This window comes from Pseudomonas sp. RW409, from assembly GCF_003184125.1.
In the GTDB taxonomy this organism is placed as follows: domain Bacteria; phylum Pseudomonadota; class Gammaproteobacteria; order Pseudomonadales; family Pseudomonadaceae; genus Aquipseudomonas; species Aquipseudomonas chlororaphis_I.
Genome location: NZ_QHHP01000040.1, coordinates 57,672 through 114,065 on the forward strand (window position 1 = coordinate 57,672; position 56,394 = coordinate 114,065).

The window sequence follows — 56,394 nt, forward strand, 5'->3', positions numbered from 1 at the left end:
GTGGCGATCTCCTCGCCCAGCACTTCGGAAATGGCGCGCAGCAGGCAGCTGCCGACGATCGGGTAATGCTCCGGCAGGATCTGCAGGGCCACGTGCTTGTTGATGATCTTCGCCACCAGGTCGCCCAACTGGTCGAGCTGGTCGATGTGCCGGGCGTACATCAATACGCCGTTGGCCAGGGCCCGTGGCTGGTCGCCGCTGGCCTGGTGCGCCTGGTTGAACAGCGGACGCACTTGCGGATACTCGGAGAGCATCATCCGGTAGAAGTGGGTGATCAGGGCTTCGCCACCGCTTTCCAGCAGCGGAACGGTGGATTTGATGATGGCACGATCTTCGACGCTAAGCATAAGTACAACTCCTGAGCTTTCTGACTACTTGCAGGTTGCCCTTTACCAGTCAGTTTTCGTGCCAACAATAAAAACCATATAAATCAATATCTTAAAATAATTGTAGTCATATCGACACACCGGCATTTATAGTCATTAAGACCATACGGAGTCATTATGACCGCAAAGTCCCTGCTCACCGCCTTGTTGCCCCTGGTCTCCGACCTGTCCCGCGAACTGCCTGAAGGCGAGCGCTACCGCCGCCTGCTGGAAGCCATGCGCGCCCTGCTGCCCTGCGACGCCGCCGCGCTGCTGCGCCTGGATGGCGAATGGCTGGTGCCGCTGGCAGTGGACGGCCTGAGCACCGACACCCTGGGCCGGCGTTTCAAGGTCAGCGAACACCCGCGTTTCGCCGCCCTGCTCAGCCATCCCGGCCCTACCCGCTTCGCCAGCGACAGCGACTTGCCGGACCCTTACGACGGCCTGGTGGATGGCCTGCACGAACACCTGGAAGTCCACGACTGCATGGGCTGCCCGCTGTTTATCGACGAACGCCCCTGGGGCCTGCTGACCCTGGATGCCCTCGACCCGCAGCGCTTCGAGCCGATCGAACTGGATGCCCTGCAGGCCTTCGCCAGCCTGGCGGCGGCCACCGTCAACGCCGCCGAGCGCATTGAGCGCCTGGCCCTGCGCGCCGAAGACGAACACCAGCGCGCCGAGGTCTATCGCCAGGCCAGCGGCCAGAACCGCGAAATGATCGGCCAGAGCAAGGCGCACAAACGTCTGCTGGAGGAAATCGGCCTGGTCGGCGGCAGCGACCTGACGGTGCTGATCACCGGCGAAACCGGGGTTGGCAAGGAACTGGTGGCCCAGGCCATCCATGCCGCCTCGCCCCGGGCCGACAAGCCGCTGATCAGCCTCAACTGCGCCGCCCTGCCCGACACCCTGGTGGAAAGCGAACTGTTCGGCCATGTACGCGGCGCCTTCACCGGCGCCACCAACGACCGCCGCGGCAAATTCGAGCTGGCCAATGGCGGCACGCTGTTTCTCGACGAAGTGGGCGAGTTGTCGCTGACCGTCCAGGCCAAGCTGCTGCGCGTGCTGCAAAGCGGCCAGCTGCAACGCCTGGGGTCGGACCAGGAGCATCAGGTTGACGTGCGGCTGATCGCCGCCGCCAACCGCGACCTGGCCGAAGAAGTGCGCAGCGGCCGCTATCGCGCGGACTTCTATCACCGCCTCAGCGTCTACCCGCTGCTGGTGCCGGCCCTGCGCGACCGCGGCCGCGATGTGTTGCTGCTCAGCGGCTACTTCCTCGAACAGAATCGCTCGCGCATGGGCCTGGGCAGCCTGCGCCTGACCAGCGATGCCCAGGCGGCGCTGCTGGCCTACGCCTGGCCGGGCAACGTGCGCGAGCTGGAACACCTGATCGGCCGCAGCGCCCTCAAGGCCCTGGGCAATTGCCGCGAACGGCCGAAGATCCTCAGCCTGAGCGCCGCCGACCTGGACCTGCCGGACGCCTCGACACCGGTCGCGCCCCAGCCCGCCCCGGCAGCCATGGCCGAGATTCCCGGCAGTGGCGATCTGCGCCAGGCCACCGAAAACTACCAGCGCCAGCTGATCAGCGCCTGCCTTGAGCGTCACCAGCACAACTGGGCCAGCGCCGCCCGCGAGCTGGGCCTGGACCGCGCCAACCTGGGGCGCATGGCCAAGCGCCTGGGACTGAAATAAAGAGTGCGAACCTTGTAGGAGCGAGCTTGCTCGCGATGCGATAGCGAACTCACAAGCGACCTTCGGCCTATCGCGAGCAAGCTCGCTCCTACAATTGTCGTAATACCGCGTGCGTTGATCCGCAAACCGACAAAGCCGCTAAAGCCAGCCCTCCACGCGTCGATAACCCGTTATCGCTAGCTGTTCGCGACCTATTGCGCGAACCACCTTTTTCCACAGAAGGTTTTTATGTCTTCCAACAAAGCCCGCGCAGATTCCCTTTCGCTTCTGCTGTTCACCTTGCGCAGCGGCAAGCTGATGGCAATCAACCTGCTCAAAGTCAGTGAAATCATTCCCTGCCCGCCGCTGACCAAACTGCCGGAATCGCACCCGCACGTGAAAGGCATCGCCACCCTGCGCGGTAATTCGCTGTCGGTCATCGACTTGAGCCGGGCCATCGGCGAACGGCCGCTGGAAGACCCGGAGGGCGGCTGCCTGATCGTCACCGACGTCAGCCGCTCCAAGCAGGGCCTGCATGTGCAGGCGGTGAGCAAGATCGTGCATTGCCTGACCACCGATATCCGTCCGCCGCCCTATGGCTCCGGCGGGGTCAAGTCCTATATCACCGGGGTCACCCAGGTCGACGGCACCCTGGTGCAGGTGCTGGACATCGAGAAAGTCATCCACGGCATCGCCCCGGCGCAGATCGAAACCGCGCCGACCGAGCTGAGCATGGAAGACGCCGAACTGCTGGGTAACGCGCGGATCCTGGTGGTCGACGACAGCCAGGTGGCCCTGCAGCAGTCGGTGCATACCCTGCGCAACCTCGGCCTGCAATGCCACACCGCGCGCAGCGCCAAGGAGGCCATCGACTGCCTGCTGGACCTGCAAGGCACCGCCCAGGAAATCAACCTGATCGTCTCGGACATCGAGATGTCGGAGATGGACGGCTATGCCCTGACCCGCACCCTGCGCGAGACCCCGGACTTCGCCCACCTCTACGTCTTGCTGCATACCTCGCTGGACAGCGCCATGAACGCGGAAAAGGCCCGCCTGGCCGGCGCCAACGCGGTGTTGACCAAGTTTTCCTCGCCGGACCTGACCCGCTGCCTGATCGAAGCGGCCCGTCACGTCGCCGCCCAGAGCGCCTGAGCCATGGCCGACGACTACTGCCTGCTGATGCGCCGCGACCTGACCGGGCAACCGGCTCCCGCCAGCTGGCCGGCCGCCTTCAGCCTCGACAGCTATCGGCCGGAACTGGCCGAAGCGGTGCATGGCCTGATGCACCTTGGCTACCAGGACGGCGGCGGGCGCGTGCCGGAGCTGGACAGCTGGCGCCAACGTTTCGAAAGCGACGCCGAATACGACCCGCAACTGTGCCTGGTGGCCCAGGATGCCGAGGGCGTCGTCGGGGTGATCCAGTGCTGGACCAGCGCCTATATCAAGGATCTGGTGGTGCATCCGCGGGCCCGCCGCCAGGGCCTGGGGCGGGCCTTGCTGCTGCAGGCCTTCGAGGTCTTCCGCCAGCGCCGCGAGGCCTTTGTCGACCTGCGGGTGCTGGAAGACAACCAGCGAGCCCGCGGGCTGTATGACAGCGTCGGCATGGTCACGATCCGCCGCGAGCAGGTTCCCCACACGCCGCTGTAACCTGTAGCCGCTGCCGCAGGCTGCGATAAGGCCGAAGGCCTTCGGCGATCTTGAAACCTTGCGCCCCCTTCGGGCGCGATCGCAGCCTGCGGCAGCGGCTACAGATCTTTCATCGCCCGCGCCTCAGGCATACTCCTGCGCATACCCGCGAACGAAGGAACGCCCCGCCATGAAAGCCCTGTCTCTGAGCCTCGCCTGCCTGACCACCCTCCTCGCCAGCCAGGCCCAGGCCTCCAGCCCGGATGCCTGGGCGACATTCGACAAGCAGGTGCGGGCCAGTTGCACCAAGGCCAGCCAGCTGAAGAATGTCAAAGTGCTGGGCAATGCCGCGCAGTTCGACGACCGGGTTGGCTACAGCGCCTTGCTGCTCCAGGGCCAGTACCCGCAAAAACACATGAAGGGCCAGACCGGCGTGGAACTGTGCCTGTACGACAAGCAGCACAAGAGCGCCCATGTCACCGAGTGGGATTCGATCCGCCCCGCCCTCGAGGCCAAGGGCCGGTGACTGGCGCATAACTTGCTTCGAGAGCGCTATCTAGAGGGCGATGTGAGTCATTCCGTCGCCGCCTCCACCTTTCGACTATGGCTGTCGGCTCAATGAATACTCGTTTTTCCTGCGTAGGCTGCGGCAAGTGCTGCAACGATCACCACGTCCCCCTGACCCTCGGCGAAGCCCGCCAGTGGGCGCTGGATGGCGGCCAGGTGATCGTGCTGGTGGAGGGGTTCCTGAGCAATGGCCTGGGGCTGCCGGCCCAGCAGCGCGAACACGCCGAACGGCGTTCCTGCGTGGTGCCCAGCGGCACAGCCCAGGCCCACGTGGCAATCACTTTCGCCGCCTACAACGTCGGCCCCTGCCGGAATCTTGACGAAGACCAGCTGTGCCGGATCTATGAGCGCCGGCCGCTGGTGTGCCGCATCTACCCGATGGAAATCAATCCGCACATCCCGCTCAACCCGGCGATCAAGGATTGCCCGCCCGAGTCCTGGGAAAAAGGCCCGCAGCTGATCGTCGGCGGCGAGCTGGTGGACCGGGAACTGGCCGAACTGATCCAGCGTTCACGCCAGGCCGACCGCGACGATATCCACAGCAAACAAGCCATCTGCCAACTGCTGGGGATTCACACCACCGCCCTCAAGGGCGATGGCTTTACCGCCTACCTGCCGGACATGGCTGCCCTGGCCGAAGCCATCGAGCGGGTCCAGGCGCAACCGCTGGCCGCGCCGGCCAGCGAGTGGCTGTTCCATGTCTCCGGCGCGGACATTGCCGGGCAGGTGCAGGAGGCCGGCGCCCAGGTGGTGACCGAGGCGCCACTCACCTACGCCTTCATTTCCCTGCGAGCGGCCTGATCCGTAGCCGCTGCCGCAGGCTGCGATAAGGCCGAAGGCCTTCGGCGATCTTAAGGTCGTGCGCCCGCTTCGCGGTCGATCGTCCGAACGCGGCCCGAGCCTGCGGCAGCGGCTACAAAAGCTCAGGTTCAGCGCTTGCCCATCGAGCGACGGGTGCCGGGTGGCGCCGCGCCCGGGGTCTTGGTGTGGCCGTTGGTGGCGCCGTTCTTGTACCAGGGTTGTTGGGCATTCTTGGCCTGGGCGAACTCGGACGGCTTGAACGGAAACTTGAACGGCGCGATCGCCGGCTTGCCTTCGCCAGGCGCGTTGGCGTCATCGACCTGGTCGGCGCTGGGAGCGTCGGACACAGGCGGTTGTGCTGGGGTAGTCATGGAAGCTCCGGGGTGAAAAGCAAAGGCCGGGCCCGGGCAAGCGGGCCGCGAGGGCCGGCAGTATACCCAGGTTGCGGGTCTTTGACCTGCCGCGACCGGCATGGGCCAGGGTCATCGGTCGGCCCTTGCTGACAGCGCTGTCAGGCAGGCGTCACGTTGCTGACCGGGTCGGGCGGCTATAAAGGGGCCATCGATACTGGCCATCCTCCCGTCCCACCTGCCCCCCGGCGCTGGCGTCCATGCGTAATCGAAAAACAACCCTTGTGCTCGCAGGCGTGTTCGCCGTTCTCGCCGCCGCAGGCCTGTGGCACCTGCTCAAGCCGCCCAGCACCAAACTGGCAGCGCCGACTGCCGTGCCGGTGCGAGTGATCAGCGTCGCCCGGCAGGATGTGCCGCGGTATGTCAGCGGCATCGGTTCAGTGCTGTCGCTGCACAGCGTGGTGATCCGGCCCCAGGTGGACGGCATCCTCACCCGGCTGTTGGTCAAGGAAGGCCAACTGGTCAAGGCCGGCGACCTGTTGGCGACCATCGACGACCGCTCGATCCGCGCCAGTCTCGACCAGGCCCGGGCGCAACTGGCGGAAAACCAGGCGCAACTGCAGGTGGCCCAGGTCAACCTCAAGCGCTACAAGCTGCTGTCGGTGGATGACGGCGTGTCCCAGCAGACCTACGACCAGCAGCAAGCGCTGGTCAACCAGCTCAAGGCCAGCGCCCAGGGCAACCAGGCCGCCATCGATGCGGCGCAAGTGCAGCTGTCCTATACCCAGATCCGCTCGCCGGTGTCCGGCCGCGTCGGCATCCGCACCGTGGACGAAGGCAATTTCCTGCGCACCAGCGATACCCAGGGCCTGTTCTCGGTGACCCAGATCGACCCGATCGCGGTCGAGTTTTCCTTGCCGCAACAGATGCTGCCGACCTTGCAGGGGCTGCTGGTCGCCGAACACCCGGCCACGGTCGACGCCTACCTGGGCGCCGATACCGACTCCGCCACCGGCGAGCGCCTGGGTGAAGGCCACCTGAGCCTGATCGACAACCAGATCGACACCAATACCGGGACCATCCGCGCCAAGGCCGAATTCAACAATCCCGGGCAAAAGCTCTGGCCCGGCCAGTTGGTGACCATCAAGATCCGCACCGCCGTGGAAAAAGCCGTCCTGGTGGTGCCGCCCAGCGTGGTGCAGCGCGGCCTGGACAAGCACTTCGTGTATCGGGTCAAGGATGACAAGGTGGAAATCGTCCCGGTGCAGATGGTCTATCAGGACAGCGGCCAGAACATCATCAAGGGTGTACAGGCCGGCGACTTGCTGGTCAGTGACGGCCAGTCGCGACTCAAGGCCGGCTCGCACATCGAGGTGCTCAGCGAACCGCCGCAACAGATCCAGGCCGCGAACACGGAGCCGCAGCCATGAAGGGCCACGGCTCGATCTCCGCCTGGTGCGTCGATCATCCGGTCGCCACCCTGCTGCTGACTTTCGCCCTGGTGCTGCTGGGCGCCATCGCCTTTCCCCGGCTGCCCATCGCCCCGCTGCCGGAAGCCGAATTCCCGACCATCCAGGTCTCCGCGCAATTGCCCGGCGCCAGCCCGGAAACCATGGCCTCTTCGGTGGCCACGCCGCTGGAGGTACAGTTCAGCGCCATACCCGGCATGACCCAGATGACCTCCAGCAGCGCCCTGGGCTCGACCATCCTGACCCTGCAGTTCACCCTCGACAAGAGCATCGACACCGCCGCCCAGGAAGTGCAGGCGGCGATCAACACCGCCTCGGGCAAGCTGCCCAACGACATGCCGAGCCTGCCCACCTGGCGCAAGGTCAACCCGGCGGACAGCCCGGTGCTGATCCTCAGCATCAGCTCCACGCAGATGCCCGGCACCGAGCTCAGCGACTACGTGGAAACCCTGCTGGCCCGACAGATCAGCCAGATCGACGGCGTCGGCCTGATCAACATCACCGGCCAGCAACGCCCGGCGATCCGCGTCCAGGCCTCGCCCGACCGGCTGGCTGCGATCGGCCTGACCCTGGCCGATATCCGCGTCGCCCTGCAGCAGGCCAGCCTCAATCTGGCCAAGGGTGCGCTGTATGGCGAGTCGAGCATCTCGACCCTGTCGACCAACGACCAGCTGTTCCATCCCGAGGACTACGGCCAGTTGATCGTCTCCTACAAGAACGGCGCACCGGTGCAGCTCAAGGATGTCGCCCGGGTCATCAGCGGGCCGGAAAACGCCTACGTGCAGGCCTGGTCCAACGACCAGCCGGGGCTCAACCTGGTGATCTTCCGCCAGCCGGGGGCCAACATCGTCGACACCGTGGACCGCATCCAGAGCGAGTTGCCGCGCCTGGAAGCCATGCTGCCCGCCTCGGTGGACGTGACCGTGCTCTCGGACCGCACCAAGACCATCCGCGCGTCCTTGCATGAAGTGGAAATCACCCTGCTGATCGCGGTGTTGCTGGTGGTGGCGGTGATGGCGCTGTTCCTGCGCCAGCTGTCGGCGACGCTGATCGTCTCCAGTGTGCTCGGCGTGTCGCTGGTGGCCAGCTTCGCGCTGATGTATGTGCTGGGCTTCAGCCTGAACAACCTGACCCTGGTGGCGATCGTGATTTCGGTGGGCTTCGTGGTCGACGACGCGATTGTCGTGGTGGAGAACATCCATCGCCATCTGGAGGCCGGCGACGGCATGCGCGAAGCGGCGATCAAGGGCGCCGGCGAAATCGGCTTCACCGTGGTGTCCATCAGCTTCTCGCTGATCGCCGCGTTCATTCCCCTGCTGTTCATGGGCGGCGTGGTCGGGCGGCTGTTCAAGGAGTTCGCCCTGACCGCCACCTCGACCATCCTGATTTCCGTGGTGGTGTCGCTGACCCTGGCGCCGACCCTGGCGGCGCTGTTCATGCGCGCCCCGACTCATCATCCCCACGATCGCCCGGGCTTCGGCGAACGCCTGCTGGCGCTCTACGAACGCGGGCTGCGCCGGGCGCTGGACCATCAGCGGCTGATGCTCGGCCTGTTCGGCCTGACCCTGGGCCTGGCCATCGCCGGTTATGTGTTCATTCCCAAGGGTTTCTTCCCGGTGCAGGACACCGGCTTCGTGCTGGGCACCAGCGAAGCGGCGGCCGACATCTCCTACCCGGACATGGTGGCAAAACACCTGGCCCTGGCGAAGATCCTCGGCGCCGACCCGGCGGTGGAAACCTTCTCCCACTCGGTCGGCGTCACCGGCAACAACCAGACCATCGCCAACGGCCGCTTCTGGATCGCCCTCAAGGACCGCGGCCAGCGGGACGTTTCCGCCAGCCAGTTCATCGACCGCATTCGCCCGCAATTGGCCAAGATCCCGGGCATCGTCCTGTACCTGCGGGCCGGCCAGGACATCAATCTCAGCTCCGGGCCGAGCCGCAGCCAGTACCAGTACGTGCTCAAGAGCAACGACGGGCCGACGCTGAATACCTGGACCCAGCGCCTGACGGAGAAACTGCGGGCCAACCCGGCCTTTCGCGACCTGTCCAACGACCTGCAACTGGGCGGCAGCATCACCCATATCAGCATCGACCGCAGCGCCGCGGCGCGTTTCGGCCTGACCGCCACCGATGTCGACGAAGCGCTCTACGACGCCTTCGGCCAGCGCCAGGTCAACGAGTTCCAGACCGAGACCAACCAGTACAACGTGATCCTCGAACTGGACGCCAGGCAGCGCGGCAAGGCCGAAAGCCTGAATTACTTCTACCTGCGCTCGCCCCTGAGTGGCGAGATGGTGCCGCTGTCGGCGCTGGCCAAGGTCGATCCGCCCACCGTCGGCCCGCTGTCCATCGCCCACGACGGCATGTTCCCGGCCGCCAACCTGTCGTTCAACCTGGCGCCCGGCGTGGCCCTGGGCGATGCGGTGATCATGCTCGAGCAGGCGAAAAACCAGATCGGCATGCCCGCCTCCATCGCCGGCAACTTCCAGGGCGCGGCCCAGGCCTTCCAGAGTTCCCTGGCCAGCCAGCCGTGGCTGATCCTCGCGGCGCTGGTGGCGGTGTACATCATCCTCGGCGTGCTCTACGAGAGCTTCGTCCATCCGCTGACCATCATTTCCACCCTGCCCTCGGCCGGCCTTGGCGCGCTGATCATGCTCTGGCTGCTGGGCCAGGACTTCTCGATCATGGCCCTGATCGGCCTGGTGCTGCTGATCGGCATCGTCAAGAAAAACGGCATCCTGATGATCGATTTCGCCCTCGAGGCCCAGCGCCAGGGCGGGCTGTCGCCGCAGGAAGCGATCTACCAGGCCTGTATCACGCGTTTCCGGCCGATCATCATGACCACCCTCGCCGCTTTGCTCGGCGCCCTGCCGCTGATGCTCGGTTATGGCGCCGGCGCGGAGCTGCGCCAGCCACTGGGGATCGCCGTGGTCGGTGGCCTGCTGGTGAGCCAGGCGCTGACGCTGTTCACCACTCCGGTCATATACTTGTGGCTCGAGCGGCTATTCCATCGGCCCACACCAGCGCCAGCGCTGGCAAGCACATCCTGAGGCGGGGTCATGCGCGTTCTGATTATCGAAGACGAAGAGAAAACCGCGGACTATCTGCACCGCGGCCTGACTGAACAAGGCTACACCGTGGACCTCGCGCGCGACGGCGTCGAGGGCCTGCACCTGGCGCTGGAAAGCGACTACGCGGTGATCGTGCTCGACGTGATGCTGCCCGGCATCGACGGCTTCGGCGTGCTGCGGGCCCTGCGCGCGCGCAAGCAGACGCCGGTGATCATGCTCACCGCCCGCGAGCGCGTCGAAGATCGGATCAAGGGCCTGCGCGACGGCGCCGACGACTACCTGGGCAAGCCCTTTTCCTTCCTCGAACTGGTGGCGCGCCTGCAGGCCTTGACCCGCCGCAGCGGCGGCCACGAACCGGTGCAGATCAGCATCGCCGATCTGTGGATCGACCTGATCAGTCGCAAGGCCAGCCGCGCCGGCACGCGCCTGGACCTGACCGCCAAGGAGTTCTCGCTGCTCAGCGTGCTCGCCCGGCGCCAGGGCGAGATCCTGTCGAAAACCGCGATCGCCGAGATGGTCTGGGACATCAATTTCGACAGCGACGCCAACGTCGTCGAAGTGGCGATCAAGCGCTTGCGGGCCAAGCTCGACGGGCCGTTCGAACAGAAACTGCTGCACACCATCCGCGGCATGGGTTACGTGCTGGAGAACCGCGGTGCCTCGTAATTCGATTGCCCTGCGCCTGAGCGGGCTGTTCACCCTGGTGGCCCTGCTGGTGTTCCTGCTGATCGGCGGCGCGCTCTATCAACAGGTGGACAAAGGCCTGGGCCTGCTGCCCGAGGCCGAACTGGACGCGCGCTACAGCGTGCTGGAGTCGGCCCTGACGCGCTTCGGCAACCCGGAGCACTGGGCCAAGATCAACAACAAGCTCAAGCTGCTCAGCGAAGAAGACAAGCGCATCAATTTCTGGGTGGTCAGCGGCGACCCCGCCTACGAATACGGCAACCCCGACCCGCAGATCCGCCGCTTCGCCCAGGGTCCGCTGGGCATGCGCAACCTGACCCTGCCCGGGCATCCCTATCCGCTGAAAGTGCTGGTCAGCCAGCTGCCAGCCAAGGAGCTGCGCCCGCCGCTGCGCTTTCTGATCGCCATCGACACCGAGACCGTCTACGAAACCCAGCACCAGCTGTTGATTGCCCTGATCAGCCTGGCCATCGTCGGCGTGCTGCTGGCCTCGGCGCTGGGTTACTGGGTGGCGCGCATCGGCCTCAAGCCCTTGATCGGGCTGTCCGAAGAAGCCCAGCGCCTGGCCCCGCCGAGGCTTTCCGGGCGTTTGCAGTTGTCGTCGCTGCCGCCGGAGCTGACGCAGTTCGCCAACTCGTTCAACTCGACCCTGGAACGGGTGGAACAGGCCTATTCGCGCCTGGAATCCTTCAATGCCGACGTCGCCCACGAACTGCGCTCGCCGCTGACCAACCTGATCGGCCAGACCCAGGTGGCGCTGACCCGCGGGCGTTCCGCCGAGCATTATTTCGAGGTACTGCAATCCAATCTCGAAGAGCTGGAACGGCTGCGCTCGATCATCAACGACATGCTGTTCCTGGCCAGCGCCGACCAGGGCAGCAAGGCCACCAAGCTCACCAGCACCTCCCTGGCCAGTGAAGTGGCGACCACCCTGGACTACCTGGACTTCATCCTCGAAGACGCCCAGGTCAAGGTCGAGGTCCGTGGCGATGCCCAGGTGCAGATCGAGATCGCCCACCTGCGCCGGGCGCTGATCAACCTGCTGAGCAATGCCGTGCAACACACCGAGCCTGGGCAGGTGATCCGGGTGCAGATCGATGTACAGGAACACCAGGTGGCCATCGCCGTGAGCAACCCCGGCCAGGCCATCGCCCGCGAGCATCTGCCACGGCTGTTCGAACGCTTCTACCGGGTCGATGCCTCCCGCAGCAACAGTGGCGCCAACCACGGCCTGGGGCTGGCGATCGTCAAGGCCATCGCCCTGATGCACGGCGGCGACGTGTTCGTGCGCAGCGATGACGGCATGAACACCTTCGGCATCTACCTGCCGGTCTGAACTCTCCCTCTGCTCTGTAGGAGCAGCCGGTCGACGCTCGATTGCTCGCGATAGCGGTGCGTCAGGCACAGCGCATTGCCTCTATCGCCGGCAAGCCTGGCTCCTACAGAAGCCAAGGCCACCACAAGCCTGTAGGAGCGAGGCTTGCCCGCGATAGCAGTACGTCAGACACAACGCATTGCCTGCATCGCCAGCAAGCCTGGTTCCTGCAGAAGCAGTGTCAACTATTGCTTTTGGTGTAACAGTGCTTATCCTGTTCGGCGCTTTTTCCAGCTGCCTTGAAGTTATATTTTTGTCGCACCTAATTTGAACTTGCTCTGCAAGAAGGTCTTCAGAAATGTCCAACAGTATGGGTATTGCCAGCGCCTTTGTTTTGTCCTCCCTGTTCTTGGCCCCTATGGCCATGGCCGAAGAATCGCAGACTTTCGCCGCGCATAACGCTGCACGCGCCGCTGCATTCCAGGAAGCCCAGGAAGTGCTGGCTGCCAAGCAACAGAATAGCGAGCAGCCGCAGAACATCACGGCGGAACAGCGCCAGCCGGAAGTTCAGAAAGACAGCTGATACCCGCTACCGACTCGTTTCCCTCGACAACTTCTCTGCTCTACCTCCCGGAGTAAGTTGTCTTAAAGCCGCTGATAACAGCGGCTTTTTTTTGCCATGTAGAACCGACTGTTTCATTCGTTTCACCCAGAACAAGAAACACCCGAATCGACAATAACAACTGTCATCATTCATCCAAGGAGCTTTATACCGGTGAAGGTCACTTCAACTCTCAGCCCGTTGTTCATTGCAATGGCTGCAACTATCGCCCCCTGTGCCCAGGCGGCCGATCAGGCCAGCCCCGAAGGCTTCGTCGAAGGCGCAAGCCTCAAGCTCAACGCCCGCAACTACTACATGAATCGCAACCGCCACCAGCAGAACGATGACAACATCGAATGGGGCCAGGGTTTCCTGGGGATCTTCGAGTCGGGTTATACCCCGGGCACGGTCGGTTTCGGCCTCGATGCCAACGCCATGCTCGGCCTGAAACTCGATGGCGGTGGCGGTACCGACAGCTCGAGCATCCTGCCGATCAGCGACGGCAACGGCAAAGCCCCGACGTCGTTCTCCACCGCTGGCGCCACCCTGAAAATCCGCGCCTTCGACACCGAGCTCAAGGCCGGCGACCTGTTCCTCAACAATCCGGTGATCGCCGGCGGCCAGAGCCGCATGCTGCCGCAGACCTTCCGCGGGGTCAGCCTGAGCAACCACAGCTTCGACGGCTGGCTGCTCGAAGGCGGCCAGGCCAGCTTCACCAAGCTCTACAACCAGAGCGGCCGCCAGCGTATCGACACGGCCTACGGCAAACTGCTGGACGGCGATGAAAGCCGCCACCTGAACTGGGCCGGCGTGGCCTGGAGCGGCGTGAGCGGGCTGACCAGCAGCCTGTACGCCGCCGAACTCAAGGACATCTGGAACCAGTACTACTACGACCTCGACTACAGCTATGCGCTGAACGAGCTGGTGACCCTGAACCCGGGCCTGCACTTCTATCACACCCAGGACACCGGCGACGCACTGCTGGGCGACATCGACAACAACACCTACAGCCTGCATTTCACCCTGGGCGTGGGCCATCACAGCCTCACCGCCGCCTACCAGCGGGTGAACGGCAACACTCCGTTCGACTACATCAACCAGGGCGACAGCATCTACCTGGACAATTCCCAGCAGTACTCGGACTTCAACGGCCCCAACGAACGCTCGTGGAAACTCAAGTACGCCTACGACTTCGCCGGCCTCGGCCTGCCGGGCCTGACGTCGGCGCTTTCCTACTCACGCGGCGAGCTGGACCTGACCAAGGTCGATCCGCACAGCCGTGGCTACGCCCACTGGTACAGCGCCGGCGGCGAGCACGCCAAGCACTGGGAACGCGACCTCGACCTCAAGTACGTGGTGCAGGGTGGCCAGGCCAAGGACCTGGCGGTCCGCCTGCAGTGGGCCACCAACCGTGGCGGCAACGGTTATGGCGCGCTGGACAACGACACCGACGAATACCGGGTGATCGTCGATTACCCGATCAATGTGTTCTAAGCGCGAATACGCAAAAGGCCAGCATCATTTTGCTGGCCTTTTTTTTGTCTGCGATTTATACATGCGCCCGCAGGCGCGATCGGTCTCTGCAACTCTGCTCGCTTCACCCGAAACACCCTTATAGAAAACGTACACAACGCAGAAGCCAGAACCATGAGTGTGAGTAGTGCGACACCCCGCAACACGACCACTTCGAGCCGGTCGGAAAGGATGCTGATTCTTGGAAGCTCATTGATGGTCATCTCCATCCTGAGCATCGTGACCTTCTTGCTGATTCGCGAACGCGGCAGCGCCGAAATAGCCGCCACCCGCGCGGCTTCCAACATCGTGCAATTGATCGACGCCGACGTGCTGCGCAACGTCGAGCTGTACGACGTCTCCCTGCGTGGCCTGATCAGCGCCTCGCAACACGAGGACCTGAAACAGGTCTCGCCGACCATTCGCCATATGGCGCTGTTCGACCGGGCCACGGCTGCACCCTACAAGGGCAACATCCTGCTGCTCGACGCGCACGGCGATGTGCTCGCCGACTCCGCTTCGGTCGAACCGCGCAAGGGCAACTTTGCCGATCGGGAGTATTTCCAGTCTCATGTGAATAACCCCGATCCGGGCATGCTGATCAGCCGACCGTTCCGCGCCCTCCCGCCCGAGCTGGATTGGCGCATCAGTTTCAGCCGGCGGGTTTCCAACGAACGTGGAGAATTCCTCGGCGTGGCCGAAGCGGCCATGCGCCTGGACTACTTCAGCCAGTTGTTCAAAAGCCTGAATGTCGGCCGCGACAGCTCGGTCAACCTGATCAGTCGCGACGGTATCCTGTTGGCCCAGGAGCCGCCGCGAGCGGACAACCTGATCGGCCAGGACTTCAGCCAACGGCCCAATTTCATCCGCATCCTGCGCGAGGGGAACGGCAGCTTCAAAGGCATGTCCAGCACCCAGCAGCCGCGCCTGTACACCTTCTCCCAGGTCGGGGACCTGCCGCTGATCGTGATCGTGGCGCTCTCCAGCAATGAAGTATTCGCCTCCTGGCAGCGCACCGCGCTGGTGGTTGGCGGCGCCACCGGTGCGCTGTGCCTGGGCCTGCTGTGGCTGACCTGGCTGCTGTGCCGGGAATTGCGCCGGCGCCAGAGCGCCGAGCAGGAACTCGCGCAACTGGCGGCCACCGATGCCCTCACCGGCCTCGACAACCGTCGCAGCCTGGATCAGACCCTGGCTCGCGAATGGGGTCGCGCGCAGCGCTCCCATAGCGCGCTGTCGCTGCTGATGCTCGACGTGGATCACTTCAAGGCCTTCAACGATCGCTATGGCCACCCGCTCGGCGATGAAGCCTTGCGTATCGTCGCCCGGGTGATCAGTGACAATATCCGTCGCCCCGGCGACCTGGCCGCACGCTACGGCGGCGAAGAGTTCGCCGTGGTCCTGCCGGAGACTGACAACGCCGGCGCCCGGCGTATCGCCGAGCATATTCGCCTGGCGATCGAGCGCCTGCCGCCGATCCAGGACGGTGCCTCGCCGATCACCATCAGCATTGGCCTCGGCACCTGGGCAGGCACGCCGAAGTCCAGCCTGAAAGCGCTGTGTTCGATGGCCGACAAGGCGCTGTACCAGGCCAAGGCCGAGGGGCGAAACCGAGTGGTGGGTTGACCTCATCGCGGGCAAGTCTCGCTTCTACGGGGCCCGTGCTGCCCGCGATAACCTCATCAGCCGCGCAACAATCTGCGGGCATAAAAAAAGGCCACCCGAAGGCAGCCTTTAAAAACTAAAGGAAAGAGAGTGTTACTTACACGGCCGCAACCGGACGCATGTAAGAGATCGGTGCAGTGCTGGCATCTTCGAAGGTCACGACTTCCCAAGCGTCTTTCTGCTCAATGAGCTTGCGCAGAAGCTGGTTGTTCAGTGCATGGCCCGACTTGAAGCCTTTGAACTCACCTATCAGGCTGTTGCCCAGCAGGTAGAGGTCACCAATTGCGTCGAGGATCTTGTGCTTCACGAACTCGTCTTCGTAGCGAAGGCCGTCCTCGTTCAGTACACCATCCGCGTCGACCACGATGGCGTTTTCCACGCTGCCGCCGAGTGCGAGGTTGTGCTTGCGCAGGTACTCGATATCACTCATGAAACCAAAGGTACGGGCGCGGCTGACTTCCTTCACGAACGACGTGCTGGAAAAGTCCACGCTTGCACTCTGGGTGCGGTCACGGAAAACCGGGTGATCGAAATCGATCTCAAAGCTCACTTTAAAACCGTCGAAAGGCACGAAAGTGGCGCGCTTGTCGCCGTCTTCCACCGTCACCTCACGAAGGATGCGGATGAACTTCTTGGCTGCGTCCTGTTCTTCCAGGCCGGCAGATTGAATCAGGAATACGAAGGGTCCAGCGCTGCCATCCATGATCGGGACTTCGGACGCGGAGAGCTCGACGTAGGCGTTATCGATGCCCAGGCCAGCCATGGCCGAGAGCAAGTGCTCCACCGTGTCCACTTTGGTGTCACCGTTGACCAGGGTGGTCGACATAGTGGTTTCACCAACGTTTTCCGCGCGAGCAGGAATCTGCACCACAGGGTCCAGGTCGGCACGACAAAACACAATGCCGGTGTCGACAGGCGCAGGCTTGAGGGTCAGGTAAACCTTCTCCCCAGAGTGCAGGCCTACACCTGTGGCACGGATAATATTCTTCAGGGTGCGTTGTTTAATCATGGCTTGGGCCGCTTCAGCGCAAATTGCGAACTGGTATCAACAAAGGCTGGCGATAATAGCAGACCAGGCCTTTGCTGAACACCAATCACCCTAATACCCCTGATACATTCCATCAATCGGCCTGGCGACGCAGGAAAGCCGGGATGTCCAGATAGTCCAGATCATCTTGCGGATTCAGCTTCGCCGCAGTCGCAGCACTGGCCTGGGCCTGGTTGCGCATGACGGTCGGACGGTCCAGATCACGGTAGTTGACCGACGGCAGTTCCTGACGGGCAGGGGCTGGCGCCTGTGCAGCGGCCATGGAGGTTTGCACGGTATTGTCGATGACCTTCACAGGCTTCTCGATTTTCGCGCCCAGACCCGTGGCAACCACGGTCACGTGCAGCTCGTCGCGCATGTCCGGATCGATAACGGTACCGACCTTGACCATTGCGTGCTCGGAAGCGAAGGCTTCGATGATGCTACCCACGTCGGAGTACTCGCCCAGGGACAGGTCGGGACCGGCGGTGATGTTCACCAGGATGCCGCGCGCGCCTTGCAGGTTCACGTCTTCCAGCAGCGGGTTGCGGATTGCCGCCTCGGTCGCTTCACGTGCACGGTTAGGACCGCTGGCGCAGCCAGTGCCCATCATTGCCATGCCCATTTCGCTCATCACGGTACGTACGTCGGCGAAGTCGACGTTGATCATGCCCGGACGCTTGATGATGTCGGAGATACCGCGAACGGCACCGGCCAGAACGTCGTCGGCCTTGGCGAAAGCCGACAGCAGGCTGGCGTCCTTGCCGAGGATGGTCAGCAGCTTTTCGTTGGGAATGGTGATCAACGAATCGACGCTTTCGCTCAGCGCGCGGATGCCTTCATCGGCGATCTGCATACGCTTGCGGCCTTCGAACGGGAACGGACGAGTCACCACCGCAACGGTGAGGATGCCCATTTCCTTGGCCACTTCGGCGATGATCGGCGCAGCACCGGTACCGGTACCACCGCCCATGCCGGTCGTGATGAACACCATGTTGGTGCCCGCCAGCACTTCGGCGATACGCTCGCGGTCTTCCAGGGCGGCTTGACGACCGACCTCAGGATTGGCGCCAGCACCCAGGCCCTTGGTCACGCCGGTACCCAGTTGCAGGATGGTCCGCGCGCCGATGTTTTTCAGCGCTTGAGCATCAGTGTTGGCGCAGATGAATTCGACGCCTTCGATGTTGCTCTTGACCATGTGATTGACGGCGTTGCCGCCGCCACCGCCAACACCGATAACCTTGATTACCGGACTTGCGGGGACGTTGTCTACGAGTTCGAACATTTTCCCTCTCCTTTCATTTCTCTAGTTTTTTCGCCTACTGCGCCTACTGCTTACAACGTATTTCATGCTGCTTTTACTGCGGTAGAAGCTCCAAGCTGCAAGCTATAAGCCGCAAGCATGGAACCCTGTACTTCTTGAAGCTTGAAACTTGCCGCTTGAAGCTGTTTCTTAAAAATTGCCCTGCACCCAGCTCTTGATGCGATCGAGCAAGGCGGCCTTGGGTTCGTCGCTGCTGTAGCTGTCCCGGCTGCCGATGCCGGAGAACGAGATACCGTCGGACTGCTTCTGCAGCCCGTACAACAGCAAGCCCACGCCGGTGGAATAGATCGGGTTGCGCACCACGTCGGACAGGCCCTTGACGGTGTGCGGCACGCCCAGGCGGACCGGCATGTGGAAAATCTCTTCGGCCAGTTCGACCGCGCCTTCCATTTTCGAAGTACCGCCGGTCAGCACGATGCCGGCCGGGATCAGGTCTTCGTAGCCGCTGCGACGCAGTTCGGCCTGGATCAGGGTGAACAGCTCGTCGTAGCGCGGCTCGACCACTTCGGCCAGGGCCTGGCGGGACAGCTCGCGCGGTGGACGGTCGCCGACACTTGGCACCTTGATGGTTTCACCGGCACCGGCCAGCTTGGCCAGGGCGCAGGCGTAACGGATCTTGATTTCTTCGGCGTACTGGGTCGGCGTACGCAGCGCCATGGCGATGTCGTTGGTCACCTGGTCGCCGGCAATCGGGATCACCGCGGTATGGCGGATCGCGCCTTCGGTGAAGATCGCGATGTCGGTGGTACCGCCACCGATGTCCACCAGGCACACGCCCAGCTCTTTCTCGTCGTCGGTCAGCACCGAATACGCCGAGGCCAGCTGTTCGAGAATGATGTCGTCGATTTCCAGGCCACAGCGACGCACGCACTTTTCGATGTTCTGGGCGGCATTCACCGCGCAGGTCACCACGTGCACCTTGGCTTCCAGACGTACACCGGACATGCCCAGGGGCTCGCGCACGCCTTCCTGGTTATCGATCACGTAATCCTGCGGCAGGGTGTGCAGCACCCGCTGGTCGGCCGGAATCGCCACAGCCTGTGCCGCGTCGAGTACCCGCTCCAGGTCCGCCGAACTCACTTCGCGATCACGAATCGCCACGATGCCGTGGGAGTTCAGGCTGCGAATGTGATTGCCCGCCACGCCGACGAACGCCGAGTGGATACGGCAACCGGCCATCAGTTGCGCTTCTTCTACCGCGCGCTGGATCGATTGAACGGTGGACTCGATATTCACCACCACACCCTTCTTCAGGCCGCGCGATGGATGGGTGCCGATACCGACGATTTCCAGCGTGCCATCGGCCGCGACCTCGCCTACCAGCGCCACCACCTTGGAGGTGCCGATATCCAGACCGACGATCATTTTGCCGCTTTGCACGTTTGCCATGGTCCTGCCTCTTCTTAATTCTTCGCGACGGCGGGTTGGGCCGTCGTGGGCGCTACAGGTTCCCGCCAGCCGACGGCCAGGCCGTTGGCATAACGCAGATCGATGCGCGCGATGTTCGTAATCTGTTCTTTCAGCGTTTTTTCATAAATGGCAATGAAGCGGCGCATCTTCTCCACCAGGTGATCGCGTCCGAGCAACAGCTCGATACCAGGGCCAGCGCTACCGGCCCCCGTGGTCAGGAACCAGCTGCCGCGCTCGCGCAACTCCAGACGGGCAATGGAGAAACCCATCGGGCGCAGCATCTGGCTCAGCACCTGGTACTGCTGCATCACCTGCTGCTGGGCCCGCTGCGGGCCGAACAACTGTGGCAAGTGCTCGTAGTTCGCCAGTTCACGCGGGGTGAAGGCCTGGCCCTGGTTGTTCAACAGCGCCTCGTCGCCCCAACGGGCCACCGGCAGTTGTTCTTCCAGGCGAATCACCACCTGGTCCGGCCACACACGCCGTACCTCGGCATGAGCGATCCATGGCATCTGTTCCAGCTCGGTACGCATGCTCGCCAGGTCGATGGTGAAGAAGCTCGCCGCGACGTAGGGCGCGATCCGCTGCTGCACCGCCTGCTGGCTGATGTAACTCAGGTCGCCCTGCACCGCGACCTTGGTGATCGGCCGGTCGGCATAGGGCAGCAGGCGTTGCGCGCCTTCGTAAGTGCCGAAGCCCAGCGCGACCAGCAGCACCGGCCACATCAGGCTTTTCAGCACGCCAAAGTTGGCTTTCGGCAGGCGCGCCGACATCGGCTCCTTGGCCACCATCCGGCTGGCACCACGCGGCACCGGCTTGCGGCCGGGAGCGGGTTGCTGATGACGTAGCTGGGCGCCTTGCATGGCCTTAACCTCGCGGCTCTGCGTTACTGACGACACTTTCCGCCAGGATGGCCAGAACCAGCTGCTGGAAATCCAGACCGGCGGCACGCGCCGCCATCGGAACCAGGCTGTGATCGGTCATGCCGGGGGCGGTATTCACTTCCAGGAACCAGAACTGGCCGTCGGCGTCCTGCATCACGTCGGCACGCGCCCAACCGGCGATACCGAGCGCCCCGCAGGCCTTCGCCGTCAGGTCCATGAGCTCCTGCTCTTTGTCGCTGTCGAGGCCGCACGGGATCCGGTACTGGGTATCGGAAGCCAGGTACTTGGCGTCGTAGTCGTAAAACGTGTGGGGCGTGCCCAGGGCGATCGGTGGCAATACCTGGCCGCGCAGCGTGGCGATGGTGAACTCCGGACCTTGAATCCATTGTTCAACCAAGACTTGCGAGTCGTAGGTGCTGGCCGCTTTCCATGCGTCGATCAGTTCGGACGCGGATGTCACTTTGGCCATACCAATACTGGAACCTTCATGCGCCGGTTTGACGATCAAAGGCATGCCCAGTTCCGTAGCCGCGCAAATACAATCGGCCTCGGAGCCAAGTACGGCGTGGCGTGGCGTCGGAATACCGAGGCTGTGCCAGACCTGCTTGGTACGCAGTTTGTCCATCGCCAGCGCCGAAGCCAGGATGCCGCTGCCGGTGTAGGGAATCCCCAGGCACTCCAGCAGGCCCTGCATGCTGCCGTCTTCGCCGCCACGGCCGTGGAGGATGATGAAGGCGCGGTCGATCTTCTCGTTCAGCAGGCGCTGCAGGAAGTCGTCACCAACGTCGATGCCGAACGCGTCCACACCGGCGCTCAGCAAGGCTTCGAGCACGGCATTGCCGGACTTCAGCGAGACTTCGCGCTCGGCGCTCTTGCCGCCGAACAGCACGGCGACACGGCCGAAATCCTTCGGCGCGATGGTCGAAAACAGAGAGGCGTAGGCGGCGGTCATTTCGACTTCCCCTGACCGGCAGGCACGGCGCCCGCGAACAACGGACTGTTCAACAGCTTCGGCGCAAGGCCGCCGATATCTCCGGCGCCCTGGCACAGCAGGATGTCGCCGGCACGCAGCAGCGGCTTGACCAGCGGCGCGAGGTCGACCCCACGCTCGATGTAGATCGGGTCCAGCTGACCGCGCTGACGGATGCTGTGGCACAGCTGACGGCTGTCCGCCCCCGGGATCGGCTCTTCGCCCGCCGGGTAGACTTCCATCAACAGCAGGACGTTGGCGTCCGCCAGCACCTGGACGAAATCGTCGTACAGGTCGCGGGTACGGCTGAAACGGTGCGGCTGGTAAACCATCACCAGGCGGCGCTCAGGCCAGCCACCGCGCACGGCCTTGATCACCGCCGCGACTTCGGTCGGGTGGTGGCCGTAGTCGTCCACCAGCATCACGTTGCCGCCTTCCACCGGCAGCTCGCCGTAGACCTGGAAGCGCCGACCCACGCCCTGGAAGCCCGACAGGCCCTGGACGATGGCTTCATCGCTGATGCCTTCGTCGGTGGCGATGCAGATGGTTGCCAGCGCGTTCAGCACGTTGTGGTTGCCCGGCATGTTCACCGAGACATCCAGCGGCTCGCGATCGGGGCGCAGCACGGTGAAGAAGGTCTGCATGCCCTGCTGGCGTACATTGATCGCCCGCACATCGGCGTCTTCATTGAAACCGTAGGTGACGGTCGGACGCTTGACCTGCGGCAGGATCTCACGCACCACCGGGTCGTCCAGGCACAGTACGGCCAGGCCGTAGAACGGCAGGTTGTGCAGGAATTCGACGAAGGTTTTCTTCAGTTTGTTGAAGTCACCGTCGTAGGTCGCCATGTGGTCGGCGTCGATGTTGGTCACCACGGCTACCAGCGGCTGCAAGTGCAGGAAGCTGGCGTCGCTTTCATCGGCTTCGGCGATCAGGTAACGGCTGGTGCCCAACTGTGCATTGGTACCCGCTGCATTCAGCCGGCCACCGATGACGAAGGTCGGGTCCAGGCCACCGGCGGCGAACACCGAGGCCAACAGGCTGGTGGTGGTGGTCTTGCCGTGGGTACCGGCAACGGCGACGCCGTGGCGGTAGCGCATCAGCTCGGCCAGCATTTCCGCGCGCGGCACCACCGGGATGCGGCGTTCCAGGGCGGTGGCCACTTCCGGGTTGGAGGTGTTCACGGCGCTGGACACTACCAGTACATCGGCGTTGGCGGCGTTCTCGGCACGGTGGCCGATAAAGATCTGCGCACCGAAGGACTCGAGGCGCTCGGTAACCGGCGACGCCTTGAGGTCGGAGCCGGAGACCTGATAGCCCAGGTTCAGCAGCACTTCGGCGATCCCGCACATGCCCACGCCGCCGATACCGACGAAGTGGATGCGACGGATGCGGCGCATTTCCGGTTGTGGCATGGCTTTCTGATTCTCAACCATGGGCCACCTCCAGGCAGATATCGACCACGCTACGGGTGGCATCGGGTTTGGCCAGGCGACGTGCGGCGTCGGCCATGCTGTTGAGTCGTTCCGGTTGCATCAAAACCTCTGTCAGGCGAGCGGCAAGGTCCGCTGCGCCAGTCGTTCTTTGCGGCATCAGGAAGGCAGCGCCTTCACGAGCCAAATAATCGGCATTGCGGGTCTGGTGATCGTCGATGGCGTGAGGCAAAGGCACGAGCATCGAAGGCAGACCGGCGGCAGCCAGTTCACTGACGGTCAACGCGCCTGCGCGACAAACCACCAGGTCAGCCCAGCCATAGGCTTGGGCCATGTCTTTGATGAACGGCTGCACCTGCGCCTCGACGCCGGCGGCGCGATAGCGCTCTGCAGTCACTTCATCGTGGTTTTTGCCGGCCTGATGAAACACTTCCGGACGCAGCTCGGGGGAGACCAGCGCCAGGGCTTCAGGCAGCAACTTGTTCAACGGCTCTGCTCCCAGGCTTCCGCCCAGGATCAGCAAACGCGCCTTGCGTCCGGCCAAAGCCTCGCGCGGTGTATCGAGGAACAGCTCGGTGCGCACCGGGTTGCCGGTAGTACGCCGGCTGCTGGAGGCACCAAAGGTGTCCGGGAAAGCTTCGCAGACTCGGGCCGACAACGGCACCAGCAGCCGATTGGCGGTACCGGCGACCGCGTTCTGTTCATGAACGATCACCGGCACGCCGGACAGTTTTGCCGCGACGCCGCCAGGGCCGGTCACATAACCGCCAAAGCCCAGCACACAAACCGGCTTGAGCTGACGAATGATCCGGCGCGCCTGCAGCACTGCCTTGAGCAACACGAATGGCGCCTTGAGCAGCGACAGCTTGCTCTTGCCCCGCAGGCCGCTGACGTTGATCAGGTGCAGTTGCAGGCCGGCGTTCGGCACCAGCTCGTTTTCGATACCGCGCGGGGTGCCGAGCCAGTGCACGGTATAACCGCGCGCCTGGAACTCACGGGCACAGGCCAGCGCCGGGAACACGTGACCGCCGGTGCCACCGGCCATGATCAGCACATTAGCGCCCATGGCTTGGCTCCTCGGCGAAGTCGCTCTCGCTGAACTCCATCTCTTCGCTGCCCAGGTGGGTCCGACTCTCCCACTCGATGCGCAGTAACAGGCCCAGGCAGGCGCAGCAGATCACCAACGAACTGCCGCCATAACTGAGGAATGGCAAGGTCAGGCCTTTGGTCGGCAACAGGCCGACGTTCACCCCAATGTTGATCAGGAACTGGCCGATCCACAGGAACGACAGGCCATAAGCGACATAGGCGGCAAAGAACTGCTTGGCTTTCTCGGCCCACAGGCCGATGTACATGCCACGGATACAGACGAAGACGAACAGCGCCACTGTGCACAGGGAACCGACGGCGCCCAGTTCTTCGGCCAGGACCGAGAACACGAAGTCGGTGTGGGCTTCCGGCAGGTAGAACTGTTTCTGCACGCTGTTACCCAGGCCAACGCCCAGCCATTCGCCACGGCCAAAAGCAATCAGGGCCTGGGACAGCTGGTAGCCCGCGCCGAACTGGTCGGCCCAAGGGTCGGCAAAGTTGGTCAGGCGCGCCATTCGATAGGGCTGCATCTGAATCAGCAGGACCACCGCCGCGACCGCCAGCACCACCATCAAGGAAAAACGGAACAGCCCGACCCCACCGAGGAACAGCATCGCCGCCGCGGCCCCCATCATCACCACGGTGGCGCCGAAGTCCGGCTCCATCAGCAGCAGGCCGGCCATCGGCAGCAGCACGATGAACGGTTTGAAGAAGCCCATCCAGCTTTCGCGCACTTCTTTCTGGCGACGCACCAGGTAACCGGCGAGGTAGATCACCACGAACACCTTGGCGATCTCGGAAGGCTGGACGTTGAAGAAACTGAAGCCGATCCAGCGCATCGAACCGTTCACTTCACGGCCGATCCCCGGAATGATCACCATCACCAGCAAACCGAAGGCACCGAGCAGCATCATCCAGCCCAGGCGTTGCCAGGTGGCGATCGGAATCATCATGGTGACGATGCAGGCACCCAGGCCCAGCACCACATAGATAAGGTGGCGAATCATGTAGTACAGGGCACTACCCGACTGCACCGCCGCCACTTCGGTGGAGGCCGAGGCGATCATGATCAGCCCGAGGCCGAGCAGCGTCAGGCAGCCGGCGAGCATCGGGAAATCGAGGTCGACGCCACGCCCGGTAATGATCGGCGATGGATAAGGCTTGATGATATCTCTCAGGTTCATGCCAGATCCTCCACGGCGCGGACGAACTGGTGACCACGGTCTTCATAATTTTTGAACATGTCGAAACTGGCGCAGGCCGGCGACAGCAGCACCACGTCACCGGCCTGGGCGGTGGCACGGCATTGCGCCACAGCTTCGACCAGGGAGCCGACACGAATCAGCGGCACAGCATCGCCGATGGCCTCGCCGATCTTGTCGGAATCGCGGCCCATCAGGATCACGGCGCGGCAGTTGGCCGCCACCGGGTCGCGCAGGTCCTTGAACTCGGCACCTTTGCCGTCGCCACCGGCGATCAGCACGATCTTGCCTTCGATGTCCGCGCCCAGGCCTTCGATGGCCGCCAGGGCAGCGCCAACGTTGGTGGCCTTGGAGTCGTTGTAATAACCCACGCCATCCAGGTCGCGAACCCACTGGCAGCGGTGCTCGAGGCCGGCGAAGGTGCGCAGGGCCGAGAGCATGGCGTCGAATGGCAGGCCGACCGCATGCCCCAGGGCCAGCGCCGCCAGGGCGTTGGACTGGTTATGGGCGCCGCGGATCTTCAGCTCGCGCACCGGCATCAGGTTCTGGAATTCGAAGGCCAGGTATTTCTCGCCGTTCTCTTCACGCAGGCCGAACGCCTTGAAGTCGGGTTTGCTCAGACCGAAGGTCCAGCACGGCAGGCCTTCGCCGATCAATGGCCGGGTCAGGGCATCCTGGCGGTTGAACACCACCTGCCGGGCGCCCCGGAAGATCCGGTGTTTGGCCAGGTGATACGCCGGCAGGCCGCTGTAGCGGTCCATGTGGTCTTCGCTGATGTTCAGTACGGTGGCCACTTCGGCACCCAGCTGATCGGTGGTCTCCAGCTGGAAGCTGGACAGTTCCATGACGTACAGCTCGACGTCGTCGCTGAGCAGGTCCAGGGCAGGGGTACCCAGGTTTCCACCCACGGCGACCCGCTTGCCCGCCGCCGCCGCCATTTCCCCCACCAGGGTGGTCACGGTGCTTTTCGCGTTGGAACCGCTGATGGCGACGATCGGCGCCTTCGCGTTACGCGCGAACAGCTCGATATCGCCGGAAAGTTTCACCCCACGGGCGGCGGCGGCTTGCAGGGCCGGGGTCGCCAGGGCCAGGCCGGGGCTCACGTAGAGCTCGTCGGCACGGCACAGGAAGTCGACGTCCAACTCGCCACAACGCACTTCCACATGCGGATAGTCACGGCGCAGCGTGGCCAGTTCCGGTGGATTTTCCCGCGTATCGGCGACGGCAAACGACACGCCCCGGCTCGCCAGGAAGCGAACCAGGGACATGCCGCTCTTGCCGAGGCCGACAACGATGCGGAAGTGGTCAGAAGCGATCAGAGACACTCGTTCTACCTCAGCTTCAGGGTGGCAAGGCCGATCAACACGAGAATCACGGTGATGATCCAGAAACGGACGATCACGCGCGGCTCGGGCCAGCCCTTGAGTTCAAAGTGGTGGTGAATTGGCGCCATGCGGAATACACGACGACCGGTCAACTTGAAGGAGGCCACCTGAATGACCACCGACAGGGTTTCCATCACGAACACACCGCCCATGATGAACAGGACGATTTCCTGACGAACGATCACCGCGATGGTGCCCAGGGCCGCACCCAGTGCCAGCGCGCCGACGTCGCCCATGAAGACTTGTGCCGGGTAGGTGTTGAACCACAGGAAGCCCAGTCCGGCGCCGATCAGCGCGCCGCAGAACACGATCAGCTCACCCGCGCCTGGAACGTAAGGAATCAGCAGGTACTCAGCGAATTTCACGTTACCCGACAGGTAGCAGAAGATGCCCAGGGCACCGCCCACCATCACGGTCGGCATGATCGCCAGGCCGTCGAGGCCATCGGTCAGGTTGACCGCGTTGCTGGAGCCAACGATCACGAAATAGGTCAGGACCACGAAGCCGATACCCAGCGGAATGCTGACGTCCTTGAGCATGGGGATCAGCAAGGTGGTTTCGACCGGGGTTTGCGCGGTGACATACAGGAAGATCGCCGCGCCCAGGCCAAATACCGACTGCCAGAAGTACTTCCAGCGGCTAGGCAAACCACGGGAGTTCTTCTCGATCACCTTGCGATAGTCATCGACCCAGCCGATGGCGCCGAACAACAGGGTGACCAGCAACACCACCCACACATAACGGTTGCTCAGGTCGGCCCACAGCAGGGTGCTGATACCGATTGCCGAGAGGATCAGCGCGCCGCCCATGGTCGGGGTGCCCGACTTGGAGAGGTGCGATTGCGGACCGTCGTTACGCACGGCCTGGCCGATCTGACGGGTCTGCAAAGTGCGGATCATCCACGGCCCCAGCCACAAGGACAGCACCAGCGCAGTCAGTACCCCGAGAATCCCGCGCAGGGTCAGGTACTGAAAGACCGCGAAGCCTTTGTAGAACTGTTGCAGGTACTCCGCTAGCAGCAGCAGCATCAATGTTTCTCCGTGCTGGAACCACACAAAGCCGCGACGATGTTTTCCATCACCGCGCTGCGCGATCCCTTGATCAAAATAGTGGTGTTTGTATCTTGCTCGGCGCCCAGGGCTGCGATCAGCTCGGCCTGGCTGGCGAAGTGTCGGGCGTGCTCACCAAAGGCGGCGACCGCGTGGACCATCATCGGGCCCACGGCGTAGAGCGCCGACACCTTGCCGGCGGCATAAGCACCCACTTCGCGGTGCCCCTGCTCCGCCCAATCGCCCAACTCGCCGATATCTCCGAGCACCAGGACGGTGCGGCCGGAAAAGCCGGCGAGTATATCAACGGCCGCGCACATTGACGTGGGGTTCGCGTTGTAGGTGTCGTCGATGACCCGCATGCCGTTTTTCGCCAGCTGGGCGACGGTGCGGCCCTTGACCGGCTGCACCGCGTTGAGCCCGGTGGCGATGCCGAACAGCGACACGCCCAGGGCATGAGCGGCAGCCGCAGCGGCCAGGGCATTGGCCACGTTATGGGTACCCAGCAGGTTCAACTGGATCCGCTCGGAGCCGTTGCCAGCATGCAGGGTGAAGTTCGGGCAGCCACGGGCATCACGCTGGATATCCGAGGCGTAAAAGTCGGCGGCATTGTTGGTCAGGGCAAAACTCAGCACCTGACGGCCGGCGGCGCGGGCTTTCCAGATCGGGAAGGCCTTGTCGTCGAGGTTGAGCACGGCGATACCGGAAGCATCCAGCCCTTCGAGGATCTCGCCTTTGGCCTCGACGATTTTTTCCGGCCCGCCAAACTCGCCAACATGAGCGGTACCGGCATTATTGATGATGGCGACATGCGGCTTGGTCATCGCCACGGTGTAGGCAATTTCGCCGATGCGCGAAGCCCCCAGCTCGATCACCGCCGCAGTGTGCTCCGGGGCCAGCTCCAGCAGGGTCAAGGGTGCGCCCAGGTCGTTGTTCAGATTGCCGCGTGTGGCAAGCACCGGCCCGCGCGTACGCAGGATGCTGGCCAGCATTTCCTTGACCGTGGTCTTGCCGCTGGAGCCGGTAATTGCCGCGACAGGCTTGGTGAAAGCCGCGCGATTCAAGGCTCCCAGCTGTCCAAGCGCCTGCCGGGTATCGCTGACCAGCAACTGCGGCAGCGTGCTGTCTGGCACTTCGCGTTCGACCAGGGCACCGACGGCGCCTTTAGAAGCGACCTCATTCAGGTAGTCATGGCCGTCGAAACGCGGGCCGGCCAGGGCAACAAAGAGTTGGCCCGGCTTGATCGCCCGGCTGTCGATGCTCACGCCATCGAAGCTGCAATCGCCAGCCAGCAGGCGACCCGCCAACGGTCCGCTCAGTTCACTGAGTTTCAGGGCCTTAAGCATGGGCCACCTCCCACGCAGTCAGCGCCCGGTCGGCTTCCACCAGGTCGGAGAAGTCGAGACGCACGCCGTTGATTTCCTGATAGTCCTCATGACCTTTACCGGCCAGGACAATGACGTCATCCGCCGAAGCGCCGGCGATCAGCTGGGCGATGGCCAGGCCGCGACCGGAGACGAACTCGACCTTGTCCACCGCACTGAAGCCGGTACGAATGTCGTCGAAAATCTGCGCTGGATCTTCCGTACGCGGGTTGTCGTCGGTAACCAGCACGCCGTCGGCCAGGCGCTCGACCACTTCCGCCATCAGCGGACGCTTGCCGCGATCGCGATCGCCGCCGCAGCCGAACAGGCACAGCAAACGGCCCTTGGCGTGGGGACGCAGGGCCAGCAATACTTTTTCCAGGGCATCCGGGGTGTGAGCGTAATCGACCACCACCAGCGGTTGCGAACCGCCGCCCAGGCGCTGCATGCGACCGGCCGGACCTTCCAGTTTCGGCAGCACGTGAAGGATTTCGTCGAGGGCGTAATCCAGGCCAAGCAAGGCACCGACAGCGGCCAGCACGTTGCTCAGGTTGAAACGGCCGAGCAAGGTGCTGCGCAGATGATGCTCACCCTGCGGAGTCACCAGGGTCGCACGCACGCCTTCGTCGTCGAATTGCGCTTCGCGGCAGTACAGATAGGCCCGCGGATCCTCGAGGCTGTAGGTGATCAGCCGCGAATCCTGCTCGTCACTGGCCAACAGCCGACCGAACTCATCGTCGAGGTTGATGACTCGGCAACCCAGGTCGGTCCAACCGAACAGCTTGGCCTTGGTGGAGCCGTAGGCTTCCATGGTGCCGTGATAATCCAGGTGGTCGCGAGACAGGTTGGTCAGCACCGCCACATCGAAGGCCAGCGCACTGACCCGCCCCTGGTCGAGACCATGGGACGACACTTCCATCGCCACGGCCTTGGCACCGGCCTTTTTCAGGTCGGCCAGGGTGGCCTGTACGGCAATCGGGTTCGGCGTGGTGTGCATCCCGCTTTGCAGCGCGCCATAAAAACCGCTGCCCAGGGTGCCGACGATGCCGCAGTGCTGGCCCAGCAGGTCGAGCGCTTGCGCGACCAACTGGGTCACGCTGGTCTTGCCGTTGGTACCGGTCACGCCAATCAGGTTGAGATGACGACTCGGATCGCCATAAAAACGTCCGGCGATATCCGACAGCTGCGCCGCCAGGCCTTTGACCGGAATCAGCGGTACGTCGGTAATCGGCAGGACGGTCGCGCCTTCGACTTCATAAGCCACGGCAGCCGCACCGCGCTGCAAGGCATCGGCGATGTGCGCACGGCCATCGAACTTGCCGCCAGGAACCGCAAGGAACAGATCGCCGGCGCGCACATTGCGGCTGTCCAGGGTCAGTTCGCGAATCAGCAGATCGCGACCAGCGTGGGCGAAAATCTTGTTCAGGCTAAGAGACATCAGCCGCGCCCTCCTTTAGCTGGTGCCGCATTGGCTTGTTGGGTAGGTGGCAGGTTGTCCGGCGAGATATTCATCAGACGCAGGGTGCCGGACATCACTTTGCTGAACACCGGTGCCGATACCAAGCCACCGAAGTAGCCGGCCTTGCTCGGCTCGTCGATCACCACGACTATGGCGTAACGCGGATCGCTCATCGGGCCGAAACCAGCGAACAGCGAACGGTAGGAGTTCTCGGCATAACCCTTGGTGCCGACCGAAGTCTTGCGCGCGGTACCACTCTTGCCGGCCACGTGATACGCCGGCACCTGGGCACGGAACACGCCGCGCGGAGCCTCGATCACCTGCTGCAACATGCCTTGCATGGTCTTGGCGACCTTTTCCGGAATCACTTGGGTGGTTTCCGGGGTCTTGTCGGTTTTGATCAGAGTCAGTGGAGCGATACGACCGTTATTGGCCAGCGCCGAGAAGGCGTGAACCAACTGGATCGCCGTCACCGAGATACCGTAGCCGTACGACAGCGTGGCCGTCTCGGCCTTGCGCCATTCACGGTAATTCGGCAGGTTGCCGACACGCTCGCCCGGGAAACCGAGGCCGGTATCCTGGCCGAGGCCGATTTTCTGGGCCAGACGGAAGATGGCTTCGCCGCCGATATCGAAGGCGATCTTGCTCATGCCGACGTTACTGGAATTGATCAGAATTCCGGTCAGGTCAAGCACCGCGCCTTCGCTCTTGGATACGTCGCGAATGGTGTATTTGCCGATCTGCAGCGTGCCCGGATAAACCTCGACGGTGTCGCTCGGTTTCCAGCGGCCGGTTTCCAGCGCCGCGCTCATGGAGATGGCTTTCATGGTCGAACCCGGTTCGAACACGTCGATCATGGCGCGGTTGCGCATCATCGCCGGTTGCAGGTTGCGACGGTTGTTCGGGTTGTAGGTCGGCTGGTTGACCATGGCCAGGATCTCGCCGGTCTTCACGTCCATGATGACCAGGCTGCCGGCCTTGGCGCCGTTCTCGACGATGGCATTGCGCAATTCGCGGTTGGCCAGGTATTGCAGGCGCAGGTCAATCGACAACGCCAAGGGCTTGCCGGCCTTGGCGTTTTTGGTGACCTGGACATCTTTGATCAGTCTGCCGCGCCGATCCTTGATGACCTGACGCTTGCCCGGCACCCCGGCCAGCCACTCGTCATAGGCCAGTTCGACCCCCTCGCGACCTCGGTCGTCGATGTCGGTAAAGCCGACCATGTGCGCGGTCACTTCGCCGGCCGGGTAGAAACGCCGGAACTCTTCGATGCCATAGACCCCCGGCACCTTGAGATCGAGAACCTGCTGGCCCTGCTCGGGCGTCAGGCCACGCACCAGGTAGATGAACTCTTTATTGGCCTGGGCTTCAAGACGCTCGGCCAGTGCTTTGGGGTCTTGCCCCAAGGCAGCAGCCAATGCTGGCCACTTGTCCTTGGCCAGTTGCATTTCCTTGGCGTTGGCCCACAGGGTGGTCACCGGCGTACTGACGGCCAGCGGCTCGCCGTTACGGTCGGTGATCAGGCCACGGTGAGCCGGGATCGGAATATGCCGAACGCTGCGCGCATCGCCCTGCCCCTTGAGGAAGTCGCGATCGACGACCTGCAGATCGATGATGCGCCAGGCGATCGCCGCCACCATGATGCCGAGCAAACCCAGCACCAGGCGGAACCGCCAGGGAAAGAGTGCGCCTTCAAGCTTCATCATGGCGCCACCATCTGGACTTCTGCCGCGCCGGGAATACGCATTTTCAGTTGTTCGGTGGCCAGCACTTCGATCCGGCTATGGGCGGTCCAAGTGCTTTGTTCAAGAATCAGCCGGCCCCACTCCGCCTGCGCCTTGTCGCGCACACTCAACTCGCCATACAGCGTGTTGAGCAGCTGACGATTCCAATGCGCGCTATAGGACACCGCAATCGCGGACACCAGAACGCCGATGAACAGCAGAAGCATGAAAAAGCTTCCGCCTGGAAGTGGCTTGGCGAAAAGCTTGCTCACCGCAGCTTCTCCGCAACGCGCATGACAGCACTACGAGCACGCGGGTTGGCTTTGAGCTCGGCATCGGAGGCCGTCTGCGCTTTGCCATGGATTTTGATTTTCGGCTCGAAAGCCACGTGGCGTACCGGCAGATTGCGAGGCAAGTTGTCCGCCTCGCCCTTCACCAGCTTGCGCATGAACAATTTGACGATGCGATCTTCCAGGGAATGGAAGCTGATCACCACCAGGCGACCGCCCACTTCGAGAGATTCCAGCGCTGCTTCGAGGCCGGTCTCGAGATCGCCCAGCTCGTTGTTGACGTGAATGCGCAACCCCTGGAATGCGCGGGTAGCCGGGTTCTTGCCCTTTTCCCACGCCGGGTTGGCGACCTTCAAGACCTCCGCCAGGTCGGCGGTGCGCTCGAACGGCTTGATGTCGCGGCGCTCAGCCACGGCGCGGGCCATGCGACCGGAGAAACGCTCTTCGCCGTATTCCTTGAACACACGGGCGATTTCTTCCACCGGAGCGGTGTTGACGAACTCCGCCGCGCTGATGCCGCGGGACGGGTCCATGCGCATATCCAGGGGACCGTCATTGAGAAAACTGAAGCCGCGTTCAGGATCGTCGAGCTGCGGCGAAGATACGCCCAGGTCGAGCAACACACCGCTGACCTTGCCATCCAGGCCACGCTCGGCCACTTCCGAACCCAGCTCGGCAAAGCTGCGCTGCACAACGACAAAGCGGCCGTCTTCGGCCGCTAGCGCTTGCCCGGTGGCAATCGCTTGAGGATCTTTGTCGAATCCGAGCAGCCGGCCATCCGGCCCGAGCTTGCTGAGGATCAAACGACTATGACCGCCGCGACCGAAGGTGCCATCCAGATAGCAGCCATCAGGACGTACGGCGAGAGCCTCGACGGCTTCGTCAAGCAGTACGGTGATGTGGTTAAAGCCGCTATCAATAGTCACAGGATCAAATCACGCAGTTCATCAGGCATGGCGCCCGGTTGTTGAATAGCTGCCAGGTCCGCTGCAGAAACAGCATTCCAGGCATCCTCGTCCCACAGTTGGAACTTGTTCAGTTGGCCTACCAACATTGCGCGCTTATCCAACTTGGCATATTCGCGCAGACGTGGCGGAACCAGAAAACGACCACTGCCATCGAGTTCGAGGTCGACGGCATTACCAATCAACAAACGCTGCAAGCGACGGTTTTCTTCACGTAGCGAAGGCAGCGCGCGCAGCTTGGTTTCAATAATTTCCCACTCATCGAGGGGGTAGACACACAAACACGGATCAACGGCATCAATAGTGACGATAAGTTGCCCGGAACTACGCGAAACGAGCTCGTCACGGTACCGGCTCGGCATGGCGAGACGGCCCTTTGCGTCGAGACTGATAGCGTTAGCTCCGCGAAACACGTCAGCGTTTCTCCAAATTTTAGCGTTTTACGTCCAAAAAACCCACTTCATGCCACTTTCCGCCACTTGCGCACACTATAGGAATGCGCCCACCACACCGTCAAGGCACGGAGCGACGGAAAAGCCTTATAGAACGGAGATTTAGGAGACTAAAAGGAGGGGTAACGGGAATTTGGCGAAGGATTTGGCGCAATAACTTCAATCAGCTCAAGGAGCTGTATCGCGAAGTTAAAGTAATTTGTTAAGAGTAAGATCTTTTCGGTATTACAAAAGCGCTTCTGCTATTGATTCAAGCAGGGAGGGAAAAGGTGGAGAGTCGATCTGTAAGCCGGGTTCTGTCGAGGACAGTCATTCCTCTACGATGGCCATCACTGGACATCTTTAGCAACCTACCCGGTTCCAGCGCGGGCCACGCCTTGGAACCCTATTTGGTCTTGCTCCGAGTGGGGTTTACCTAGCCACGAACTGTTGCCAGACGTGCGGTGCGCTCTTACCGCACCTTTTCACCCTTACCGGCACCGAAGTGCTTAGGCGGTTATTTTCTGTGGCACTTTCCGTAGGCTCGCGCCTCCCAGGCATTACCTGGCACTCCGCCCTATGGAGCCCGGACTTTCCTCCCCCCTCTAATTTTCATAGAGGGCAGCGACTGTCCAATCGACTCTCCGCCGCGCAGGTTAACGGCAGAGCGGCGGAAGAACAAGTGATAAAAGCCTTTTGCCATTCCGCCGATCGCGTTTACTCGCCTTTCTGTTTATCCAGCGCCGCCTGATAGAGAACATTCTTGCGCACGCCGGTAATTTCCGCCGCCAATGCCGCAGCCCGCTTGAGCGGCATCTCCTTGAGCAGCAGATCAAGAACTCGCATTGCCTCACCGCTTACGGCCTCGTCGCTCTCTGGCGCCGACCACCCCGCCACCAGCACCACGCATTCGCCGCGCTGCTGATTGCTGTCCGCCTCGACGAAAGCGCGCAACTCCGAAAGCGGCAAGCCCTTGAGGGTTTCAAAGGTCTTGGTCAGTTCCCGCGCCAGCAATGCCGGACGCTCGCCACCAAACACCAGCTCCATATCCTGCAGGCACTCGAGAATGCGGTGTGGCGCCTCATAGAAAATCAGCGTGCGCGGCTCTTCCTTTAATAGCTCAAGACGCCCGCGCCGCCCTACCGCCTTGGCCGGCAGAAACCCTTCGAAGATAAAACGATCGGAAGGCAGCCCCGCCGCCGACAAGGCCGCAATCAGAGCGCAAGCCCCAGGAACAGGAACGACATTAATTCCCGCCGCCCGCGCCTGACGCACCAAGTGGTAACCCGGATCGGAGATCAACGGCGTGCCCGCGTCAGAAATCAGCGCAACGCTGTCTCCCGCCAACAGACGGGTCAGAAAGCGGCTGCCTTCATCCCGCTCGTTATGTTCATGGCAGGCGGCCAGCGGCGTGGAAATCCCGAAGTGCTGCATCAAGCGCTGCGAGTGACGCGTGTCCTCGGCGGCGATCAACGCCACCTCACGCAAGATCTTCAAGGCCCGGGCACTGATGTCGTCCAGGTTGCCGATGGGCGTCGCCACCACATAAAGCGAGCCAGCAGCGGAATTCAAAGGACCTGGAGCAGTCAAAGCGCACACCTCTTGATCGGTAAAACCGACATTGTAGCGCGTAGATGCCTTCGGAATGCGTGCCGCAGGCACCTCGCACCTGCGACAACACCGGCCATTCTAAAGCGCTGCAACATTTGCACGACCTAAAATAGACGGTTTATTGCCAGTAAGATCGCGCCCCGGCCAGTGCTTGGGTACAATTCCACGCTAATTTGATCGAGTATCAGGAACACTTACATGATCGCTTGCCTGCGGCTGTTCTCTGCCTTATGCCTTGCTGCCCTCCTGGCAGCTTGCGCCAGCTCGCCCTCCTCCAGCCTTGGCGAACTTCCACGGACCCCGGATGCCAGCATCGAGCAACTGCTCGAACAGGCCGCCAACAGCAAAACACCCGACAAGGCAGCCCTGCTGCGCTTGAGCGCTGCCGACCTGGCCTATCGCCAGGGCAACGCCGGCCAGGCCGCGCAAATCCTGCAACAAGTGCCAATGGAGCAACTCAAGCCCGGCCAGCAGGTTTTCGCCAGCACCCTGGCGGCCGAACTGGCCATGACTCGCAACCAGCCAAAGGCGGCCCTGACTGCCCTGAGCCACCCGAGCCTGCAACGCCTGAGCGAACTGCCGGAAGAGCAGCAGATCCGCACCGGCACCATCCATGCTCGCGCACTCGAGGCCGACGGCCAGGCTCTCGCCGCAGCACGGGAGCGCATCTTCATTGCACCATTGCTCAAGGACGACGCCGCGAGCAAGAACCATGAAGCCATCTGGGCATTGATTGCCAGCTTGCCGACCGATCAACTGCAAGCCGTCAGCAACGACGACCTCGGCGGCTGGATGAGCCTGGCATTGGCAGTGAAGACTGCCGGTACCCTGGAACAACAGCAGGCCGCCATCGACAACTGGCGCGCACAGAACCCCAAGCATCCGGCCGCCATTCAACTGCCGCTGCCACTGACCAAACTCAAGGAGCTGGCCAGCCAGCCGCTGTCCAAGATCGCCCTGCTGTTGCCGCAGGACGGCCCGCTGGCTGCGGTCTCCAAGGCCCTGCGCGACGGTTTCATGGCCGCACACTATCAGGCCCAGCAAGCCGGACAGAAACCACCCAGCATCGAGTTCTACGACAGCTCGCGCCTGACTTCGCTGGATGACTTCTACCGCAAGGCCCAGGCTGATGGCGTGCAACTGGTCGTCGGCCCGCTGGAAAAACCGCTGGTCAAACAGCTCGCCGCACGCCCGCAACTGCCTATCACCACCCTGGCGCTGAACTACAGCGAAGGCGAGCAAGGCCCGGCGCAACTGTTCCAGTTCGGCCTGGCTGCCGAAGACGAAGCTCGCGAAGTCTCCCGTCGCGCTCGCGCCGACGGCCTGCACCGCGCCGCTGTCCTGGTGCCACGCGGCGAATGGGGCGATCGTGTGCTCAAGGCTTTCCGTCAGGACTGGGAAAGCAACGGCGGTAGCGTGGTCGGTATCGAACGCGTCGATCAGCCGGTGGCCCTGGCCCAGCAGATTGCCGACCTGTTCCAACTGCGCCAGAGCGAAGCTCGCGCCAAGAGCCTGCAGAACGCCGCCGGCACCCAGGTGGCCGCACAACCTTCGCGCCGCCAGGACATCGAGTTCATTTTCCTCGCGTCCACACCGCAACAGGCACAACAGATCAAGCCGACCCTGAACTTTCAGTACGCTGGCGATGTACCTGTCTATGCCACCTCCCACGTTTTCAGCGCCAACGGCGACCAGAACCAGTACAACGACATGAATGGCGTACGCTTCTGCGAAACGCCTTGGCTGCTGGACGCCAATGACCCGCTGCGTCGTCAGGTCGCCGCGCAGTGGCCACAAGCCGGTGGCAGCCTGGGCCGACTGTATGCGATGGGTGCCGACGCCTACCGACTGGCGCCACGCCTGGGGCAACTCAAGGCGCTGCCGGACAGCCGCATCGAAGGCCTGTCGGGCAGCCTGACCATGAGCCCGAGCCAGCGCGTTCAACGCCAGTTGCCATGGGCCGAGTTCGTCAGCGGCCAGATCACTCGCCTGCCCGACACCCAGCGTTAATGCCACAACGATCACGCCAGCAAAGCGGTCAGGATGCCGAAGCCCAAGCGCTCCGGCATCTTGAACAACAGGGGCTGCGCCTGCTGGCGCAGAACTGGTTGTGCAAACGCGGCGAGCTTGATCTGGTCATGCTTGACGGCGATACAGTAGTATTCGTCGAAGTCCGCTACAGACAACACACGCAATGGGGTGGCGCACTGGGCAGTATCGACGCACGCAAGCGTCAGAAACTGATACTCGCCGCACAGTTTTTCCTGCAGCGCGAGTCGCGCTGGTCCAACCACCCTTGCCGTTTCGATGTGGTCGCCATAGACAGCGCCCCAGGCACGACAACTCATTTGAACTGGCTACGGAATGCCTTTGAAAGCTGATCGACGCTCTCGGGCCGAGCCGGACATTTTCACTCAACATTTTTGCTCTTTGCTTTGCGGGCAGCACATTCATGTGCCAGAAAGCCGCGCTACTTAAGGTCACACAGATGGACATGCAATCCCGAATTCGCCAGCTTTTTCAGGCCAGTATCGACACCAAGCAACAGGCGATGGACGTACTTGCACCGCACATCGAGCAAGCCAGCCAGGTCATGGTCAACGCCCTGCTCAACGAAGGGAAAATGCTTTCCTGCGGCAACGGCGGCTCGGCCGGCGATGCCCAGCACTTTTCTTCCGAGCTGCTCAACCGTTTCGAGCGCGAGCGCCCGAGCCTGCCAGCCATTGCGCTGACCACCGACAGCTCGACGATCACCTCGATCGCCAACGACTACAGCTACAACGAAGTCTTTTCCAAGCAGATTCGCGCCCTGGGCCAGCCCGGCGACGTCCTGCTGGCGATTTCCACCAGCGGCAACTCAGCGAACATTATTCAAGCGATCCAGGCCGCACATGATCGCGAAATGATTGTCGTAGCATTGACCGGTCGCGATGGCGGCGGCATGGCATCCCTGCTATTGCCGGAAGATGTCGAGATTCGCGTACCGGCCAACGTCACTGCACGCATCCAGGAAGTCCACCTGCTGGCGATCCACTGCCTCTGCGACTTGATCGACAGCCAACTGTTCGGGAGTGAAGAATGACCCCTAATCGCCTTGGCCTACTGGCCCTGACCCTAGCCTTGAGCATCAGCGGTTGCAGCTCGGTGATTACCGCCACCCGCGAAAGCCCGATCGAAGATGACCGCGGCACCCGCACCTTCGGCAGCAAGATCGATGACTCATTGATCCAGACCAAAGTCGAAGTGAACGTCGCCAAAGCCAGCCCGGACCTGGACCACAATTCACACATCGTGGTGACCAGCTTCAACGGCATCGTCCTGCTGGCCGGCCAGACCCCGCGGGCCGACCTCAAGACTCTCGCCGAGCAGGCCGCCAGCGCCGTGCAGCGGGTGAAGAAGGTCCACAACGAACTGCAGGTTCTGCCGCCCTCTTCCCTGCTGGCCCGGCAGAACGATGCCTGGCTGACCACCAAGATCAAGACCCAGATGTTGACCGACGCCAGCATTCCAGGCTCGCGCATCAAGGTCGTGACGGAAAACGGCATCGTCTATCTGATGGGCCTGCTGACCCAACAGGAAGCCACCCAGGCGACCAATCTGGTACAGGGCGTTTCCGGCGTGCAGAAAATCGTCAAGCTGTTCGAATACATCGACTGATGCAGGTGAAAGGTACGGGCACAAAAAAGGCGATCCGGATGGATCGCCTTTTTTATTACTTCACGACCTTCAGACTGGGTCGGCCGCTTGGACGCGGCGGCTCGTTATCCGGTGGCGGGATATCATCATCCGGCTCGATTTCATCGTCCTCGTCATCCACGGGCGACTCCAGATCGAACACCATACCCTGACCATTCTCCCGGGCGTAAATGCCCAGGATCGCCGGCACAGGGACGTACAAGCTATGCGGGACACCACCGAAGCGCCCCTCGAAAGTCACCACCTCGTTATCCATGTGCAGATGGCGCACGGCACTCGGCGAAATATTCAGGACGATCTGTCCGTCACTGGCGAAACCCTGAGGCACCTGCACCGCCGGGTATTCGGAATTGACCAGCATATGCGGGGTGCAATCGTTGTCCACAATCCACTCGTAGAGCGCGCGGACCAGATAAGGTCGACTGGAGTTCATAGCGGCTCCTTAAGCCTTAGCGCATGTCGCGTTCGACGCCAGACAGACTTGCCTGGAACGTCTCACGGGCGAACTGGCGCTCCATATAATCAAGCAACGGCTTGGCTTGCCGTGGCAATTCAATACCCAGAATCGGTAATCTCCAGAGTATTGGTAATAGGCAGCAATCCACCAGACTTTGTTCCTCGCTGAGGAAAAACGGCTTCTCCGCGAACAGCGGCGAAACCCCGGTCAGGCTCTCACGCAGCTCTTTACGCGCCTGAGCCCGAGCCGTTTCCTTGGTCCGGGAATCCAGGATCAGGTCCACCAGCCCACACCAGTCACGCTGGATCCGATGGATCAGCAGACGGCTATTGGCACGCGCCACAGGGTAAACCGGCAGTAGTGGCGGGTGCGGGTAACGCTCATCCAGATATTCCATCACCACGGTCGACTCCCACAACGCCAGGTCACGATCGACCAGGGTGGGCAGACTGCCGTAAGGGTTCACTTCGATCAGCTTCGGCGGCTGACGCCCCGCCTCCACACTGATGATCTCGGCGCTGACACCCTTCTCTGCGAGCACGATACGTACCCGGTGGGAATAGTGGTCGGCGGGGTCGGAGTAACAGGCCAACCGATTGGTCACGCCCATGGCGGTCCTCCTCGCTTGTTGAAATTATCGGAAGCAGAAAAACGAGCGCGCCCAGAGGGCGCCTCCCGTAACGCCTGGATGATCCAGACTCGTTACACCTTCAGAGACGCCCTTGGGCGCGCACGATTAACAGCAATGAATTACAGCTTTATCAATGAACGTCTTTCCAGTATTCGCGCTTGAGCAGATAGGCGAACACGAAGAAGAAGGCCAGATACAGTAACACATAGGTGCCGATACGTTGATGCTCCAGCTTGACCGGGTTGGCCGAGTAGGCCAGGAAGGTCACCAGGTTCTTGACCTTCTCGTTGAACTGCTCTTCGTTGAGCGCGCCGGTTTTTGGCAGCACGGTCAGCTGGTCGCAGGCTTCATGGGTCAAAGCGGTGCCGGTCAGCGGATCGTATTGCTTCTTGCCGTCTTCGACGATCTGAACCTGCTTGCAACCCACAACCTGGCGGCCTTGCAGGCCGACCAGAACGTTAGGCATGCCCACGTTCGGGAAGACCTTGTTGTTCACGCCCCATGGGCGCGCAGGGTCTTCGTAGAAGGAACGCAGGTAGCCATAGAGCCAGTCGGTACCACGCACACGAGCCACCAGGGTCAGGTCGGGCGGAGCCGCACCGAACCAGGTCTTGGCATCAGCCGGCTGCATGCCGATGTTCATGTGATCGCCGATTTTTGCACCGGTGAACACCAGCTTGCTCATCATCAGATCGTGAGGAATCCCCAGATCGTCGGCAACGCGCTCATAGCGCTGGAACTTGGCGCTGTGGCAGCCCATGCAGTAGTTGGCGAATGTCCGCGCGCCATCCTGCATGGCGGCCTTGTCGGAGACGTCGATGTCGACTTTTTCCAGCTCGGGACCACCTTGTGCGGCCGCGAAGGACAGTACAGGCATAGCAGCAAGAATCAGTACAGCAAATAGCTTTTTCATCAGCCAGTCACCCTTTCCGGAACCGGTTTGGTCTTCTCGAGCCTGGTGTAGAACGGCATCAGAATGAAGTAGGCGAAGTACAGAAAGGTACATACCTGCGACAGCAGCGTACGACCTGGAGTCGGTGCCAGGACGCCCAGGATCCCCAGGATCACGAACGAGATGCAGAACACCACCAGCCAGATCTTGCTCAGCCAACCCTTGTAGCGCATGGATTTGACCGGGCTGCGGTCAAGCCATGGCAGCACGAATAGCACAGCGATCGCCGCACCCATCGCAATCACACCCAAGAGCTTGTCCGGAACCGCACGCAGAATCGCGTAGAACGGGGTGAAGTACCAAACCGGGGCGATATGCTCAGGCGTCTTGAACGGGTTGGCCTGTTCGAAGTTCGGCTTCTCGAGGAAATAACCACCCATTTCCGGGAAGAAGAACACGATCGAACAGAAGATGAACAGGAACACCACCACACCGACGATGTCTTTCACGGTGTAGTACGGATGGAACGCGATGCCATCCAGCGGTATGCCGTTTTCGTCTTTGTGCTTCTTGATGTCCACGCCATCCGGGTTGTTCGAACCCACTTCGTGCAGCGCCAGGATGTGCAGCACCACCAGACCAAGAATCACAATCGGCAGGGCCACAACGTGCAAGGCGAAGAAGCGGTTCAGGGTGATGCCGGAAATCAGGTAGTCACCACGAATCCACTGGGTCAGGTCGTTACCGATGACCGGGATCGCACCAAACAGCGAGATGATCACTTGGGCGCCCCAGTAGGACATTTGCCCCCAAGGCAGCAGGTAGCCCATGAAGGCCTCGGCCATCAGCGCCAGGTAGATCAGCATGCCGAACAGCCACACCAACTCACGCGGCTTCTGGTAGGAACCGTAGAGCAGGCCACGGAACATGTGCAGATAGACCACGATGAAGAACGCCGAAGCGCCGGTAGAGTGCAGCAGACGCAGGATCGAGCCGTACTCGACGTCGCGCATGATGTATTCGACGGAAGCGAAAGCTTCTTCTGCCGACGGGGTGTAGCTCATGGTCAGCCAGACACCGGTGACGATCTGGTTAACCAGAACCAGCAGAGCCAGGGAACCAAAGAAATAGAAGAAGTTGAAGTTCTTCGGGGCGTAATACTTGCTGAGATGGTCTTCCCACATTTTGGTCGCGGGGAAGCGCGCATCAACCCAATCCATGAACTTGCTCATCACGCTTTCTCCGTATCGACGCCGATGACAATAAGGTCGTCCGACTCATAGGAATGCGGGGGTACTGGCAGGTTCAAAGGCGCGGGTTGCGACTTGTAGACGCGGCCAGCCAGATCGTAGTGGGAACCGTGGCAAGGGCAGAAATAGCCACCTACCCAATCCTTGCCCAGATCTGCAGGCGCCACTTCAGGGCGGAATGTCGGCGAGCAACCCAAGTGGGTGCAGATACCGATCAGCAGCAGAATCTCTGGCTTGATCGAACGCACTTCCGGGTCGACGTAGGTTGGTTGAACAGAGTTCTTGGAGTCGGGGTCGGAAAGTTGACCCTCGATCTTTTTGAGATTCCCCAGGATTTCCTGTGTACGGCGGACGATGAATACCGGCTGACCACGCCACTCAGCAATCATCTGCTGACCTGGGTCGATCTTGCTGATATTCACTTTCACCGGTGCCCCTGCGGCTTTCGCCTTGGCACTGGGAAACCATGACCCCACGAACGGGACCGCAGCCCCCACCGCTCCTGCAGCACCCACCACGGATGTGGCTGCTACAAGGAAGCGACGCCGGCCTGCATTCACGCCGTCATTGCTCATTCAGTCCTCTCCCATCAGCTTTGTGGCCTGTTAAATCAGGCATCTACTAAGTAAAAATCTGAACTTATAAAAATTTTGCCGAATGGTAATGAAAAGCCCCTACTCTGACAAGGTAATTACCAACTTGGCCCTGCCCCAAGCCCTGTAGTATAGGGGCTCTGCAGATGTGGCAAGTTGTCACACTGTAAAATAGTCACCCATAAAAAAACGCCCAGCTCCGCGAGGAGACTGGGCGTTCTTTTGAACGCGAAAGCGAATTAACGCTTCGAGTACTGCGGACGCTTACGCGCTTTACGCAGACCAACTTTCTTACGTTCAACTTCACGTGCGTCACGGGTTACGAAACCGGCCTTACGCAGAGCGCTGCGCAGAGTTTCGTCGTAATCCATCAGAGCGCGAGTGATGCCGTGGCGGATTGCGCCAGCTTGGCCACTCACACCACCGCCGATAACGGTGACGTAGATGTCGAACTTCTCGACGGTCTCGGTCAGTTCCAGCGGCTGACGAACTACCATGCGGGCAGTTTCGCGGCCGAAGAAGTTATCCAGGGAGCGGTTGTTGATGGAGATGTTACCAGTGCCCGGACGCAGGAAAACGCGTGCGGTTGCAGTCTTGCGACGGCCAGTGCCGTAATTTTGAGTCGCCGACATAATGAACTATTCCGTTAAATCTTCAGTTCTTGGGGCTGCTGAGCAGTATGAGGGTGTGCAGCGCCCGCATAGACTTTCAGCTTACGGTACATGTCGCGACCCAGCGGGTTCTTAGGCAGCATGCCTTTTACCGCGGTCTCGATCACGCGCTCAGGGGCCTTGGCGATCAGCTTTTCAAAGTTGATCGACTTGATGCCGCCCGGGAAACCGGAGTGGGAGTAGTACATTTTGTCAGTGGTTTTAGCGCCAGTAACACGTACTTGCTCAGCGTTGATCACGACGATGTAGTCACCGGTGTCGACGTGAGGGGTGTACTCAGGCTTGTGCTTGCCACGCAGACGGCTCGCGATTTCGGTGGCCAGACGACCCAGGGTCTGACCAGCAGCGTCGACGACAAACCAGTCGCGCTTAACTGTTTCCGGTTTAGCAGTAAAAGTTTTCATTCTTTATAGCCTCAGGGGCCGCCCTGTAAATTAGACGGCGGATCTTACTGAATAGTGCGTACTTTGACAAGTCAAAGGCAGCCGGATACAGACGCTATCGGGGGCTCGGGTCAGCGCGTCCGTTATACGGCAAGATTCTTCGGCAGGCGGCGCATCACTTCCACTGCAGAAAGAGCTGCGGAATTATGCAGATTGCGAAAAAAAATTCAACCTGCTTTTATGATTGTTTTGCCGAAGGAGCACCCGATGGACTATCGCCAGCTAGGCCGGACCGACCTGAACGTGAGCGCAATCTGCCTGGGAACCATGACCTGGGGCGAGCAAAATAGCGAGTCCGAGGCCTTCGCCCAGATCGAACGGGCCAAGGCTGCGGGAATCAATTTCATCGACACCGCCGAGATGTACCCGGTGCCGCCAAAGGCCGAAACCTATGCCACCACCGAGCGCTACATCGGTAACTGGTTCAAGGCTCGCGGCGATCGCGCCGACTGGATCCTCGCCAGCAAGATCGCCGGCCCCGGCAATACCATCGACTACATCCGCGACAAGCAGCTCAAACACAACCGCAAGCACATAGTCCAAGCCGTGGACGCCAGCCTCGAGCGCCTGCAGACCGACTGGATCGACCTCTACCAGCTACATTGGCCGGAGCGCAGCACCAACTTCTTCGGCCAGCTGGGCTACAAGCACAAGGAAGAAGACTTCACCCCGCTGGAGGAAACCCTCGAAGCCCTGGACGAACAGGTCAAGGCCGGCAAGATCCGCCACATCGGCCTGTCCAACGAAACGCCCTGGGGCACCATGAAGTTCCTGGCCCTGGCCGAGAGCCGCGGCTGGCCACGGGCGGTATCGATCCAGAACCCGTACAACCTGCTCAACCGCAGCTTTGAAGTGGGCCTGGCGGAAATCGCCATTCGCGAACAATGTGGATTGCTGGCCTATTCGCCCCTGGCGTTCGGCTTCCTCTCCGGCAAATACGAAGGCGGCGCGCGCCCGGCCAAAGGCCGCCTGAGCCTGTACAGCCGCTTCAGCCGCTACTTCAACCCGCAATCGGAAGCGGCCTGCAGCCGTTATGTCGCCCTGGCCCGCGAACACGGCCTGGACCCGGCGCAAATGGCTCTGGCATTCGTCACCCAGCAACCGTTCGTCACCAGCAACATCATCGGCGCGACCACCCTTGAGCAACTGGACAGCAACATCGCCAGTCTTGAGTTGAAGCTGTCGAATGAGGTGCTGGCCGGCATCGAGGCGATCCACAAGGACCACCCGAACCCGGCGCCGTAACCTGCCCTCCCGCCTAGAAGCGATCTGGCCCGCCAAGCTCGCCTCTACGCAGGAGACAACGCGCTACAGGGAACGCGCGATGATCTCCTTCATGATCTCGTTGGTCCCGGCATAGATCCGCTGCACTCGCGCATCCGCCCAGGCCCGGGCCACCGGGTATTCCCACATGAAGCCGTAACCGCCGTGCAGCTGCACGCACTCGTCGAGCACCTTGCATTGCAGGTCCGTGCCCCAGTACTTGGCCATGGCGGCGGTCGGTACGTCGAGCTTGCCTTGCAGGTGCAATTCCAGGCAGCGGTCGACGAATACTCGACCGATCTGGATCTCGGTGGCCATCTCCGCCAGCTTGAAGCGGGTGTTCTGGAAGTCGGCGATCGATTTGCCGAAGGCCTTGCGCTCGCGGGTGTATTCCAGGGTCCACTGCAATGCCGCCTCAGCTGATGCCAGGCCACCCACCGCCACCGTCAGGCGCTCCTGCGGCAGCTCCTGCATCAGATAGGCAAAGCCCATCCCGGCTTGCCCCAGCAGGTTTTCCTTGGGTACGCGAACATCCTGGAAGAACAGCTCCGACGTGTCCTGGGCCTTCATGCCGACCTTTTCCAGGCGCTTGCCCTTGGAGAAACCGGGCGTATCCGCCTCCACCAGGAACAGGCTGGTGCCCTTGGCGCCGGCCTTGGGATCGGTCTTGGCCACGACAATCACCAGATCGGCCAGATAGCCGTTGGTAATAAAAGTCTTCGAGCCGTTGATCACATAGTCGTCACCGTCCAGCACCGCGGTGGTCTTGACCCCTTGCAGGTCGGAACCAGCGCCCGGCTCGGTCATGGCAATGGCCGTGACCATCTCGCCAGATACCAGTTTCGGCAGGTACTTGTGTTTCAGCGCCTCGCTGCCGTAATGCAGGATGTAGGGCGCGACGATGTCGGAATGCAGGGAGAAGCCGATGCCGGTCAGGCCGAGACGCCCCACTTCCTCGATCACCACCGCGCTATAGAGGAAGTCAGCCCCCAGCCCGCCGTACTCCTCGGGGAGATGGGAGCAGAGCATGCCCGCCTCACCGGCCTTGTTCCACAAGGCGCGGTCGATGTAGCCCTGTTTTTCCCATTGCCCATGGAACGGCACGGCCTCCTTTTCCAGGAAGGTACGCACGCTGTCACGAAAGAGTTCGTGCTCGGAGCTGAACAAGGTTCTGGGGATCATGGGGCCACCTGTCGTTATTGTTAGCCGGGATTGGCCCACAGAGCCTAAGCCCACGCGTACGACACAGGACACTGGACACATCCGACAAAAAATAAGACGATCCAGCCGTCTGGTGACCACTTTCCCCTATAAGAACAATTGAATTATGTCTAACCAAACCTCCACGCCCTTGCGGCGCGTCAGCATCCTGGCGATCGACCGCGTTTTCGCCTCCACCCTCATGCAAGCCAAGGACTTCTTCCATCTGGCCAGCCTGCGCTACGGCAAGCAGCTGGGCCAGGGCCTGACCCCGGCATTCGAAACCCGCCTGGTCAGCCCGGACGGAAAACCGGTGTGCAGTTTCAGCAACGTGATGCTCCCGGTGGACGGCGCCCTGGAAGATACCGATGTGATCATCCTCCCGGCGTTCTGGGACGATTTCGAAACTCTCTGCCAACGTTATCCACAGATCCTGCCCTGGCTGCGCCAGCAACATGCCCGCGGCGCGGTGCTCTGCGGAGAGGCCACCGGGGTGTTCTGGCTGGCCGAGGCCGGGCTGCTCGACGGCAAGGAAGCCACCACTTACTGGCGCTTCTTCAATGCCTTCAGCGAGCGCTTCCCCAAGGTCCAGCTCAATCAGGACAAGCACCTGACCGACGCCGACAACCTGTATTGCGCCGGCGGCACCACCTCGGCCTGCGACCTGTACATCTACCTGATCGAGCGCTTCTGCGGCGCCAACGTCGCCCAGGCCGTGGCCCGCGACATTCTCTATGAAGTGCAGCGCAGCTATTCCCCGGGGCGTATTGGCTTCGGCGGCCAGAAGCTGCACCAGGACGTGATCATCCTACAGATCCAGCACTGGCTCGAAGAGCACTTCGCCGACAAGTTCCGCTTCGAGGACGTGGCCCGGGAACATGGCATGAGCATTCGCAATTTCATGCGGCGCTTCCAGACCGCCACCGGCGACAAGCCCCTGCATTACCTGCAACGCCTGCGTATCGAAACCGCCAAGGGCCTGCTCTCGGGAACGCGCAAGAGCATCAAGACCATCAGCTACGAGGTTGGCTATGACGATGCGAGCTTCTTCGCCCGCCTGTTCCGCCAGCACACCGAGCTGTCGCCGAACCAGTACCGGCAGCAGTTTCACCAACAAGCCGCATAAATGAAAAAGGGCCTGCAATGCAGGCCCTTCTTTTATCCGGACAACCGTTAAGGCTTGTGCGCCCGCGAGAGGAACTCGTGGGACTGCATTTCCAGCAGACGGCTGAGGGTGCGCTGGAACTCGAAGGTCAGGCGACCGCCGGTGTACAGGTCCTTGAGCTCGACTTCAGCGGAAATGATCAGCTTGACGTTACGGTCATAGAACTCGTCGACCATGTTGATGAAGCGACGGGCGATGTCGTCGGTGGCGACGCTCATCTGCTCGACACCACTGACCAGCACAGCGTGGAAGATCTTGCCCAGCTCGATGTAGTCGTTCTGGCTGCGCGGACCGTCGCACAGTTCGCGGAAGTCGAACCAGGCCACATCATCACAGGTACGCAGGGCGCGGATTTCGCGGTTCTCGACGATCAGCACATCGTTTTCCACCGCCTGGGTGCATTCCGGCGTCAGCGCGCGGAAGCTCTTGCGCAGGCTTTCGTGGGCCGCTTCGTCCAGCGGGAAGTGGAACAGTTCGGCCTGCTCCAGATGACGCAGACGGTAGTCGACACCGCTGTCGACGTTGACGATTTCGGTGTGCTGCTTGATCAGGGCAATGGCCGGCAGGAAGCGCGCCCGTTGCAGGCCGTCCTTGTACAGACCGTCCGGCACGATGTTCGAGGTGGCCACCAGGGTCACGCCGTTCTTGAACAACTCTTCCATCAGCGTGCCGAGGATCATGGCGTCGGTAATGTCGGAGACGAAAAACTCGTCGAAGCAGATCACCCGGGCCTCATCGGCGAAACGCTTGGCGATGATGGTCAGCGGGTTCTTCTCGCCGCCCAGGCTCTTCATCTCTTCGTGCACACGCTTCATGAAGCGGTGGAAGTGAGTACGGACCTTCTGCTTGAACGGCAGGGCTTCAAAGAAGGTATCGACCAGATACGTCTTGCCACGCCCTACCCCGCCCCAGAAGTACAGGCCCTTGACCGGCACCTGGTCTTTCTTGCCAAACAGCTTGCCCAGCAGGCCCGGCTTGTTGTTCGACGCGGCGATCAGATCGTCGTACAGGCGCTGCAAATGACGCACGGCGGTTTCCTGCGCAGCGTCGTGGAAGAACTCCGGGCGTTTCAGATCAGCTTGGTATCGTTCTAGGGGCGTCATAATTCGTTAGCAAGGCAACAAAAACGGGCCGTCACTGTAGCGACGGCCCTTGAGAATGGCAATCAGCCCTTGGTCGGGAGATTGCGGTTAGTCCTGCACAGGCGTCAGGGCGACACGCAGTGCATCGATCGCCGCATCGCGGGCCGCCGCGTCGGCAAAGGCCGGGCTGTCGGCCACGCACTCACCTTCCAGCCAGACGCTGAAACTCAGCGCTTCGCTGCGCAGATCCAGCGCCTGCCCGGCTTGCAGTTGCTTGGTCACGGCACCCGCAGTCTTGCCGTCGGCGAAGTTGCGCGACAGCAACAGCTGCTCGCCATCGGCGGCCAGCAGGCGGAAACGGAAGCTGCCGTCGTCTTCACGGAAGCTGACGAAGCGCGCGGCCTTGGCCGCTTTCTTCTTGGTGGTCGCCGCCACTTGCACCTGGTTGACGAACGAACGCAGGCCCACGGCCTCACGCAGTTCGTTGAGGAACGGGGTGGCCACGGCGCGGGCTTTCTTGGCGCCGGCCTGGAGGATGTCTTCCAGGTCCGAAGGGCGTTCGATCAACTGGTGATAACGCTCGCGCGCTTCGCCCAGCTGGTTGTCCAGCAGCTGGAACAGACGATTCTTCGCCTCGCCCCAACCCAGGCCCTGCAGCAGTTCGTTGCGGAATTCGTCAGCCTGGGCCTGTGTCGCAAATGCCTGGAACAGAGTGAACAGGTGTGCGTTATCCGGGTCCTTGGCTTCGCCAGGAGCGCGGGAGTCGGTGACGATGCGCGAGATCGCGTCCTTCATGTCCTTGGCGCTGCTGAACAACGGGATGGTGTTGTCGTAGCTCTTGGACATCTTGCGGCCATCGAGGCCCGGCAAGGTGGCGACGCTTTCCTCGATCAGCGCCTCGGGCATGGTGAAGAACTCCTTGCCCTGGCCGAACAGGTGGTTGAAGCGCTGGCCGATGTCACGGGCCATTTCCACGTGCTGGATCTGGTCGCGACCGACCGGCACCTTGTGCGCGTTGAACATCAGGATGTCCGCGGCCATCAGCACCGGGTAGCTGTACAGGCCCATGGTGATGCCGGCATCCGGGTCTTCACCGGTTTCGACGTTTTTATCCACCGAAGCCTTGTAGGCGTGGGCGCGGTTGAGCAGGCCCTTGGCCGCCACGCAGGTCAGCAACCAGGTCAGCTCCGGGATTTCCGGGATGTCCGACTGGCGATAGAAAGTCACGCGCTCCACATCCAGGCCACCGGCCAGCCAGGTCGCGGCGATTTCCAGGCGCGAGCGCTGGATACGCAGCGGGTCGTCGCACTTGATCAGGGCGTGATAGTCGGCCAGGAAGTAGAACGAATCGGCATTGCTGTCGCGGCTGGCGAGGATCGCCGGGCGGATGGCGCCGGCGTAGTTGCCCAGGTGCGGCGTGCCGGTGGTGGTGATGCCGGTGAGGATGCGCGTACGAGTAGTCATGGGTAATCGCTTATCAGACTGCAATCAATTCGAGAGTCGTGGCAGCACCAGATCCTTGAGATCGGTGAGCTTGCCATGAAAAAAGTGTCCGCATTCTGCCACTTTCAGCAGCTCATGGGGGCGCTCAAGCGCGTCGGACCAGTCGTAGACCAGTTGCGGGTCGACCACTTCGTCGGTTTCCGGCTGGATCAGGGTCAGCGGGCAATTCTGCGGCAGCAGGTCGCTGTCGCGCAGACGCATCACCGCAGCGGCGACCATGAACAGGTGCTTGAGCTGTTCGCCGCGGGCTTCCAGGCGCCCGCCGAGGCTGGCGGCGACAAAGCCGCCGAAGGAGAAGCCGAGCAGGGTCATCGGCAGATCCGGGTGCCTGGCCCGCAGCCATTCGGCAGCCGCCTGCGCGTCATCGACCTCACCGCTGCCCATGTCGTGGCTGCCTTCGCTGGCGCCGACGCCACGGTAGTTGAAACGCAAGGTGATCAGGCCGGCGTCGCGCGCCGTACGTTGCAGGGTCGAGACCACCTTGTTGAGCATGGTGCCGCCCTGCACCGGGTTCGGATGGCAGATCAGCGCCACGCCACGGGCGTCGGCGACATCCAGATACAGGGCTTCCAGTTGGCCGACCGGGCCGGCAATCACTACGGGGGTTTCACGCATAAGCAAGGAAGGAACTCCGTGACCTCGAATCGGGTCGACTCGTCTAGCAAATTGTCTGTGCCAATCTATTGCGAGTGAATCGCGGTATACAGCGCAGGTTCGAGCCGTTAACGTAAAGCAAAGCCGTTTATAGAGGAAGGACTCGTGGAACACTCGCTCTTAGTTTGGTTGTTGCCGACTCTTGCCCTGATCGCGGGTGTCGCCATTGGATTTCTGGTCGCTCGCCTGCTGCCGAATGCCGCGCCTAACCGCACGCAACGTCAGCTGGATGATATTCAGGAACGTTTTGACAGCTATCAGAACGAAGTGGTCACCCACTTCAACAGCACCGCCACCCTGGTGAAAAAACTCACTCAAAGCTATCAGGAAGTGCAGGACCATCTCGCCGAGGGCGCCAACCGCCTGGCCCTGGACGAGCTGACCCGCCAACGCCTGCTGGCCGCGCTGCACTCCGACTCGGTGCAGGCTCCACGGGAACGCCTGACGCCGCCGCGCGACCAGGAACCGCCACGGGACTACGCGCCAAAGACGCCTAACGCGCCTGGCATGCTCGACGAGCATTATGGTCTGAAGAAGTAATCAGGCTTCGCGTCCAATAAAAAGCCCCCGGACAATTCGGTTGTCCGGGGGCTTTTTTGTATCTGGTGACTGGATAGCGACTGATCGGACCTCTTCGCGGGCAAGCCCGCGAAGGGGCTGGCAAAGGCCACACACAAAAATACCCGATCACAGGATCGGGCATTTCTTCATTCAAGCGATCAGTTACGGATACTGCTGAACCGTACCCGGCTGTTGCTGCTGACCACCATACTGCTGGCCAGGAATCGCCTTGAGGTTCACTTCCACTCGACGGTTCTGCGCACGGCCATTGACGTCGCTGTTGCTGGCGATCGGGTTATCCGGGCCAGCGCCACGGGCCGACAGGTTGGCACCGCTGACACCTTGCGAGGTCAGGTAGGTCGCCACGCTCTGGGCGCGACGCTGGGACAGGTCCATGTTGTGCTGGCGGCTGCCGGTGCTGTCGGTGTAGCCGACGATTTCGATCTGGTTCTGATTGAACTCCTTGAGGGAGTTGGCCAGGTTGTTCAGCGGCTGATAGAAGCTTGGAGCGATGTTCGCCGAATCGGTGGCGAACGTGATGTTACCCGGCATGATCAGCTTAATCTGATCGCCCTGGCGCTGCACTTCGACCCCGGTATTGGCCATGCTGGCACGCAGTTTCTTTTCCTGCTGGTCGGCGTAGTAGCCGTAGCCGGCGGCGGAAGCACCGACTACCGCGGCGCCAATCAGCGCGCCCTTGCCACGGTTGTTGTGGTCGATGGCGGCACCGGCCAGCGCACCGGCCAAGGCACCCAAGCCACCGTATTTTGCAGTTTTGCTCATGCCCGTGGAGCCGTCGGCCTGCCCCTGATTGTCATAGGGGTTAGGCGAAGCACAGCCGGACAACAAGGCCACAGCAGTAGCAACAACGATCAAACGACGCGAGGTGAACATGGAGAAGCTCCTACTTTTTTCATTCTGTGATGCAGCGGACGTTGGCAACAGACCTTTGCAGGCGTTTGAACACGGCCAATGACAAAAATTCCGTGAAACTTTTGACAGCAAATGTCAGGCCCTGACAAAGGGATTCTCACGCATTTCATCGCCCAGGCGGGTGTCCGGACCATGCCCGGCCACCACGGTCGCGTCTTCATCGAGGGTGTATAGACGCTGCTTGATCGAACGCACGATGGTGGCCTGGTCGCCACCCCACAGGTCCGTGCGCCCTACCCCGCGCTTGAACAAGGTGTCGCCGGCAATCAGTAGCTTAGCCTCTTCGAACCAGAAGCTCATGGAACCTGGGGTATGCCCCGGCGTATGCAGGGCCACGCCGCAGCCGCAGGCCAGCTCTTCGTCGTCCGCCAGCCAGCGATCCGGCGCCGGTACCGGCGTGTAAGGCACGCCGAACATGCCGCACTGCATCTCCAGGTTGTCCCAGAGGAACTGATCCTCCTTGTGCAGGTGCAGGGTCGCGCCGGTTTTCTCCTTCATCTGCCCGGAGGCCAGGAAGTGATCCAGGTGGGCATGGGTATGAATGATGCTCACCACCTTCAGCCCCAGCGCGTCGAGCCGCGCCATGATCAGGTCGGGGTTGCCGCCCGGGTCGACGACGATAGCCTTTTTTGTAACAGGGTCGCCGATGATCGTGCAGTTGCACTGCAACGGGCCGACGGGGAAGGTTTCGCGGATAAGGGCAGGTTTTGCGATGTCCATGAGGGTCCTAAAGGGCTGAGGCCAAGCTGATGACGCCAAGGGTGACCGCAATGGGCCCTGACTTTCAACTCCGCAGCCCTCTGCAGCATCCCCTAGGCCAGGGAACCCCACACTTGCACCAGGCCGAACAGATGCACCAGGCCATAGACCAGGCAGATCGTCGAGCTGACAAAGATGAAGCGCCGGCTGCGCCCGGTGCCCGCCAGGGCGACCGGCCCCAACAGGCCACGCAACAGGTAGACCAGGGTGATCGCGATCAGCGCCGGGCGCAGCAAGGGCAAGGGCGCGATCACCCCGGCCGCGGACAGCGCATACGCCGCCCAGGCGGCAAGCACCAGGGCAATCCCGGCCGTGACCACCGCGGGAAACCAGCGCCCGGCCTGGGCTGCCCGCACAAAGCGCTCGCCTGCGCCAAACAGGCGATACCAGGAAGGCCCGACCATGATCACCCCGACGTGCATCAGCGCCGCCAACAGGCTGAGCCCGGCGCCGATCACCAGCGCCATGTTGTATCCATTCGTCATTCCATCGCTCCTTGATGCCAGTCCATTCTCGGTGAATCCAATGATTCACGCGCTGCAGCATAGACGTCATGGCGCACCGACGGGGTGCGCCATGACGTCGCCGTCAACGGACCGCCGCTTCGGCGCGGGTGCCGATGTCCATGACCTGGTAACGCACGTGACGACCACTGACCGCCGCGGCCGCTTCCACGCCACCGGTCATGGCGCCAAAGATGCCGTGCCCGGTACGGGTGGAAGCGCCGCACAGGTACAGGTTGCGGATCTCCGTCTTGGCTCCCGGCCGGTTGTGCAGGAAGTACTCCGGGGTAAAGGCCAGGCCGTAGGAGGTCCCGCCTTCGGAGCCGATAAAGCGCGTGACCGAAAAAGGCGTCGAGACTTCCTGATAGACGATGTGCTTCGACATGCCCGGAATCACCCGTTCGGCCAAGGCAATCAACTGGCGGGCGTACCACTCTTTTTTCGCCAGGTAGGCCGGGTTGGTCCGATAGCTGCCATCCGTCAGCTCGGCCTGGGTCACGCCCCAGCTTTGCGGGGAGGAAGGCACTGCCGACATCAATTGCAGGTTATAGATGCCCGGTGGCGCGATGGCCGGGTTATCCGGGTCCTTCATGGTGGCGTTACCGATAAACAGATGGGGCTCCTCGGGAAACGCCCCGGCGAACACCTCGCGGTAGGCCTTCTCGTAATCGCAGCCTGGGTAGATGCGATAGTTGGTGTTCTTCAGGCCCATGGCCTTGAGGTCCATGTCGATGCCGAGATAGACCACACCCATGGCCGGTGACATCTCGAACTGCTCGGCACGGCGCACGGTCTTGGGCTTGAGGTGTTCACGGCCGATCAGGCCGAGCAGGGCCTGCTTGATATCGGCGTTGCAGATCACCGCATCGGCCTTGACCACCCGTTTGCCCAGGTGCTTGTTGCTGAACTCGACGCCCACGGCACGCCCGTTCTCGATCAGGATACGTTCGACCTTGGAGCGCAGGAGGATCTTGCCGCCCTTGCGCTCGACCACCTCGCCCAGCTTGTCGGAGAACATCTGGCCACCGCCCGAGGGGTAGTAGGAACCCTGCAGGAAGTGATTGACCACCGCCGCATGGCCGGCCATGGTCGCGCGGCTCGGCGGCTGGTGATAGACCCCCAGCTGCCCGGTCAGGATGGCCCGCAGGCGCTGGTCCTGGGTACAGGTGTCGAGGAATTGCGCCACCGTCGATTTGGCGTGACGCATCAGCATCCACGAGCGCGGCAGTACCCACAGCGCCGTCAGCGGGCGCGAGTGGATGCCCATGAAATCCCAGACCTGCTGCAGCATCTTGAAATAGCGGTTGATCCCCGCCCGCTCCTTAGGGAACGCCTCCAGCAGCTTTTCGCGAAAGCGTTCATAACCGCGGGGAACCGCGAACTGGAAGTCGGGAAAGCACAGGGTCTCGAAACCTTCCGGGTCCTGCTCGATAAAGCGGATTTCACCGTCATCGATGCCGGCCCCGCGCAGGATCCGCGGAATCAGGCCGTCCTTGCCGCAGTCGCCGATGTAGTGCAGGCCGACATCGAACTCGTAGTCCTTGCCCTTGCGGTGGAACACCGTGGCGCAACCGCCCATTTCGTAGTGCATGTCGAGCACCAGCACCTGCTTGCCGCGGTTGGCCAGGGTTGCGGCAGCCGTCAGGCCACCGATGCCGGCGCCGACCACTATCACGTCGAAGGTGTCGCTCTCGAGGGTCTTGAATCGATCAAAGCTTTGCATGGGTTACGGTTCCAGTCGCGCATCAGGCGTGGGCTAGGTGGTGGTCGCGGGTCGGATCGACCGCCTCGGCCTCATGTATCAGGTGGGGCAGCTTGTTCGGCTTGCGGCTCCAGTGCTCATGCTCCGCCAGGGGCGGAATCCGCTGCAGGATCACCGGCCAGTGCTCGGCCAGCTCGGCGTTGAGCTTGAGGAAATGCCGGTTGCTGTCATCGAGCTGGTTCTCCGGCTGGATGGCTTCCTCCGGGCATTCGGGCAGGCACAGGCCGCAATCGACGCACTCCTGGGGATTGATGACGATGAAGTTCGGCCCCAGGTGGAAGGCATCCGCGGGGCAGATATCGACGCAGTTGGTGTGGCGGCACTGGATGCAGTTGTCGGTCACTACGTAGGTCATGGTGAGTCTCGTAAACGTCTGGTTGGACTGGGAAGTCGCCGCTCAGAAATAGCGGTCGACCAACAAGCGCGCCGACAACATCGTTCCGATGAAGCCTGCGCCCGGGAATGTCCAGGCCCCGACCTGGTACAGCCCCTTGACCGGGTATTTCTGCGGGAAACGGTTGAACAGGCCGGACTGTCGGGTGTTCTGCTCGAAGCCGTAGATCGCGCCCGCCGGGTTATGGGTGAACTTGCTCATGGTGCGCGGCGAACCTGCCTCGCAGACCTCGATGTGCCGACGCAGGCCGGGGATGACCCGTTCGGCGTTGGCGATCAGCAGCTCGGTGAGTTCGATCTTCTTGCGCCGGTAGGCGAGCTTGTCCAGGGAGTGCCATTCGCCGGCGCCCGTCAGGGTGAACAGGCCCAGGCTGGACTTTCCGACCGGGACCATCGAGGGATCGACGTTGGAGAAGTAGTTGATCGACCAACTGGTGTTGTCGCCATGCAGCTCTCCGGCCTGGATATGCTCGAACTGTTGGCGCTGGGTTTTCGGCGGGGCGAAGAAGTGGATGTACTCCTCGGCGCCCACGCCCAGCTCGCTCAGCGGGCAATCGAGCCCCAGGTAGACCTGGAACCCCGACACCGACAGCTTGAGCTGGCGCAGGCGCGAGCGGTACTTGGCACCGAAGTGCTGCTCGCCCGCCAATGCCAGCACCGCATGGGGCGAGATAT

General features: G+C 62.1%; 55 protein-coding genes and 1 other RNA gene (2 of these 56 running past the window's edge). 19 read left to right on the forward strand and 37 right to left on the reverse strand.

Annotated elements, in window-relative coordinates:
* A protein-coding gene (gene hmpA / locus DK261_RS18685) for an NO-inducible flavohemoprotein (RefSeq protein ID WP_110176130.1) crosses the window boundary here: on the reverse strand, positions 1-347 show its 5' end (the start). Its footprint begins 835 nt before the window's first position; the window shows 347 of its 1,182 coding nt (coding positions 1-347); it begins with the start codon at positions 345-347; its stop codon lies beyond the left edge, outside the window.
* A gap of 156 nt (positions 348-503) precedes the next feature.
* On the opposite strand from hmpA, the gene norR reads away from it, so the two are divergent.
* From norR to DK261_RS18710, 5 genes are all read left to right on the forward strand, one after another.
* Entirely contained in the window at positions 504-2,054 is a 1,551-nt protein-coding gene (norR, locus tag DK261_RS18690; RefSeq protein ID WP_110176131.1) for a nitric oxide reductase transcriptional regulator NorR, read from the forward strand.
* 228 nt (positions 2,055-2,282) lie between these two features.
* Positions 2,283-3,185 carry a chemotaxis protein CheV gene (locus DK261_RS18695; RefSeq protein WP_009050702.1) on the forward strand — a complete coding sequence of 301 codons (903 nt, stop codon included), beginning with the start codon at positions 2,283-2,285 and terminating at the stop codon, positions 3,183-3,185.
* A gap of 3 nt (positions 3,186-3,188) precedes the next feature.
* Positions 3,189-3,680 (forward strand): N-acetyltransferase, encoded by a 492-nt coding sequence (locus tag DK261_RS18700; RefSeq protein ID WP_016703526.1) that lies wholly within the window; start codon positions 3,189-3,191, stop codon positions 3,678-3,680.
* A 169-nt stretch (positions 3,681-3,849) separates the two neighbouring features.
* Positions 3,850-4,185, forward strand: a complete 336-nt coding sequence (locus DK261_RS18705) for a hypothetical protein (RefSeq protein ID WP_041984263.1) — start codon at positions 3,850-3,852, stop codon at positions 4,183-4,185.
* A 92-nt stretch (positions 4,186-4,277) separates the two neighbouring features.
* Positions 4,278-5,027: a YkgJ family cysteine cluster protein gene (locus tag DK261_RS18710; RefSeq protein ID WP_110176132.1), complete on the forward strand. Its 750-nt coding sequence runs from the start codon at positions 4,278-4,280 to the stop codon at positions 5,025-5,027.
* Between the two features lie 128 nt (positions 5,028-5,155).
* Here DK261_RS18710 and DK261_RS18715 read toward each other — a convergent pair whose 3' ends face one another.
* Positions 5,156-5,398 (reverse strand): hypothetical protein, encoded by a 243-nt coding sequence (locus DK261_RS18715; protein ID WP_009050706.1) that lies wholly within the window; start codon positions 5,396-5,398, stop codon positions 5,156-5,158.
* Between the two features lie 239 nt (positions 5,399-5,637).
* On the opposite strand from DK261_RS18715, the gene DK261_RS18720 reads away from it, so the two are divergent.
* The 7 genes from DK261_RS18720 (at position 5,638) to DK261_RS18750 (ending at position 15,655) form a co-directional block, all read left to right on the forward strand.
* Positions 5,638-6,807 carry an efflux RND transporter periplasmic adaptor subunit gene (locus DK261_RS18720; protein WP_110176133.1) on the forward strand — a complete coding sequence of 390 codons (1,170 nt, stop codon included), beginning with the start codon at positions 5,638-5,640 and terminating at the stop codon, positions 6,805-6,807.
* Positions 6,804-9,899 (forward strand): multidrug efflux RND transporter permease subunit, encoded by a 3,096-nt coding sequence (locus tag DK261_RS18725; RefSeq protein ID WP_110176134.1) that lies wholly within the window; start codon positions 6,804-6,806, stop codon positions 9,897-9,899. The genes DK261_RS18720 and DK261_RS18725 overlap by 4 nt, the downstream gene beginning before the upstream one ends.
* Positions 9,900-9,908: 9 nt before the next feature.
* Positions 9,909-10,586 (forward strand): heavy metal response regulator transcription factor, encoded by a 678-nt coding sequence (locus tag DK261_RS18730; RefSeq protein WP_009050709.1) that lies wholly within the window; start codon positions 9,909-9,911, stop codon positions 10,584-10,586.
* The gene (locus tag DK261_RS18735; protein WP_038634991.1) at positions 10,576-11,940 is read left to right on the forward strand and encodes a heavy metal sensor histidine kinase; all 1,365 of its coding nucleotides are present in this window, start codon (positions 10,576-10,578) and stop codon (positions 11,938-11,940) included. Before DK261_RS18730 ends, DK261_RS18735 begins: the two co-directional genes overlap by 11 nt.
* 337 nt (positions 11,941-12,277) lie before the next feature.
* Positions 12,278-12,502, forward strand: coding sequence for a hypothetical protein (locus tag DK261_RS18740; RefSeq protein ID WP_016703533.1), 225 nt, complete (start codon positions 12,278-12,280; stop codon positions 12,500-12,502).
* A 231-nt stretch (positions 12,503-12,733) separates the two neighbouring features.
* Positions 12,734-14,014 (forward strand): OprD family porin, encoded by a 1,281-nt coding sequence (locus DK261_RS18745; protein WP_051673204.1) that lies wholly within the window; start codon positions 12,734-12,736, stop codon positions 14,012-14,014.
* 153 nt (positions 14,015-14,167) lie between these two features.
* Positions 14,168-15,655, forward strand: coding sequence for a sensor domain-containing diguanylate cyclase (locus tag DK261_RS18750; protein ID WP_016703534.1), 1,488 nt, complete (start codon positions 14,168-14,170; stop codon positions 15,653-15,655).
* Between the two features lie 136 nt (positions 15,656-15,791).
* Here DK261_RS18750 and lpxC read toward each other — a convergent pair whose 3' ends face one another.
* From lpxC to rsmI, 18 genes are all read right to left on the reverse strand, one after another.
* On the reverse strand, positions 15,792-16,703 hold the full coding sequence (gene lpxC, locus DK261_RS18755; protein WP_009045509.1) for a UDP-3-O-acyl-N-acetylglucosamine deacetylase: 912 nt from the start codon (positions 16,701-16,703) through the stop codon (positions 15,792-15,794).
* Positions 16,704-16,815: 112 nt separating this feature from the next.
* Positions 16,816-18,006, reverse strand: a complete 1,191-nt coding sequence (ftsZ, locus tag DK261_RS18760; RefSeq protein WP_007922129.1) for a cell division protein FtsZ — start codon at positions 18,004-18,006, stop codon at positions 16,816-16,818.
* A 168-nt stretch (positions 18,007-18,174) separates the two neighbouring features.
* The gene (gene ftsA, locus DK261_RS18765) at positions 18,175-19,434 is read right to left on the reverse strand and encodes a cell division protein FtsA (protein ID WP_007922131.1); all 1,260 of its coding nucleotides are present in this window, start codon (positions 19,432-19,434) and stop codon (positions 18,175-18,177) included.
* Between the two features lie 14 nt (positions 19,435-19,448).
* Positions 19,449-20,315 (reverse strand): cell division protein FtsQ/DivIB, encoded by an 867-nt coding sequence (locus DK261_RS18770; RefSeq protein ID WP_007922133.1) that lies wholly within the window; start codon positions 20,313-20,315, stop codon positions 19,449-19,451.
* A 4-nt stretch (positions 20,316-20,319) separates the two neighbouring features.
* On the reverse strand, positions 20,320-21,288 hold the full coding sequence (locus DK261_RS18775; RefSeq protein WP_016703535.1) for a D-alanine--D-alanine ligase: 969 nt from the start codon (positions 21,286-21,288) through the stop codon (positions 20,320-20,322).
* On the reverse strand, positions 21,285-22,742 hold the full coding sequence (gene murC / locus DK261_RS18780) for a UDP-N-acetylmuramate--L-alanine ligase (RefSeq protein WP_009050716.1): 1,458 nt from the start codon (positions 22,740-22,742) through the stop codon (positions 21,285-21,287). Before murC ends, DK261_RS18775 begins: the two co-directional genes overlap by 4 nt.
* Positions 22,735-23,805, reverse strand: a complete 1,071-nt coding sequence (gene murG, locus DK261_RS18785) for an undecaprenyldiphospho-muramoylpentapeptide beta-N-acetylglucosaminyltransferase (protein WP_009050717.1) — start codon at positions 23,803-23,805, stop codon at positions 22,735-22,737. Before murG ends, murC begins: the two co-directional genes overlap by 8 nt.
* Complete coding sequence (gene ftsW, locus DK261_RS18790) at positions 23,795-25,012, reverse strand: putative lipid II flippase FtsW (protein WP_007928477.1); 1,218 nt, start codon at positions 25,010-25,012, stop codon at positions 23,795-23,797. The genes murG and ftsW overlap by 11 nt, the downstream gene beginning before the upstream one ends.
* Positions 25,009-26,355 (reverse strand): UDP-N-acetylmuramoyl-L-alanine--D-glutamate ligase, encoded by a 1,347-nt coding sequence (gene murD, locus DK261_RS18795; RefSeq protein WP_110176135.1) that lies wholly within the window; start codon positions 26,353-26,355, stop codon positions 25,009-25,011. Before murD ends, ftsW begins: the two co-directional genes overlap by 4 nt.
* A gap of 5 nt (positions 26,356-26,360) precedes the next feature.
* Complete coding sequence (gene mraY / locus DK261_RS18800; RefSeq protein WP_007928475.1) at positions 26,361-27,443, reverse strand: phospho-N-acetylmuramoyl-pentapeptide-transferase; 1,083 nt, start codon at positions 27,441-27,443, stop codon at positions 26,361-26,363.
* The gene (murF, locus tag DK261_RS18805) at positions 27,443-28,810 is read right to left on the reverse strand and encodes a UDP-N-acetylmuramoyl-tripeptide--D-alanyl-D-alanine ligase (RefSeq protein WP_110176136.1); all 1,368 of its coding nucleotides are present in this window, start codon (positions 28,808-28,810) and stop codon (positions 27,443-27,445) included. Before murF ends, mraY begins: the two co-directional genes overlap by 1 nt.
* A complete protein-coding gene (locus DK261_RS18810; RefSeq protein ID WP_028683356.1) occupies positions 28,803-30,266 on the reverse strand; it encodes a UDP-N-acetylmuramoyl-L-alanyl-D-glutamate--2,6-diaminopimelate ligase in 1,464 nt (487 codons plus the stop codon). Before DK261_RS18810 ends, murF begins: the two co-directional genes overlap by 8 nt.
* Positions 30,266-31,990, reverse strand: a complete 1,725-nt coding sequence (locus tag DK261_RS18815) for a penicillin-binding protein 2 (protein WP_016703540.1) — start codon at positions 31,988-31,990, stop codon at positions 30,266-30,268. The genes DK261_RS18810 and DK261_RS18815 overlap by 1 nt, the downstream gene beginning before the upstream one ends.
* Positions 31,990-32,283 carry a cell division protein FtsL gene (ftsL, locus tag DK261_RS18820; RefSeq protein ID WP_009050721.1) on the reverse strand — a complete coding sequence of 98 codons (294 nt, stop codon included), beginning with the start codon at positions 32,281-32,283 and terminating at the stop codon, positions 31,990-31,992. Before ftsL ends, DK261_RS18815 begins: the two co-directional genes overlap by 1 nt.
* Positions 32,280-33,227 (reverse strand): 16S rRNA (cytosine(1402)-N(4))-methyltransferase RsmH, encoded by a 948-nt coding sequence (gene rsmH, locus DK261_RS18825; protein ID WP_038634999.1) that lies wholly within the window; start codon positions 33,225-33,227, stop codon positions 32,280-32,282. The genes ftsL and rsmH overlap by 4 nt, the downstream gene beginning before the upstream one ends.
* On the reverse strand, positions 33,224-33,679 hold the full coding sequence (gene mraZ, locus DK261_RS18830) for a division/cell wall cluster transcriptional repressor MraZ (RefSeq protein WP_003205355.1): 456 nt from the start codon (positions 33,677-33,679) through the stop codon (positions 33,224-33,226). The genes rsmH and mraZ overlap by 4 nt, the downstream gene beginning before the upstream one ends.
* 308 nt (positions 33,680-33,987) lie before the next feature.
* Positions 33,988-34,341, reverse strand: an RNA gene (rnpB, locus tag DK261_RS18835) — RNase P RNA component class A.
* Positions 34,342-34,414: 73 nt separating this feature from the next.
* Complete coding sequence (gene rsmI, locus DK261_RS18840; RefSeq protein ID WP_162096448.1) at positions 34,415-35,269, reverse strand: 16S rRNA (cytidine(1402)-2'-O)-methyltransferase; 855 nt, start codon at positions 35,267-35,269, stop codon at positions 34,415-34,417.
* 237 nt (positions 35,270-35,506) lie between these two features.
* On the opposite strand from rsmI, the gene DK261_RS18845 reads away from it, so the two are divergent.
* The 4 genes from DK261_RS18845 (at position 35,507) to DK261_RS18860 (ending at position 38,965) form a co-directional block, all read left to right on the forward strand.
* The gene (locus DK261_RS18845; protein ID WP_009050724.1) at positions 35,507-37,318 is read left to right on the forward strand and encodes a penicillin-binding protein activator; all 1,812 of its coding nucleotides are present in this window, start codon (positions 35,507-35,509) and stop codon (positions 37,316-37,318) included.
* Positions 37,318-37,689 (forward strand): YraN family protein, encoded by a 372-nt coding sequence (locus tag DK261_RS18850; protein WP_007928464.1) that lies wholly within the window; start codon positions 37,318-37,320, stop codon positions 37,687-37,689. Before DK261_RS18845 ends, DK261_RS18850 begins: the two co-directional genes overlap by 1 nt.
* A gap of 107 nt (positions 37,690-37,796) precedes the next feature.
* Complete coding sequence (locus DK261_RS18855) at positions 37,797-38,390, forward strand: phosphoheptose isomerase (protein WP_007928463.1); 594 nt, start codon at positions 37,797-37,799, stop codon at positions 38,388-38,390.
* On the forward strand, positions 38,387-38,965 hold the full coding sequence (locus DK261_RS18860; protein ID WP_009050725.1) for a BON domain-containing protein: 579 nt from the start codon (positions 38,387-38,389) through the stop codon (positions 38,963-38,965). Before DK261_RS18855 ends, DK261_RS18860 begins: the two co-directional genes overlap by 4 nt.
* A gap of 55 nt (positions 38,966-39,020) precedes the next feature.
* Here DK261_RS18860 and DK261_RS18865 read toward each other — a convergent pair whose 3' ends face one another.
* From DK261_RS18865 to rplM, 7 genes are all read right to left on the reverse strand, one after another.
* On the reverse strand, positions 39,021-39,437 hold the full coding sequence (locus tag DK261_RS18865) for a ClpXP protease specificity-enhancing factor (RefSeq protein ID WP_007928461.1): 417 nt from the start codon (positions 39,435-39,437) through the stop codon (positions 39,021-39,023).
* Positions 39,438-39,453: 16 nt separating this feature from the next.
* Positions 39,454-40,071 (reverse strand): glutathione S-transferase N-terminal domain-containing protein, encoded by a 618-nt coding sequence (locus DK261_RS18870; protein ID WP_016703544.1) that lies wholly within the window; start codon positions 40,069-40,071, stop codon positions 39,454-39,456.
* Between the two features lie 151 nt (positions 40,072-40,222).
* On the reverse strand, positions 40,223-41,005 hold the full coding sequence (locus DK261_RS18875; RefSeq protein ID WP_009050727.1) for a cytochrome c1: 783 nt from the start codon (positions 41,003-41,005) through the stop codon (positions 40,223-40,225).
* Positions 41,005-42,216 (reverse strand): cytochrome bc complex cytochrome b subunit, encoded by a 1,212-nt coding sequence (locus DK261_RS18880; protein ID WP_038635006.1) that lies wholly within the window; start codon positions 42,214-42,216, stop codon positions 41,005-41,007. Before DK261_RS18880 ends, DK261_RS18875 begins: the two co-directional genes overlap by 1 nt.
* A complete protein-coding gene (gene petA, locus DK261_RS18885; RefSeq protein WP_007928454.1) occupies positions 42,216-42,809 on the reverse strand; it encodes a ubiquinol-cytochrome c reductase iron-sulfur subunit in 594 nt (197 codons plus the stop codon). Before petA ends, DK261_RS18880 begins: the two co-directional genes overlap by 1 nt.
* A gap of 257 nt (positions 42,810-43,066) precedes the next feature.
* Positions 43,067-43,459, reverse strand: coding sequence for a 30S ribosomal protein S9 (gene rpsI / locus DK261_RS18890; RefSeq protein WP_003228056.1), 393 nt, complete (start codon positions 43,457-43,459; stop codon positions 43,067-43,069).
* Between the two features lie 14 nt (positions 43,460-43,473).
* A complete protein-coding gene (gene rplM / locus DK261_RS18895) occupies positions 43,474-43,902 on the reverse strand; it encodes a 50S ribosomal protein L13 (RefSeq protein ID WP_007928449.1) in 429 nt (142 codons plus the stop codon).
* A 246-nt stretch (positions 43,903-44,148) separates the two neighbouring features.
* Here rplM and DK261_RS18900 point away from each other — a divergent pair, with 246 nt between their 5' ends.
* Positions 44,149-45,186 (forward strand): NADP(H)-dependent aldo-keto reductase, encoded by a 1,038-nt coding sequence (locus DK261_RS18900; protein WP_009050728.1) that lies wholly within the window; start codon positions 44,149-44,151, stop codon positions 45,184-45,186.
* A gap of 63 nt (positions 45,187-45,249) precedes the next feature.
* On the opposite strand, the gene DK261_RS18905 is transcribed toward DK261_RS18900, so the two are convergent.
* Positions 45,250-46,386, reverse strand: a complete 1,137-nt coding sequence (locus tag DK261_RS18905) for an acyl-CoA dehydrogenase family protein (protein WP_016703546.1) — start codon at positions 46,384-46,386, stop codon at positions 45,250-45,252.
* Positions 46,387-46,630: 244 nt separating this feature from the next.
* Between DK261_RS18905 and DK261_RS18910 the strand changes: the two genes are divergently transcribed.
* A complete protein-coding gene (locus DK261_RS18910; protein ID WP_172666974.1) occupies positions 46,631-47,530 on the forward strand; it encodes a GlxA family transcriptional regulator in 900 nt (299 codons plus the stop codon).
* A 47-nt stretch (positions 47,531-47,577) separates the two neighbouring features.
* On the opposite strand, the gene zapE is transcribed toward DK261_RS18910, so the two are convergent.
* The 3 genes from zapE to DK261_RS18925 all read right to left on the reverse strand — a co-directional run bounded on the left by zapE (position 47,578) and on the right by DK261_RS18925 (position 50,769).
* Entirely contained in the window at positions 47,578-48,672 is a 1,095-nt protein-coding gene (zapE, locus tag DK261_RS18915; RefSeq protein ID WP_110176137.1) for a cell division protein ZapE, read from the reverse strand.
* Positions 48,673-48,759: 87 nt separating this feature from the next.
* The gene (locus DK261_RS18920) at positions 48,760-50,115 is read right to left on the reverse strand and encodes a tryptophan--tRNA ligase (protein WP_009050731.1); all 1,356 of its coding nucleotides are present in this window, start codon (positions 50,113-50,115) and stop codon (positions 48,760-48,762) included.
* A 24-nt stretch (positions 50,116-50,139) separates the two neighbouring features.
* On the reverse strand, positions 50,140-50,769 hold the full coding sequence (locus DK261_RS18925) for an alpha/beta hydrolase (protein WP_016703548.1): 630 nt from the start codon (positions 50,767-50,769) through the stop codon (positions 50,140-50,142).
* Positions 50,770-50,913: 144 nt separating this feature from the next.
* Between DK261_RS18925 and DK261_RS18930 the strand changes: the two genes are divergently transcribed.
* Complete coding sequence (locus DK261_RS18930; protein ID WP_007928428.1) at positions 50,914-51,348, forward strand: YhcB family protein; 435 nt, start codon at positions 50,914-50,916, stop codon at positions 51,346-51,348.
* A 183-nt stretch (positions 51,349-51,531) separates the two neighbouring features.
* On the opposite strand, the gene DK261_RS18935 is transcribed toward DK261_RS18930, so the two are convergent.
* The 6 genes from DK261_RS18935 to DK261_RS18960 form a co-directional block, all read right to left on the reverse strand.
* Positions 51,532-52,263 carry an OmpA family lipoprotein gene (locus DK261_RS18935; protein WP_009050733.1) on the reverse strand — a complete coding sequence of 244 codons (732 nt, stop codon included), beginning with the start codon at positions 52,261-52,263 and terminating at the stop codon, positions 51,532-51,534.
* A 114-nt stretch (positions 52,264-52,377) separates the two neighbouring features.
* Entirely contained in the window at positions 52,378-53,022 is a 645-nt protein-coding gene (locus DK261_RS18940; protein ID WP_028683358.1) for an MBL fold metallo-hydrolase, read from the reverse strand.
* 92 nt (positions 53,023-53,114) lie between these two features.
* Positions 53,115-53,546 (reverse strand): hypothetical protein, encoded by a 432-nt coding sequence (locus DK261_RS18945; protein WP_009050735.1) that lies wholly within the window; start codon positions 53,544-53,546, stop codon positions 53,115-53,117.
* Positions 53,547-53,649: 103 nt separating this feature from the next.
* Positions 53,650-55,287 carry an NAD(P)/FAD-dependent oxidoreductase gene (locus tag DK261_RS18950; RefSeq protein WP_096375380.1) on the reverse strand — a complete coding sequence of 546 codons (1,638 nt, stop codon included), beginning with the start codon at positions 55,285-55,287 and terminating at the stop codon, positions 53,650-53,652.
* A 22-nt stretch (positions 55,288-55,309) separates the two neighbouring features.
* The gene (gene fdxA / locus DK261_RS18955; protein WP_009050737.1) at positions 55,310-55,681 is read right to left on the reverse strand and encodes a ferredoxin FdxA; all 372 of its coding nucleotides are present in this window, start codon (positions 55,679-55,681) and stop codon (positions 55,310-55,312) included.
* A gap of 42 nt (positions 55,682-55,723) precedes the next feature.
* Positions 55,724-56,394, reverse strand: partial view of an NAD(P)/FAD-dependent oxidoreductase gene (locus DK261_RS18960; RefSeq protein ID WP_110176138.1) — the 3' end only. Its footprint extends 835 nt past the window's final position; 671 of the gene's 1,506 nt are visible here — the last part of the coding sequence; its start codon lies beyond the right edge, outside the window; it ends in the stop codon at positions 55,724-55,726.

Excerpts from the sequence above, each read along its gene's own strand:
- norR (WP_110176131.1), top strand. The coding sequence starts at position 504 with ATGACCGCAAAGTCCCTGCTCACCGCCTTGTTGCCCCTGGTCTCCGAC.
- DK261_RS18695 (WP_009050702.1), top strand. The coding sequence starts at position 2,283 with ATGTCTTCCAACAAAGCCCGCGCAGATTCCCTTTCGCTTCTGCTGTTC.
- DK261_RS18700 (WP_016703526.1), top strand. The coding sequence starts at position 3,189 with ATGGCCGACGACTACTGCCTGCTGATGCGCCGCGACCTGACCGGGCAA.
- DK261_RS18705 (WP_041984263.1), top strand. The coding sequence starts at position 3,850 with ATGAAAGCCCTGTCTCTGAGCCTCGCCTGCCTGACCACCCTCCTCGCC.
- DK261_RS18710 (WP_110176132.1), top strand. The coding sequence starts at position 4,278 with ATGAATACTCGTTTTTCCTGCGTAGGCTGCGGCAAGTGCTGCAACGAT.
- DK261_RS18715 (WP_009050706.1), bottom strand. The coding sequence starts at position 5,398 with ATGACTACCCCAGCACAACCGCCTGTGTCCGACGCTCCCAGCGCCGAC.
- DK261_RS18720 (WP_110176133.1), top strand. The coding sequence starts at position 5,638 with ATGCGTAATCGAAAAACAACCCTTGTGCTCGCAGGCGTGTTCGCCGTT.
- DK261_RS18725 (WP_110176134.1), top strand. The coding sequence starts at position 6,804 with ATGAAGGGCCACGGCTCGATCTCCGCCTGGTGCGTCGATCATCCGGTC.
- DK261_RS18730 (WP_009050709.1), top strand. The coding sequence starts at position 9,909 with ATGCGCGTTCTGATTATCGAAGACGAAGAGAAAACCGCGGACTATCTG.
- DK261_RS18740 (WP_016703533.1), top strand. The coding sequence starts at position 12,278 with ATGTCCAACAGTATGGGTATTGCCAGCGCCTTTGTTTTGTCCTCCCTG.
- DK261_RS18745 (WP_051673204.1), top strand. The coding sequence starts at position 12,734 with ATGGCTGCAACTATCGCCCCCTGTGCCCAGGCGGCCGATCAGGCCAGC.
- DK261_RS18750 (WP_016703534.1), top strand. The coding sequence starts at position 14,168 with ATGAGTGTGAGTAGTGCGACACCCCGCAACACGACCACTTCGAGCCGG.
- lpxC (WP_009045509.1), bottom strand. The coding sequence starts at position 16,703 with ATGATTAAACAACGCACCCTGAAGAATATTATCCGTGCCACAGGTGTA.
- ftsZ (WP_007922129.1), bottom strand. The coding sequence starts at position 18,006 with ATGTTCGAACTCGTAGACAACGTCCCCGCAAGTCCGGTAATCAAGGTT.
- ftsA (WP_007922131.1), bottom strand. The coding sequence starts at position 19,434 with ATGGCAAACGTGCAAAGCGGCAAAATGATCGTCGGTCTGGATATCGGC.
- DK261_RS18770 (WP_007922133.1), bottom strand. The coding sequence starts at position 20,315 with ATGCAAGGCGCCCAGCTACGTCATCAGCAACCCGCTCCCGGCCGCAAG.
- DK261_RS18775 (WP_016703535.1), bottom strand. The coding sequence starts at position 21,288 with ATGACCGCCGCCTACGCCTCTCTGTTTTCGACCATCGCGCCGAAGGAT.
- murC (WP_009050716.1), bottom strand. The coding sequence starts at position 22,742 with ATGGTTGAGAATCAGAAAGCCATGCCACAACCGGAAATGCGCCGCATC.
- murG (WP_009050717.1), bottom strand. The coding sequence starts at position 23,805 with ATGGGCGCTAATGTGCTGATCATGGCCGGTGGCACCGGCGGTCACGTG.
- ftsW (WP_007928477.1), bottom strand. The coding sequence starts at position 25,012 with ATGAACCTGAGAGATATCATCAAGCCTTATCCATCGCCGATCATTACC.
- mraY (WP_007928475.1), bottom strand. The coding sequence starts at position 27,443 with ATGCTGCTGCTGCTAGCGGAGTACCTGCAACAGTTCTACAAAGGCTTC.
- murF (WP_110176136.1), bottom strand. The coding sequence starts at position 28,810 with ATGCTTAAGGCCCTGAAACTCAGTGAACTGAGCGGACCGTTGGCGGGT.
- DK261_RS18810 (WP_028683356.1), bottom strand. The coding sequence starts at position 30,266 with ATGTCTCTTAGCCTGAACAAGATTTTCGCCCACGCTGGTCGCGATCTG.
- DK261_RS18815 (WP_016703540.1), bottom strand. The coding sequence starts at position 31,990 with ATGAAGCTTGAAGGCGCACTCTTTCCCTGGCGGTTCCGCCTGGTGCTG.
- DK261_RS18845 (WP_009050724.1), top strand. The coding sequence starts at position 35,507 with ATGATCGCTTGCCTGCGGCTGTTCTCTGCCTTATGCCTTGCTGCCCTC.
- DK261_RS18850 (WP_007928464.1), top strand. The coding sequence starts at position 37,318 with ATGCCACAACGATCACGCCAGCAAAGCGGTCAGGATGCCGAAGCCCAA.
- DK261_RS18855 (WP_007928463.1), top strand. The coding sequence starts at position 37,797 with ATGGACATGCAATCCCGAATTCGCCAGCTTTTTCAGGCCAGTATCGAC.
- DK261_RS18860 (WP_009050725.1), top strand. The coding sequence starts at position 38,387 with ATGACCCCTAATCGCCTTGGCCTACTGGCCCTGACCCTAGCCTTGAGC.
- DK261_RS18865 (WP_007928461.1), bottom strand. The coding sequence starts at position 39,437 with ATGAACTCCAGTCGACCTTATCTGGTCCGCGCGCTCTACGAGTGGATT.
- DK261_RS18870 (WP_016703544.1), bottom strand. The coding sequence starts at position 40,071 with ATGGGCGTGACCAATCGGTTGGCCTGTTACTCCGACCCCGCCGACCAC.
- DK261_RS18875 (WP_009050727.1), bottom strand. The coding sequence starts at position 41,005 with ATGAAAAAGCTATTTGCTGTACTGATTCTTGCTGCTATGCCTGTACTG.
- DK261_RS18880 (WP_038635006.1), bottom strand. The coding sequence starts at position 42,216 with ATGAGCAAGTTCATGGATTGGGTTGATGCGCGCTTCCCCGCGACCAAA.
- petA (WP_007928454.1), bottom strand. The coding sequence starts at position 42,809 with ATGAGCAATGACGGCGTGAATGCAGGCCGGCGTCGCTTCCTTGTAGCA.
- rpsI (WP_003228056.1), bottom strand. The coding sequence starts at position 43,459 with ATGTCGGCGACTCAAAATTACGGCACTGGCCGTCGCAAGACTGCAACC.
- rplM (WP_007928449.1), bottom strand. The coding sequence starts at position 43,902 with ATGAAAACTTTTACTGCTAAACCGGAAACAGTTAAGCGCGACTGGTTT.
- DK261_RS18900 (WP_009050728.1), top strand. The coding sequence starts at position 44,149 with ATGGACTATCGCCAGCTAGGCCGGACCGACCTGAACGTGAGCGCAATC.
- DK261_RS18905 (WP_016703546.1), bottom strand. The coding sequence starts at position 46,386 with ATGATCCCCAGAACCTTGTTCAGCTCCGAGCACGAACTCTTTCGTGAC.
- zapE (WP_110176137.1), bottom strand. The coding sequence starts at position 48,672 with ATGACGCCCCTAGAACGATACCAAGCTGATCTGAAACGCCCGGAGTTC.
- DK261_RS18920 (WP_009050731.1), bottom strand. The coding sequence starts at position 50,115 with ATGACTACTCGTACGCGCATCCTCACCGGCATCACCACCACCGGCACG.
- DK261_RS18925 (WP_016703548.1), bottom strand. The coding sequence starts at position 50,769 with ATGCGTGAAACCCCCGTAGTGATTGCCGGCCCGGTCGGCCAACTGGAA.
- DK261_RS18935 (WP_009050733.1), bottom strand. The coding sequence starts at position 52,263 with ATGTTCACCTCGCGTCGTTTGATCGTTGTTGCTACTGCTGTGGCCTTG.
- DK261_RS18940 (WP_028683358.1), bottom strand. The coding sequence starts at position 53,022 with ATGGACATCGCAAAACCTGCCCTTATCCGCGAAACCTTCCCCGTCGGC.
- DK261_RS18945 (WP_009050735.1), bottom strand. The coding sequence starts at position 53,546 with ATGACGAATGGATACAACATGGCGCTGGTGATCGGCGCCGGGCTCAGC.
- DK261_RS18950 (WP_096375380.1), bottom strand. The coding sequence starts at position 55,287 with ATGCAAAGCTTTGATCGATTCAAGACCCTCGAGAGCGACACCTTCGAC.
- fdxA (WP_009050737.1), bottom strand. The coding sequence starts at position 55,681 with ATGACCTACGTAGTGACCGACAACTGCATCCAGTGCCGCCACACCAAC.